Annotated in this window: 56 protein-coding genes, 1 other RNA gene and 1 pseudogene (1 of these 58 running past the window's edge); 31 read left to right on the top strand and 27 right to left on the bottom strand. The window is 38.6% G+C overall.

Annotated elements, in window-relative coordinates:
- Positions 1-182 carry the final stretch of a hypothetical protein gene (locus GSF09_RS02865; RefSeq protein WP_159799425.1) on the top strand. Its footprint begins 493 nt before the window's first position, so 182 of the gene's 675 nt are visible here — the last part of the coding sequence; its start codon lies off the left edge, out of view; its stop codon occupies positions 180-182.
- Between the two features lie 8 nt (positions 183-190).
- Here GSF09_RS02865 and GSF09_RS02860 read toward each other — a convergent pair whose 3' ends face one another.
- The 3 genes from GSF09_RS02860 to GSF09_RS02850 all read right to left on the bottom strand — a co-directional run bounded on the left by GSF09_RS02860 (position 191) and on the right by GSF09_RS02850 (position 3,073).
- The gene (locus tag GSF09_RS02860; protein ID WP_159799485.1) at positions 191-574 is read right to left on the bottom strand and encodes a DUF3037 domain-containing protein; all 384 of its coding nucleotides are present in this window, start codon (positions 572-574) and stop codon (positions 191-193) included.
- Positions 552-1,346: a HipA family kinase gene (locus GSF09_RS02855; protein ID WP_159799424.1), complete on the bottom strand. Its 795-nt coding sequence runs from the start codon at positions 1,344-1,346 to the stop codon at positions 552-554. Before GSF09_RS02855 ends, GSF09_RS02860 begins: the two co-directional genes overlap by 23 nt.
- A gap of 155 nt (positions 1,347-1,501) precedes the next feature.
- A complete protein-coding gene (locus GSF09_RS02850) occupies positions 1,502-3,073 on the bottom strand; it encodes a murein L,D-transpeptidase (protein WP_159799423.1) in 1,572 nt (523 codons plus the stop codon).
- Between the two features lie 216 nt (positions 3,074-3,289).
- Between GSF09_RS02850 and GSF09_RS02845 the strand changes: the two genes are divergently transcribed.
- Together GSF09_RS02845 and trxA are read left to right on the top strand one after the other, a co-directional pair.
- Positions 3,290-4,702 carry a rhodanese-like domain-containing protein gene (locus GSF09_RS02845; protein ID WP_159799422.1) on the top strand — a complete coding sequence of 471 codons (1,413 nt, stop codon included), beginning with the start codon at positions 3,290-3,292 and terminating at the stop codon, positions 4,700-4,702.
- 89 nt (positions 4,703-4,791) lie between these two features.
- Positions 4,792-5,097 carry a thioredoxin gene (gene trxA, locus GSF09_RS02840; RefSeq protein WP_159799421.1) on the top strand — a complete coding sequence of 102 codons (306 nt, stop codon included), beginning with the start codon at positions 4,792-4,794 and terminating at the stop codon, positions 5,095-5,097.
- On the opposite strand, the gene GSF09_RS02835 is transcribed toward trxA, so the two are convergent.
- Positions 5,094-5,729, bottom strand: a complete 636-nt coding sequence (locus GSF09_RS02835; RefSeq protein ID WP_159799420.1) for a hemolysin III family protein — start codon at positions 5,727-5,729, stop codon at positions 5,094-5,096. The two genes, trxA and GSF09_RS02835, sit on opposite strands and share 4 nt — an antisense overlap.
- Before the next feature lie 124 nt (positions 5,730-5,853).
- Here GSF09_RS02835 and GSF09_RS02830 point away from each other — a divergent pair, with 124 nt between their 5' ends.
- The 6 genes from GSF09_RS02830 to GSF09_RS02805 all read left to right on the top strand — a co-directional run bounded on the left by GSF09_RS02830 (position 5,854) and on the right by GSF09_RS02805 (position 13,156).
- Positions 5,854-6,306: a GNAT family N-acetyltransferase gene (locus tag GSF09_RS02830; protein WP_159799419.1), complete on the top strand. Its 453-nt coding sequence runs from the start codon at positions 5,854-5,856 to the stop codon at positions 6,304-6,306.
- A gap of 2 nt (positions 6,307-6,308) precedes the next feature.
- A complete protein-coding gene (locus GSF09_RS02825; protein WP_159799418.1) occupies positions 6,309-6,686 on the top strand; it encodes a nuclear transport factor 2 family protein in 378 nt (125 codons plus the stop codon).
- 132 nt (positions 6,687-6,818) lie between these two features.
- Positions 6,819-7,250 (top strand): hypothetical protein, encoded by a 432-nt coding sequence (locus tag GSF09_RS02820; RefSeq protein ID WP_159799417.1) that lies wholly within the window; start codon positions 6,819-6,821, stop codon positions 7,248-7,250.
- 164 nt (positions 7,251-7,414) lie between these two features.
- The gene (locus tag GSF09_RS02815; protein ID WP_159799416.1) at positions 7,415-8,500 is read left to right on the top strand and encodes an efflux RND transporter periplasmic adaptor subunit; all 1,086 of its coding nucleotides are present in this window, start codon (positions 7,415-7,417) and stop codon (positions 8,498-8,500) included.
- Between the two features lie 23 nt (positions 8,501-8,523).
- Positions 8,524-11,733 (top strand): efflux RND transporter permease subunit, encoded by a 3,210-nt coding sequence (locus tag GSF09_RS02810; protein WP_159799415.1) that lies wholly within the window; start codon positions 8,524-8,526, stop codon positions 11,731-11,733.
- Positions 11,717-13,156, top strand: coding sequence for a TolC family protein (locus tag GSF09_RS02805; RefSeq protein ID WP_159799414.1), 1,440 nt, complete (start codon positions 11,717-11,719; stop codon positions 13,154-13,156). Before GSF09_RS02810 ends, GSF09_RS02805 begins: the two co-directional genes overlap by 17 nt.
- Before the next feature lie 75 nt (positions 13,157-13,231).
- On the opposite strand, the pseudogene GSF09_RS13825 reads toward GSF09_RS02805, so the two are convergent.
- Positions 13,232-13,420, bottom strand: a pseudogene (locus GSF09_RS13825) (hypothetical protein); the annotation flags it as partial.
- A 56-nt stretch (positions 13,421-13,476) separates the two neighbouring features.
- Between GSF09_RS13825 and GSF09_RS02800 the strand changes: the two are divergent.
- The gene (locus GSF09_RS02800; RefSeq protein ID WP_159799413.1) at positions 13,477-13,977 is read left to right on the top strand and encodes a GNAT family N-acetyltransferase; all 501 of its coding nucleotides are present in this window, start codon (positions 13,477-13,479) and stop codon (positions 13,975-13,977) included.
- 59 nt (positions 13,978-14,036) lie between these two features.
- Here GSF09_RS02800 and GSF09_RS02795 read toward each other — a convergent pair whose 3' ends face one another.
- The 5 genes from GSF09_RS02795 to GSF09_RS02775 form a co-directional block, all read right to left on the bottom strand.
- Complete coding sequence (locus tag GSF09_RS02795) at positions 14,037-16,442, bottom strand: thiamine pyrophosphate-dependent enzyme (protein ID WP_159799412.1); 2,406 nt, start codon at positions 16,440-16,442, stop codon at positions 14,037-14,039.
- A gap of 180 nt (positions 16,443-16,622) precedes the next feature.
- Positions 16,623-19,451 (bottom strand): aminopeptidase, encoded by a 2,829-nt coding sequence (locus GSF09_RS02790; RefSeq protein WP_370515970.1) that lies wholly within the window; start codon positions 19,449-19,451, stop codon positions 16,623-16,625.
- 135 nt (positions 19,452-19,586) lie between these two features.
- The gene (locus GSF09_RS02785; RefSeq protein ID WP_159799411.1) at positions 19,587-20,312 is read right to left on the bottom strand and encodes a TIGR00730 family Rossman fold protein; all 726 of its coding nucleotides are present in this window, start codon (positions 20,310-20,312) and stop codon (positions 19,587-19,589) included.
- 33 nt (positions 20,313-20,345) lie between these two features.
- The gene (gene uvrA / locus GSF09_RS02780; protein ID WP_159799410.1) at positions 20,346-23,177 is read right to left on the bottom strand and encodes an excinuclease ABC subunit UvrA; all 2,832 of its coding nucleotides are present in this window, start codon (positions 23,175-23,177) and stop codon (positions 20,346-20,348) included.
- Between the two features lie 117 nt (positions 23,178-23,294).
- Entirely contained in the window at positions 23,295-23,852 is a 558-nt protein-coding gene (locus GSF09_RS02775) for a GPR1/FUN34/YaaH family transporter (protein ID WP_159799409.1), read from the bottom strand.
- An 82-nt stretch (positions 23,853-23,934) separates the two neighbouring features.
- Between GSF09_RS02775 and GSF09_RS02770 the strand changes: the two genes are divergently transcribed.
- The gene (locus GSF09_RS02770) at positions 23,935-24,420 is read left to right on the top strand and encodes a GyrI-like domain-containing protein (protein WP_159799408.1); all 486 of its coding nucleotides are present in this window, start codon (positions 23,935-23,937) and stop codon (positions 24,418-24,420) included.
- Here the strand turns inward: GSF09_RS02770 and GSF09_RS02765 are convergent.
- Positions 24,413-25,804, bottom strand: coding sequence for a thioredoxin-like domain-containing protein (locus GSF09_RS02765; RefSeq protein WP_159799407.1), 1,392 nt, complete (start codon positions 25,802-25,804; stop codon positions 24,413-24,415). The two genes, GSF09_RS02770 and GSF09_RS02765, sit on opposite strands and share 8 nt — an antisense overlap.
- Before the next feature lie 151 nt (positions 25,805-25,955).
- Here GSF09_RS02765 and GSF09_RS02760 point away from each other — a divergent pair, with 151 nt between their 5' ends.
- Positions 25,956-27,578, top strand: coding sequence for an ABC-F family ATP-binding cassette domain-containing protein (locus GSF09_RS02760; RefSeq protein WP_159799406.1), 1,623 nt, complete (start codon positions 25,956-25,958; stop codon positions 27,576-27,578).
- Positions 27,579-27,609: 31 nt separating this feature from the next.
- Here the strand turns inward: GSF09_RS02760 and GSF09_RS13735 are convergent, their stop codons facing one another.
- Positions 27,610-27,777, bottom strand: a complete 168-nt coding sequence (locus GSF09_RS13735; protein WP_201309322.1) for a hypothetical protein — start codon at positions 27,775-27,777, stop codon at positions 27,610-27,612.
- A gap of 166 nt (positions 27,778-27,943) precedes the next feature.
- Between GSF09_RS13735 and pyrR the strand changes: the two genes are divergently transcribed.
- From pyrR to GSF09_RS02715, 9 genes are all read left to right on the top strand, one after another.
- The gene (gene pyrR, locus GSF09_RS02755; protein ID WP_159799405.1) at positions 27,944-28,477 is read left to right on the top strand and encodes a bifunctional pyr operon transcriptional regulator/uracil phosphoribosyltransferase PyrR; all 534 of its coding nucleotides are present in this window, start codon (positions 27,944-27,946) and stop codon (positions 28,475-28,477) included.
- 21 nt (positions 28,478-28,498) lie between these two features.
- Positions 28,499-29,425: an aspartate carbamoyltransferase catalytic subunit gene (locus GSF09_RS02750; RefSeq protein ID WP_159799404.1), complete on the top strand. Its 927-nt coding sequence runs from the start codon at positions 28,499-28,501 to the stop codon at positions 29,423-29,425.
- A 72-nt stretch (positions 29,426-29,497) separates the two neighbouring features.
- Positions 29,498-29,830: a ribonuclease Z gene (locus GSF09_RS02745; RefSeq protein ID WP_159799403.1), complete on the top strand. Its 333-nt coding sequence runs from the start codon at positions 29,498-29,500 to the stop codon at positions 29,828-29,830.
- A 43-nt stretch (positions 29,831-29,873) separates the two neighbouring features.
- Positions 29,874-30,779 carry a ribonuclease Z gene (locus GSF09_RS02740; RefSeq protein WP_159799402.1) on the top strand — a complete coding sequence of 302 codons (906 nt, stop codon included), beginning with the start codon at positions 29,874-29,876 and terminating at the stop codon, positions 30,777-30,779.
- Positions 30,780-30,803: 24 nt separating this feature from the next.
- Complete coding sequence (gene pdxH / locus GSF09_RS02735; protein ID WP_201309321.1) at positions 30,804-31,454, top strand: pyridoxamine 5'-phosphate oxidase; 651 nt, start codon at positions 30,804-30,806, stop codon at positions 31,452-31,454.
- Between the two features lie 100 nt (positions 31,455-31,554).
- On the top strand, positions 31,555-32,076 hold the full coding sequence (locus GSF09_RS02730; RefSeq protein WP_159799401.1) for a histidine phosphatase family protein: 522 nt from the start codon (positions 31,555-31,557) through the stop codon (positions 32,074-32,076).
- Positions 32,042-34,147 carry a polyphosphate kinase 1 gene (gene ppk1 / locus GSF09_RS02725; protein WP_159799400.1) on the top strand — a complete coding sequence of 702 codons (2,106 nt, stop codon included), beginning with the start codon at positions 32,042-32,044 and terminating at the stop codon, positions 34,145-34,147. The genes GSF09_RS02730 and ppk1 overlap by 35 nt, the downstream gene beginning before the upstream one ends.
- 36 nt (positions 34,148-34,183) lie before the next feature.
- On the top strand, positions 34,184-35,074 hold the full coding sequence (locus GSF09_RS02720) for a Ppx/GppA phosphatase family protein (RefSeq protein ID WP_159799399.1): 891 nt from the start codon (positions 34,184-34,186) through the stop codon (positions 35,072-35,074).
- Between the two features lie 25 nt (positions 35,075-35,099).
- Positions 35,100-36,338, top strand: a complete 1,239-nt coding sequence (locus tag GSF09_RS02715) for a DUF2254 domain-containing protein (RefSeq protein ID WP_201309320.1) — start codon at positions 35,100-35,102, stop codon at positions 36,336-36,338.
- A gap of 1 nt (position 36,339) precedes the next feature.
- Here GSF09_RS02715 and GSF09_RS02710 read toward each other — a convergent pair whose 3' ends face one another.
- The 4 genes from GSF09_RS02710 to GSF09_RS02695 form a co-directional block, all read right to left on the bottom strand.
- The gene (locus GSF09_RS02710; RefSeq protein ID WP_159799398.1) at positions 36,340-36,768 is read right to left on the bottom strand and encodes a hypothetical protein; all 429 of its coding nucleotides are present in this window, start codon (positions 36,766-36,768) and stop codon (positions 36,340-36,342) included.
- Positions 36,769-36,980: 212 nt separating this feature from the next.
- Positions 36,981-38,066 (bottom strand): DNA polymerase III subunit gamma/tau, encoded by a 1,086-nt coding sequence (dnaX, locus tag GSF09_RS02705; RefSeq protein ID WP_159799397.1) that lies wholly within the window; start codon positions 38,064-38,066, stop codon positions 36,981-36,983.
- A gap of 76 nt (positions 38,067-38,142) precedes the next feature.
- The gene (locus GSF09_RS02700) at positions 38,143-39,216 is read right to left on the bottom strand and encodes a DNA topoisomerase IB (RefSeq protein ID WP_159799396.1); all 1,074 of its coding nucleotides are present in this window, start codon (positions 39,214-39,216) and stop codon (positions 38,143-38,145) included.
- Positions 39,217-39,230: 14 nt separating this feature from the next.
- A complete protein-coding gene (locus tag GSF09_RS02695) occupies positions 39,231-39,533 on the bottom strand; it encodes a hypothetical protein (RefSeq protein ID WP_159799395.1) in 303 nt (100 codons plus the stop codon).
- 157 nt (positions 39,534-39,690) lie between these two features.
- Between GSF09_RS02695 and rnpB the strand changes: the two genes are divergently transcribed.
- An RNA gene (gene rnpB, locus GSF09_RS02690) (RNase P RNA component class A) lies at positions 39,691-39,997 on the top strand.
- A gap of 182 nt (positions 39,998-40,179) precedes the next feature.
- On the opposite strand, the gene GSF09_RS02685 is transcribed toward rnpB, so the two are convergent.
- From GSF09_RS02685 to GSF09_RS02675, 3 genes are read right to left on the bottom strand one after another with little or no spacing between them, the layout of a single operon-like run.
- Complete coding sequence (locus tag GSF09_RS02685) at positions 40,180-40,488, bottom strand: hypothetical protein (RefSeq protein ID WP_159799394.1); 309 nt, start codon at positions 40,486-40,488, stop codon at positions 40,180-40,182.
- A 47-nt stretch (positions 40,489-40,535) separates the two neighbouring features.
- Entirely contained in the window at positions 40,536-41,096 is a 561-nt protein-coding gene (gene rsmD / locus GSF09_RS02680) for a 16S rRNA (guanine(966)-N(2))-methyltransferase RsmD (protein ID WP_159799393.1), read from the bottom strand.
- Positions 41,093-41,896: a DUF3822 family protein gene (locus GSF09_RS02675; RefSeq protein ID WP_159799392.1), complete on the bottom strand. Its 804-nt coding sequence runs from the start codon at positions 41,894-41,896 to the stop codon at positions 41,093-41,095. The genes rsmD and GSF09_RS02675 overlap by 4 nt, the downstream gene beginning before the upstream one ends.
- 108 nt (positions 41,897-42,004) lie before the next feature.
- Between GSF09_RS02675 and GSF09_RS02670 the strand changes: the two genes are divergently transcribed.
- Both GSF09_RS02670 and kdsB read left to right on the top strand, forming a co-directional pair.
- Positions 42,005-43,429 (top strand): ATP-dependent RecD-like DNA helicase, encoded by a 1,425-nt coding sequence (locus GSF09_RS02670; RefSeq protein ID WP_159799481.1) that lies wholly within the window; start codon positions 42,005-42,007, stop codon positions 43,427-43,429.
- A 3-nt stretch (positions 43,430-43,432) separates the two neighbouring features.
- Positions 43,433-44,161, top strand: a complete 729-nt coding sequence (kdsB, locus tag GSF09_RS02665; protein WP_159799391.1) for a 3-deoxy-manno-octulosonate cytidylyltransferase — start codon at positions 43,433-43,435, stop codon at positions 44,159-44,161.
- A 1-nt stretch (position 44,162) separates the two neighbouring features.
- On the opposite strand, the gene GSF09_RS02660 is transcribed toward kdsB, so the two are convergent.
- Positions 44,163-44,825: a spermidine synthase gene (locus GSF09_RS02660; protein WP_159799390.1), complete on the bottom strand. Its 663-nt coding sequence runs from the start codon at positions 44,823-44,825 to the stop codon at positions 44,163-44,165.
- Between the two features lie 61 nt (positions 44,826-44,886).
- Here GSF09_RS02660 and GSF09_RS02655 point away from each other — a divergent pair, with 61 nt between their 5' ends.
- Complete coding sequence (locus tag GSF09_RS02655) at positions 44,887-45,435, top strand: 1-acyl-sn-glycerol-3-phosphate acyltransferase (protein WP_159799389.1); 549 nt, start codon at positions 44,887-44,889, stop codon at positions 45,433-45,435.
- Positions 45,436-45,631: 196 nt separating this feature from the next.
- On the opposite strand, the gene GSF09_RS02650 is transcribed toward GSF09_RS02655, so the two are convergent.
- Complete coding sequence (locus tag GSF09_RS02650) at positions 45,632-46,048, bottom strand: helix-turn-helix transcriptional regulator (protein ID WP_159799388.1); 417 nt, start codon at positions 46,046-46,048, stop codon at positions 45,632-45,634.
- 279 nt (positions 46,049-46,327) lie between these two features.
- Here GSF09_RS02650 and GSF09_RS02645 point away from each other — a divergent pair, with 279 nt between their 5' ends.
- The 4 genes from GSF09_RS02645 to GSF09_RS02630 all read left to right on the top strand — a co-directional run bounded on the left by GSF09_RS02645 (position 46,328) and on the right by GSF09_RS02630 (position 51,214).
- A complete protein-coding gene (locus GSF09_RS02645; RefSeq protein ID WP_159799387.1) occupies positions 46,328-47,491 on the top strand; it encodes a M14 metallopeptidase family protein in 1,164 nt (387 codons plus the stop codon).
- A 64-nt stretch (positions 47,492-47,555) separates the two neighbouring features.
- Positions 47,556-48,035, top strand: coding sequence for an Lrp/AsnC family transcriptional regulator (locus GSF09_RS02640; protein ID WP_159799386.1), 480 nt, complete (start codon positions 47,556-47,558; stop codon positions 48,033-48,035).
- A gap of 77 nt (positions 48,036-48,112) precedes the next feature.
- A complete protein-coding gene (locus GSF09_RS02635) occupies positions 48,113-50,689 on the top strand; it encodes a phosphoenolpyruvate carboxylase (RefSeq protein ID WP_159799385.1) in 2,577 nt (858 codons plus the stop codon).
- A gap of 6 nt (positions 50,690-50,695) precedes the next feature.
- Positions 50,696-51,214: a DinB family protein gene (locus GSF09_RS02630; RefSeq protein ID WP_159799384.1), complete on the top strand. Its 519-nt coding sequence runs from the start codon at positions 50,696-50,698 to the stop codon at positions 51,212-51,214.
- A gap of 53 nt (positions 51,215-51,267) precedes the next feature.
- On the opposite strand, the gene GSF09_RS02625 is transcribed toward GSF09_RS02630, so the two are convergent.
- The 6 genes from GSF09_RS02625 to aroB form a co-directional block, all read right to left on the bottom strand.
- Positions 51,268-51,756 carry a hypothetical protein gene (locus tag GSF09_RS02625; protein WP_159799383.1) on the bottom strand — a complete coding sequence of 163 codons (489 nt, stop codon included), beginning with the start codon at positions 51,754-51,756 and terminating at the stop codon, positions 51,268-51,270.
- A gap of 89 nt (positions 51,757-51,845) precedes the next feature.
- On the bottom strand, positions 51,846-52,157 hold the full coding sequence (locus GSF09_RS02620; protein WP_159799382.1) for a hypothetical protein: 312 nt from the start codon (positions 52,155-52,157) through the stop codon (positions 51,846-51,848).
- Positions 52,158-52,163: 6 nt separating this feature from the next.
- Positions 52,164-53,135, bottom strand: coding sequence for a deoxyhypusine synthase family protein (locus GSF09_RS02615; RefSeq protein WP_159799381.1), 972 nt, complete (start codon positions 53,133-53,135; stop codon positions 52,164-52,166).
- 28 nt (positions 53,136-53,163) lie between these two features.
- Entirely contained in the window at positions 53,164-54,564 is a 1,401-nt protein-coding gene (locus GSF09_RS02610; protein WP_159799380.1) for an arginine decarboxylase, read from the bottom strand.
- Between the two features lie 55 nt (positions 54,565-54,619).
- Positions 54,620-54,796: a hypothetical protein gene (locus GSF09_RS02605; RefSeq protein WP_159799379.1), complete on the bottom strand. Its 177-nt coding sequence runs from the start codon at positions 54,794-54,796 to the stop codon at positions 54,620-54,622.
- Between the two features lie 57 nt (positions 54,797-54,853).
- Complete coding sequence (gene aroB, locus GSF09_RS02600; protein ID WP_159799378.1) at positions 54,854-55,921, bottom strand: 3-dehydroquinate synthase; 1,068 nt, start codon at positions 55,919-55,921, stop codon at positions 54,854-54,856.
- Positions 55,922-56,013: 92 nt separating this feature from the next.
- Here aroB and GSF09_RS02595 point away from each other — a divergent pair, with 92 nt between their 5' ends.
- Both GSF09_RS02595 and GSF09_RS02590 read left to right on the top strand, forming a co-directional pair.
- A complete protein-coding gene (locus GSF09_RS02595; protein WP_159799377.1) occupies positions 56,014-57,183 on the top strand; it encodes a proline dehydrogenase family protein in 1,170 nt (389 codons plus the stop codon).
- A 10-nt stretch (positions 57,184-57,193) separates the two neighbouring features.
- Positions 57,194-57,568: a DUF4258 domain-containing protein gene (locus GSF09_RS02590; protein ID WP_159799376.1), complete on the top strand. Its 375-nt coding sequence runs from the start codon at positions 57,194-57,196 to the stop codon at positions 57,566-57,568.
- Positions 57,569-57,671: the final 103 nt, after the last annotated feature.

Raw genomic sequence — 57,671 nt, 5'->3', positions numbered from 1 at the left:
GCAAGTGGGTGGGTTTTGCACTATTGGCTTTTATACTGGCTCTTACTTTTCGTGTTAGTGATAGCTGGCAATGGCTGGAGTGGGGCACCCACTTTTTGTGGCATACATTTGGTGCAGTAGCAGCCTTTTGTATGTTTCAATACATCTATCTTATAAATGTTAAACAATTGTTAAAGAAATAAATGTATTATTATAACACAAATTCCTCTAAAAGGCTCTTAACTGTTTCTTCCGGATTATAACTGAAACCAGGGTGCGGGCGGGAGGTTTGTATTACTGAACTCCTTACGGCAGTTAGCCAGCGGAAGCGTTCAGGTACTTCCAGCCGCGCAATAGGCCCACCATTTTTATCTCCTGCAGCAATTTTTTTGAAAGATTCAAGGTTTAGGCGTACCTGCTCAATATCAAGGCTGGGCGATAGTGTGTTAAGTTTACCTTCATCAACTATATACAGCATTTTTATAAACTTCAGCCGTTTGCAAAATATAATAATACCTGTATTTATAAATTCCTCGCGTTCAACGCGTGGCACTATGCGAATTACAGCATATTCATATAAGTGCTTTTCTTGCATCATTTGCCTGTTTTATAAATATTTCAGAATTATTGAGCCGTGTCGTAAGGAATGATATATATACCTTTTTTATTTCAGTGGGAAACAGTTGTGTTTCTTCCCAGTTTAGCCATTCATCAGGTATAAGGTTTACAATATTACTGATCTTTGCCTCGTCCAGTATGGCTTTAAACTCACTGTCAGCCTGTTCCAGTTGCGAGGCCTGCGGAAGCAGTACATGGTCTTTAATCAGGGCAAACGGGCTTTTGGCATGTTCTTCCGGATTTGTAAAAGAATGGTGGAAGTAAAAGCTTGCCCCATGGTCAATAAGCCATAATTCTTTATGCCATATAAGCATATTGGTATTCCTGTAAGTACGGTCAACATTGGTAATAAAAGCATCAAGCCACACAATTTTAGAAGCCGTTAAGGCATCAACAGTAGTTACAACGGGGTCAAAATTTATAGCCCCTGACAGGTAATGCAGCGCAAGGTTGAGCCCCTGGCTTGCCTGCAGCAGGTCCTGTATTTCCTCGTCGCCTTCAGTTCGCCCAAATGCCTCATCCAAATTGGCAAAAACAAGTTCGGGAACCGGCAGGCCAAGCAGGCGTGCAATTTCGCCACCTAAAAGTTCGGCAATAAGGGCTTTGGTGCCATGTCCTGCTCCCTTAAATTTTAGCACATAATTAAAATCATCATCCGCTGCTGCTATGGCAGGTAATGATCCGCCTTCGCGCAGCGGTGTAATATATTGCATTACATTAACGGTGCGTAATTTCGGCTTTACTAGCATAAATAATTTGCTTTAAAAAGTAAAAGTAATAAATAACCTAAACAAGATGCTGTTTAATTATAAAAGTGAAGAATCTCTACAGTTTAAACCGGTTAGATTCTTCACTTCGTTCATAATGACAATAAATATATGTTCAACTGTTTTTAAACAGCCTTTTATTTTAAGATTTTGTACAACATCGTTGCCAGCCTGTCGTCCCTTTTATAAATATCATCAAAAAAAGCAACGTTGCCATTTTCATCGGCCCAGGCAGTAAAATAAACAATGTAAACAGGTATTTTATTTTTTAGCCTGTACACTTTTTCTCTGCCTGCATTCATGGCGGCATCTACTTTACTTTCAGTCCAGTTACCGTCTTTCTTGGCGATGGCAACAGCAAGGTCGCGGGCTTTTTCCACACGGACGCAGCCATGGCTAAATGCCCTGTCATCCTTATTAAACAGGCTTTTGGCCGGAGTGTCGTGTAGGTAAATATTATTGGAGTTAGGAAACATGAACTTAACCAGGCCTAATGAATTTTTTCCACCCGGTTTTTGCCTTACCATGTTACCGTTCCATTCCATATTATGCTGGGCAAGATAGTCAGGATTCTTTTTAATGGCAGGCTTAATTTCATTTTCCAGTATGCTTTTGGGGACATTCCAGTAGGGGCTGAATACAAGGTAGCTCATATCCCCGCTGAACACAACTGTTTTATTAAGCACTTTGCCCACAACAACTTTTGAGTTGAGTACAATTTCCCCATCTCTTACATATCTTAGTTTATAGGAGGGAATATTTACCGCAATATATTCCTTGGCATCATTTATTTCCGGGGATACCCACCTGCAACGCTCCATGTTAACAGATATGGTTTTAATGCGCTCTTCAACAGGCACGTTAAGCTCGTCAATGAGTTGCTGGCTAATTGTGCTGTTGGATTCACGGTTATGTGTTTTTTCATAATTGTTTACTGCCTCGGCAAGTTCATCATCAAAAATGTTTTTATCGGAATCATCTTTTAAATAACCTTCCGTATAAAGCCTTTTTCTAACCTGTGATACCACGGCAGACGAATCACCTTTTTTAAGTTGTTTTATACCTTCGTCAAATTTGATTGTGCCCCAGCCGCCTTTCTTTTGTATGCGGCGGTATTTTTCAAGCCCTTTTTTAAGATTATAGTACTGGCTGAAAAGTTCCTTTTTATCCTGTTTGATTAGTGTTGGGTCTTTCATTAAAGTATCAAGATAGGCTACATAGTCCACCTTTTCACGTGGCAGGTACCAGCCTGTAGCCCTGCTTTTTTCTGTATCAAGCCCCTCATATACCTTCTTGGTATAGAAAAAATACATACTGCTAATCAGTAATTCCGATTCAAGGTCAGGCTTATCGCTTTCATCGCCATAAAATATATAGCTTAGTTTTTCTTTATAAGGCAGGTCGCCCTCAAGACCTTCATCTTCAATTTGGTATGCATGGTTGTAAATAGCTTCGGCAAACTCTATAAGCCCTTTTTTATCATGCCATATATAATGGTTGTGCTTGCGGTAAAGTTTTCGTATTTCGGGTTCATATTCTTTAAATTTAGGATGCTTTGCAAAAAAGCCGTCAAATTTTACAGTATCTATACTCACAAGGTTTTTATCATGCTCGTGTACTTCAACATTGGCAAGGTTTTTATCTTTTTTACAGGAAGCGGTTCCCAGTACAACTGCCATTGCAAGCAGTAATAAGCGCAGTTTTTTCATAACAATTCATCTTTTGCTTAAAAATAAGCAATTTTTAAAATCCTGTAAACAGGCAGTGCGTATTTTGTCATTTTTTTATGACATTTTGTAGCATGACATTTATCATGGTAGCTATCATTTTCAGTTCATAATTTCACCTGCTGTAAGTGTAACTTTTGTTACTGTACAGTTAAACAGCCCGTTATATTTTTACACTGTAATTTAAAACTGATTATTATGAAAATTGAACAAATTTATACAGGATGCCTTGCACACGCTGCCTATTATCTTGAAAGTAATGGCGAAGCAGCAATATTTGACCCATTGCGTGAAGTACAGCCTTACATTGATCGCGCCGCAAAAGACGGTGCAAAAATTAAATATGTTTTTGAAACCCATTTTCATGCCGATTTTGTAAGCGGCCATCTTGATCTTAGGGCAAAAACAGGGGCACAGATTGTGTTTGGCCCAACAGCTAAGCCTGGTTATGATGCTGTTGTAGCTACAGACGGGCAAATATTTACGGTAGGCAATTACAAAGTGAAAGTATTGCACACCCCGGGGCACACCATGGAAAGTACCACCTACCTGCTGATTGATGAAAACGGAAAAGAACATGGTATTATAACAGGAGATACATTATTTATAGGAGACGTAGGCAGACCTGACCTTGCACAACATGTAATAAGCGACCTGACGGTAGAGAAGCTGGCAAGGCTTTTATATAAATCCTTAAGGGAAAAGATAATGCCTCTTAATGATGATTTAATAGTATATCCCAACCACGGTGCCGGAAGTGCCTGCGGTAAAATGATGAGCAGGGAAACAACCGACACGCTGGGGCACCAGAAAAAAGTGAACTATGCACTGCGTGCTGATATGACAGAAGAGGAATTTGTGAAGGAACTGCTTACAGGGCTTACAACGCCGCCGGGCTACTTTCCTAAAAATGTTTTAATGAATATTAAAGGATATAAAAGCCTTGATGAAGTTATGGATAAAGCGAAAAAAGCGCTTAACGCAGAAGAATTTGAACTGACAGCCAATGCTACACGTGCTCTTATATTGGATACACGCAGTGCCGCAGATTTTGCAAAAGGCTTTATACCTAATAGTGTTAATATAGGCATAGATGGTAGTTTTGCCATGTGGGTAGGAGAAATGATTAAGGATATTAATCAGGAAATATTATTGGTTACAGATGAAGGCAGGGAAGAAGAAACCATGATACGCCTTTCGAGGGTTGGGTATGATAATACCATTGGCTATCTTAAAGGTGGTTTTGACACATGGAAAAAATCGGGTAAGGAAACGGACAGTGTAAACAGGATTACAGCTACAGAATTTAAAAACATATATGATAAAGGTACAACTGTTATTGATGTAAGGAAGAAAAGCGAATATGATTCTGAACACGTAATTGGCGCGGTAAATATACCCCTTAACGAAATATACAGCCACCTTGCCGAAATACCGAGAGATAAAAATTTTATACTGCATTGTGCAGGCGGGTACCGCAGTATGATTGCAGCCTCACTGCTTAAGCAAAGGGGTTTTGATAATTTTGCCGATGTAACAGGGGGATTTAAAGAAATAGCCCTCACTGGTGTGCCCAAAACAGATTATGTGTGCCCAACCACACTTTTATAAGTTAGCGTTTTTGGTTTTATTAACAGCCTTGCCGGCAGCAAGCCGGCAGGGCTTTATTATCTTTGTATAACAATACATTAAATACAGCTATGGAAAGTTTTAAAACCCTTATGAATGGAAGTAAACCTGTACTTGTAGATTTTTTTGCCACCTGGTGTGGCCCCTGCCAAATGCTTGCACCTATATTAAAAGAAGTAAAGGAAAGCCTGGGCGACCGCATTACAATAATTAAAATAGATGTGGATAAAAACCAGGCATTAATGGCAAGCCCGCAATTTCAGGTTAGGGGAGTGCCTACACTAATGTTGTTTCAAAATGGGAAGGTGTTATGGAAACAATCGGGGGTGTTGCCAAAAGATGAAATTATAAGCAACATCACAAAAAATATAAGTTAAGGTATAAGATAAAAAAATATGCCTATAAAGTGCAGCGTGCTGCCGCCCAGTACAAATACATGCCATATGGCATGGTTGTAAGGAATCTTTTCTTTCGCATAAAAATAAATGCCGAAGGTGTAGCATAACCCGCCGCCAAGCAGGTAAAGCAAAGCTCCCGGAGCGATATTTTCAATTAATGGCTTTATGGCAATTATTATGAGCCACCCCATAAGAGCATATAGTGAAAGCGAAAGTTTTTCGGAACGGCGCAGTGGCGAGAATTTAAATATGAACCCTATAATGGCAAACGCCCATACCAGCCCGAAAATAACCCAGCCCCATGCGCCTTTTAACCCAAGCAGGGCTACAGGTGTATAGGTGCCCGCTATAAGTATGTAAATACACAGGTGGTCTATTTTTTGAAAAAGCCGTTTCCACTTAAGTTTGGTTACAGCATGGTATATTGTTGATGCCGAATAAAGGATTACAAGGCTTGCACCGAAAACCAATGCCGCGGCAAGGTGCATACCATTGCCGTTAACCACTGCAAAAACTGTCATAACTACAAGCGCGGCTACCGAAAACAATGCCCCTGCACCATGTGTTATCACATTCCATAATTCCTCTTTTCTCCTGTTTTTCTTTGGCATTTCAATAGTGTTTATTGCTATCGCAAATTTACGGAATATACACAAAAGGTCTTAATTATCAGGTTAAAAAACGTATAAAAAGGATAGGGATTTTTTGGGTAAATTTGAATATACAATTTAAGTCATGAAAATTAATATTGGCGACAGCAGCCCACACTACAGTATTAAGGAAGGTTTTAACGCCATGGATGTGCAGGCAGTACATAAGTTCCTTTCGGAAGAGAGCTATTGGGCAGCACAAATACCTTTTGAAATAGTGAAAAACTCCCTCAAAAATTCATTTTGTGTTGGTATTTTCTATAATGACAGGCAGATAGGCTTTGCAAGGCTGGTTACGGATTATACCACTTTTGCCTACCTGGCTGATGTTTACATTGAGCAGGAACACAGAGGCAGGGGGCTTTCTAAAATGCTGATGGATTACATTATGGAAAAAGAATGGGTTAAAAACTTAAGGCGCTTTGCACTTGCTACTGCTGATGCGCACAGCCTTTACAGCCGTTACGGGTTTGTGCCGCTGGCAAAGCCGGAACGTTTTATGGAAATAAACCGCCCAGATATTTATAAAGTGAAATAGCTATGGAGAAGTTGATTGATAAATGGCTAAATGCGTGGACATCGCACGGAAATGGGGAACAGGCAAAAACACTGGCTTTATTTTATGCGGAAGACTGCTTTTACAAGGATCCTGCTAATGGTAAAGGGTTAAGGGGCAGGAAAAATATTCAGGAATATTTTACAAAGCTGCTTGCTGCAAATCCCGAATGGGTGTGGAGCAGGGAAGAATTATTGCCTGCAGGGCAAACTTATGTATTGAAATGGAAAGCCCGTATTCCTGTAAATGATGAGGTGCTTACTATTGAGGGCCTGGATATACTGGAATTTGATGAAGGGTTAATAACCCGTAATGAAGTATATTTTGACAGGTATGAGTGGATGCTTAAGCTAAAAAAATAATTTTAGCAGGTAAAATTGGCATTATGTTTGGTAAGTCCATTTTAACAAATAAACCATTACGGTTATTATATTGTAAATTATAAAGGTAATAGGTTGCCTGTATAATTCCCTTTATGTAATTTTGCCACCGAAATGAAAAAGTTGCTAAAGTTTTTTCTGCCGTTATATATACTCCTGCTAAGTGGGCTAAGCACTTTACATGCCCATGCAATACAGGATTGTATAACGTTTTGCATTACACAAAATGCAGGTAGTGTAAAAAGCAACATTCCTTCACATCTCCAAAACACAGCTGATGCAGGTTTAAAATCTTCGGGGATTATTTCTGCAACGCTGGAGCAAAATTCCAGGCTTGTACTCAAGCACCATGAAATAGAGGAGTTTGAGCTGACTTCTTCGGTAAAAAAATTAGACTTAAACAGTTATTATACTTCACCTTTTAATAATTGGTTACTACCCGTTCATTTATGCCGCTATGATAAGGACTGTTTTAATTTTGCTAAACAACTTATCACTTTCCCTACATGCAGGCGGTATGTATTGTTCAGGGTATTCAGGATTTGATTTATTCTCTTTAGTGAGCAATTGCATATTGCTCTATTACAATTTCATGAGGTTTAAATGATAGTTTAAGCATGCTTATGCAGTGTAGTATGTCATTTACCCACTCATGGCCCTCTTTAATTAAATAAATCAAAAATAAATCCTAATTGCTTAGGCAAAATATTATGAAGAGAATACTCATCCTCATGGGCTTTTGTGCCCTGCTGTGCAATACAAGTTGCCATAAAGAAAAAGAAGAGAAGGAACATGAAACAGAGTTCCTTGTAACCACATCCCTTAAAAAAGATACAATAGTTACACAGGATTATGTGTGCCAGATACGCTCTATACAGCACATTGAGCTTCGTGCACAGGAAAGGGGATACCTTGAAAAAATATATGTAGATGAAGGGCAGTCTGTAAAAAAAGGGCAGTTGCTGTTCAGGATAATGCCTAACCTTTATGAGGCTGAAACGCAACGGGCGAAAGCTGAAGCAGACTATGCCCAGATAGAATATAAAAACACCCAGCAGCTTGCCGAAAAAAATGTAGTTGCTCCAAACGAGCTGGCTATGGCAAAAGCCAAGTATGATAAGGCAAAGGCAGAACTGCAACTGGCAAAAGTACATTTACAGTTTACCGAAATACGCGCCCCTTTTGATGGTATTATAGACCGTTTTATGGTAAGGCAGGGTAGCCTTGTAGATGAAGGCGACCTGCTTACCAATCTTTCCGATAACTCAAAAATGTGGGTTTACTTTAACGTACCGGAAGCAGAGTACCTTAATTATAAAGCCAAAACAGGCATTAATGGCAATACTGATAATGTTTCGCTTTTAATGGCTAACAATACCTATTTTGAACACCCGGGAAAAATAGAAACTATTGAAGCTGATTTTAATAATGAAACCGGTAATATTTCCTTCAGGGCTACTTTTCCAAATCCTAAAGGCTTATTGAGGCATGGCGAAACAGGTAATATACATATTACCATGCCGCTAAAAAATGCACTTTTAATTCCCCAGAAAGCAACTTTTGAGGTGCTTGACAAAAAGTATGTATATGTTGTTACCAAAGACAATAAAATACAGTCAAGGGAAATTACGGTGTCATCTGAAATTCCGCACATTTATGTAGTGAGCAGCGGATTATCCGAAGGGGATAAAATACTGCTTGAAGGACTGCGACTTGTAAAGGAAAACCAAAAAATAAGCTACAAAATACTTAAGCCGGAGTCTGTATTATCTGACCTGGAGTTATATGCAGAATAACAGGCTTTTAAAACAAAGGAAATATGTTTAGTAAATTTATACACAGGCCTGTGTTTGCAATTGTAATTTCTATTATAATTGTTTTTGTAGGCTCGCTGGCAATAAAGCAACTGCCCATATCGCAGTTTCCGCAAATTGCCCCAACCACAGTAAACATCTTTATTGCCTATCCCGGTGCAAGTGCAGATGTATTAGTTAAATCAACCCTTATTACACTGGAAAACTCGATAAACGGTGTAGAGGGTATGCGTTATATGGCAACCGATGCCACCAGTGCTGGTGAAGCTACGCTAAGGATAATTTTTGAACCAGGCACCGACCCCAACCAGGCAGTTATACGGGTAAAAACCCGGGTTGACCAGGTTATGCCGCTGCTCCCCGAACTGGTGCAGCGTGAAGGGGTGGTAATTACCCCCATACAGCCAAGTATGCTTATGTATGTAAACCTTTACAGCAAAAGCAAAAGCATGGATGAAAAATTCCTGTACAACTATGCCAACGTAAAAATGATTCCTGAAATCAACAGGATAAAAGGTGTGGCAAGGTCGCAGATTTTAGGTAGCCGTACCTATGCCATGCGTGTATGGTTAAACCCTGACCGTATGAGGGCGTATAACATTTCTATTGAAGAAGTAATGGATGCCCTTGCTGAACAGAGCATTATTGGCCGTCCCGGCCGTATAGGGCAAAGTTCGGGTATTGAGGCGCAATCGCTGGAATATGTGCTAACCTATAAAGGAAGGTATAATAAACCTGAAGAATATGACAATATTATTATAAGGGCAAATTCCAACGGTGAGGCTATACACTTAAAGGATATTGCCAAAGTAGAGCTTGGAAGTGAGTTTTTTGATATTTATTCCAATCTTGACGGACATCCTTCTGCCGCTATAGTGCTAAAGCAGAATTACGGCAGTAACGCCAGCGATGTGATTGAGGAGGTAAAGGCAAAACTTGAGGAAATGAAGGTATCTTTCCCTCCCGGGATGGACTATAAAATAAGTTATGACGTATCACAATTCCTTGATGCTTCCATAGAGCAGGTTATAGATACCCTACGGGATGCTTTTATACTGGTTGCCCTTGTTGTGTTTATTTTCCTTGGCGACTGGCGTTCAACCCTTATTCCCATACTGGCCGTACCCGTATCTTTGGTAGGGGCATTTTTTGTGATACAGTTTTTTGGGCTGTCCATCAACCTTGTAACACTTTTTGCCCTTGTGCTTGCCATTGGTATTGTGGTAGATGACGCAATAGTCGTCGTCGAGGCGGTGCATGCCAAGTTTGAGGAGCATCCGCACATATCGCCTTATCAGGCGGTTAAAAAAGTATTAGGTGAAATCAGCGGGGCTATTATAGCTATTACAGCCGTAATGGTATCGGTATTCCTGCCCATATCCTTCATGTCGGGCCCTGTGGGTACATTCTACAGGCAGTTTTCTATAACTATGGCAAGTTCTATTGTAATTTCAGCTATTATAGCACTTACATTAACTCCTGTATTATGTGCAATGCTGCTTAAAAATAACCACGGCAAGCATAAAAAAGGTAATATACTTACCAAAGCCATGGATAAATTTAACAGCGGTTTTGACAGGCTTACAGGAAAATATGTAAATGTGTTGAAAAGGATTGTAAGCAGGAGGTGGCTCACATTTGGTATCTTACTTGCTTTTTGCGCAGGTATATATCTTGAAAACAAAGTATTGCCTGCGGGCTTTATACCTAGTGAAGACCAGGGTACTATTTATGCCATTATACAAACACCGCCGGGTTCAACACTGGAAAGGACAAATAAGGTTTCCCAGCAGTTACAGAAAATTTGTGAAGGTGTTGAAGGTGTGGAGTCGGTATCATCACTTGCCGGTTATGAAATTATGACAGAGGGTAGGGGTTCAAATGCAGGAACCTGCCTTATTAACCTTAAGCCGTGGTCTCAGCGGGAACATAATGTAAATGAGATTATGGAAGAGCTCGAGGAAAAAACACATGGGCTTGGTGGTGCGGTTATAGAGTTTTTTGAGCCGCCTGCCATACCAGGATTCGGTTCTTCAGGAGGTTTTTCAATGCGCTTGCTTGATAAAACAGGCACAAGCGATTATCAGGAGTTTGATAAAATACAGAAAAAATTTCTTGACGACCTTGGTAAGCGCAAAGAGGTTACCGGGCTATTCAGCTTCTTTGCGGCCAATTACCCTCAATATGAGCTTGTTATGGATAATGACCTTGCCATGCAGAAAGGCGTTTCCATAGGCAAGGCTATGGAAAACCTTAATATACTTATAGGCAGTACCTATGAGCAGGGCTTCATTAAGTTCGACCGTTTCTTTAAAGTTTATGTACAGTCTGATCCTAAATACAGGAGGCTGCCTTCAGATATACTGAACCTTTTTGTTAAGAATGATGAGGGCGAAATGGTGCCATACTCCGCATTTATGACACTTAAAAAGACGCAGGGGCCTAATGAGATTACCCGCTATAATATGTATAATTCCGCAGCTATACAGGGGCTTCCGGCAAAAGGCTATACCACTGCCGATGCCATTAAAACCATACAGGAAGTTGCCAGCCAAACGTTGCCCAAAGGCTATGATATTGCCTGGGAAGGCTTATCTTATGACGAAGCAGGCAGGGGTAATGAATCGTTGTACATTTTCCTTATTGTGCTTGCGTTTGTGTATTTTGTGCTTGCAGCACAGTATGAAAGCTTTATAATACCGCTTGCTGTTGTATTCTCTTTGCCTGTTGGTATTTTCGGCTCATTTGTCCTGCTTAAAATGATGGGGCTTCAAAATGACATTTATGCACAGATAGGGCTTATAATGCTCGTCGGTCTGCTGGGTAAAAATGCGGTGCTGATAGTAGAATTTGCAGTACTGAAGCATAAGGAAGGGGCAACCATACTGGCAGCAGCTATAGAAGGAGCTAAAGTGCGTTTCCGTCCTATCCTGATGACCTCATTTGCATTTATTGCAGGGTTAATACCATTAATACTTGCATCAGGTGCAGGAGCTATAGGCAACAGGACTATTGGTGCTTCGGCGCTGGGCGGTATGCTTTTCGGTACTATTTTCGGGGTAATAATAGTACCCGGGCTGTATTATATATTCGGTACTATAGCAAGTGGCAGGAAACTAATTAAGTACGAGGATGATGGTCCACTATCCGAAGGTTTTGTTCAAATGATTGATAACTTCCAAGAAAATCAGGAAAATAATGAAGACATTAAATAAGCATAAATTTTTATTGATTGCCGCAACAGGCTTAATGCTGACTTTTACGGCATGCAAGCTTCCTGATGTGGTACAAAAAACAGAAAACAGGGAAGTACCTGCTGCATATAATGATATGCAGCAGGATACTGCAAGTATAGCCAGGCTTAAATGGAAGGAATATTTTAAAGACCCTTACCTTGATACGCTTATAGGCACTGCACTTAAAAACAACCAGGAGTTGAATATCACCCTTCAGGAAATTGAAATGACTAAAAATGAAATAAGGGCAAGAAAAGGGGAATATTTACCTTTTATAGGCTTAAGGGCAGGGGCAGGAGCCGATAAGGTAGGACGTTACACCAATATTGGCGCTATGGAAGCTACCACCGATATTAAACCCGGTAAGGAAATGCCTGAACCGGTACAGGATTATATGGTGGGAGCTTACGCCACATGGGAAATAGATATATGGAACAAACTGCATAATGCAAAAAAGGCAGCCGTAAGCCGTTACCTGTCCAGTGTTGAAGGTAGAAACTTTATGGTAACCAACCTTATTGCAGAAATTGCCAATTCCTATTATGAGTTACTTGCCCTTGACAATCAGTTGGCTATTGTGAATAAGAATATTGACATTCAAAATAATGCCTTTGAAATAATTAAACTGCAAAAGCAGGGCGCAAGGGTTACCGAACTGGCTGTGAAAAGATTTCAGGCACAATTGCTTAATACGCAAAGCCTGCAATTTGCAATACAGCAGAAGATTACTGAAACAGAGAGTAAAATCAACTTTCTTATAGGGAGGTTTCCACAGCCCGTTAAAAGGAGTACTGATAGCTTTGAAAGCCTGACGCCAAATGCCGTTTATGCAGGGCTGCCATCACAATTACTGGAAAACAGGCCCGATGTTAAGCAGGCTGAACTTGACCTTATGGCAGCGAAACTTGATGTTAAGGTTGCTAAGGCAAAATTTTATCCATCCTTAGGTATATCTGCTGGTATAGGTTACAGGGCTTTTAAGCCTGATTACCTTATAAGGCCGGAATCGCTGCTTTATTCACTGGCGGGCGACCTTGCTGCACCGCTGATAAACAGGAATGCTATTAAAGCTGAATATAAAAATGCTAATGCACGCCAGGTACAGGCCATTTATAACTATGAGCGTACTATTTTAAACGCTTATATTGAAGTGGCAAATCAGTTGGCTAAAATTGACAACATGAAAAAAGCGTTTGATTTAAAAGCACAGCAGGTTGATGCGCTTAACCAGTCGGTAGATATATCCAACGACCTTTTTCGTTATGCAAGGGCAGATTATATGGAAGTATTAATGACACAGCGTGATGCCCTTGAATCTAAATTTGACCTTATTGAAGCTAAAATGCAGCAAATGAATGCTATGGTAAATATTTACCGTGCGCTGGGTGGCGGCTGGAATTAATGGTAATAATTAGTAGTAATGTAAAAACCCCTTCACTTCTGAAGGGGTTTTTTTATAGTTGTACAGTAAATCTGTTTAGTATAACTCAGGATAATCATTTGGTTTGGCTTCATGCATAATGGAATATACTTTTTCAAAAATATCTTCGGCTGAGGTTTTGAAAAATAATCACCATCTACCACCTGTTGCAATAATATATGCTGAGGCTCCGCTAGGTACATCTTCATCTATTACCAACAGCCTGTTTGTTTTGGTAAGGCTTTTTTTGTAATTTGTCTGTTGATATAGATTAATCTTGTCAAGTTGCCAAGCCTTTATAAATGAAACAAATTTTAGAAACAAATCGTCTGATATTAAGAGAGTTAAATCCAAATGATGCAAAAAGTTTTTATGATTTAAACTCAAATCCCAATGTAATAAAATATACGGGAAATTCAGCTTTTAAAAATGTAGGAGAAGCAAGGGAATTTCTTGAAAGCTATCAGGTCTATAGACTGAATGGTTATGGCAGATGGGCGGTGATAGAGAAGACAACTAATAAATTTATTGGTTGGTGCGGACTGAAATTTGACGAAATGGAAAATGAAACTGATATTGGATTTCGTTTCTTTGAAGAAGAATGGAACAAGGGTTATGCAACAGAAAGTGCAGTTGCCTGTGTGCGGTATGGCTTTGAAAATCTAAAATTGAAATGTATAATTGGGCGAGCAATGAAAGAAAATATTGGCTCTATAAAAGTCCTTGAAAAAATTGGTCTTAAATACGAAAAAGATATAGAATTTGACGGGAAGGAAGCTGTAATCTACAAAATCGAAAAATAAAATGATATTTATTCCATAAACATCACAGCCCATTGTTTAAATCAATGGGCTGTTTTTTATTAGTATAATTCAGGATAATCATTTGGTTTGGCTTCATGCATAATAGCATATACTTTCTCAAAAATATCTTCGGCTGAAGGTTTTGAAAAATAATCACCATCTGTTCCATAAGCCGGCCTGTGGTCTTTTGCGGTAAGTGTTTCGGGCTTGCTGTCAAGGTATTTATAACCACCCTGCACATCTACCACCTGTTGCAATATATATGCCGAGGCTCCGCCAGGTACATCTTCATCTATTACCAATAGCCTGTTTGTTTTGGCAAGGCTTTTTACAATATCATGGTTTATATCAAAAGGCAGTAAAGACTGAATATCAATAATTTCAGCGTTTATACCAATTTCCATAAGTTCTTTTGCAGCCTGCTCCACAAGCCTGAGTGTTGAACCATAAGAAACAAGTGTAATATCTGTTCCCTCTTTAATAGTTTCCACAACACCTAACGGGGTTTTAAAATCCCCAAGGTTGGCGGGCATTTTTTCCTTAAGGCGGTAGCCGTTAAGGCACTCTACTACTAATGCAGGCTCATCGGTTTCCATAAGGGTATTGTAAAAGCCTGCGGCTTTGGTCATATTTCTTGGTACAAGAACATGTATTCCCCTTATGGCATTTATAATCATTCCCATAGGGGAACCGGAATGCCATATACCTTCCAACCTGTGGCCGCGTGTGCGGATAATTAATGGTGCTTTTTGCCTTCCTGATGTCCTGTATTGTAAAGTAGCAAGGTCATCGCTCATAATCTGTAATGCATACAGTAGATAGTCAAGGTACTGTATTTCAGCAATAGGGCGCAGGCCGCGCATGGCCATACCTATTCCCTGCCCAAGTATTGTAGCCTCGCGGATACCGGCATCACATACCCTGAAATCGCCATATTTTTCCTGCATGCCTTCCAGCCCCTGGTTAACGTCGCCTATGTTACCGCAGTCTTCGCCAAACACCAAAGCTTCGGGATATTTATTAAACAAGGCATCAAAATTATCCCTTATAATAACCCTTCCGTCCACTTCTTCGGCATTGACTGCATATTCTGGAGCAACCGGGTTAACACCAAAAACATTTTTCTCTGATTGTGAAAACAGGTGCGAACTGTATTTCGGCTGAATTTTAGCTGTGTAGCTTTTAATCCATTCCGATAGTTGCTGCTTTACCTGCTCTTTTGCAACAAGCCTTAAAACCTTTCTTGCCGTAACTAAAAGTTCCTTTCTTATTGGTTCCTTTATTGCAGAAAGCTCGTTGATATATTTTTCAATAAAAACTTTATTTTCACTTTTCTCTGCAACATTTTTTAGAAGTGCCTCAAGCTCTTTCTGCTCTTCTTTTATAGGACTGGTATATGCTGACCATGCAGCTTTTTTACCTTCATTTACTTCTTTTTTAGCATTAGCCTCAATAGTTTCAAGCTTCTGTTCTTCTGCCAGGTTGTTTTCCAGCATCCATTTCCTCATCTGTGCAATACAGTCATATTCGCCTTCCCAGGTAAGCCTTTCAGCATCTTTATAGCGTTCGTGCGAACCGGACGTAGAATGCCCCTGTGGTTGTGTAAGCTGGTAAACATGTATTAGTACAGGTACATGTTCTGTACGTGCAATCTCTGATGCTTTTTCATAAGCCGAAACAAGTTCAGGGTAATCCCATCCTTTTACGGTTATTATTTCATATCCTTTGGTTTCTTCATCCCTTTGGAAACCTTTCAGTATTTCGGATATATTTTCTTTAGTGGTTTGGTGGCGTGCATGTACTGATATACCGTATTCATCATCCCATACACTGATAACCATAGGCACCTGCAATACACCTGCTGCATTTATGGTTTCAAAAAACAACCCTTCGGATGTACTGGCATTACCAATAGTACCCCAGGCAATTTCATTTCCGTTAACGGAGAAATTGGTTTTATTGTTTATACCTGTAACATTCCTGTATATTTTAGAAGCCTGCGCAAGGCCTAAAAGCCTTGGCATTTGCCCGGCTGTTGGCGAAATATCGGCACTTGAGTTTTTTTGCTGTGTTAGGTTTTTCCAGTTACCGTTTTCATCAAGGCTGTGCGTTGAAAAGTGCCCGCCCATCTGCCTGCCTGCCGACATTGGGTCGTGCTCAAGGTCGCTGTGCCCGTAAAGCCCTGCAAAGAACTGCTGGACTGTTAGCTGGCCTATAGCCATCATAAAAGTCTGGTCACGGTAATACCCTGAACGGAAATCACCATTTTTAAAGGCTTTTGCCATAGCAAGCTGCGGCACTTCCTTACCATCGCCAAATATACCAAATTTGGCTTTGCCCGTAAGCACTTCGCGGCGGCCTAATAGACTGCATTCGCGGCTGGTTACAGCTATTTTATAATCATTAAGCACTTCGGCTTTAAAATCTTCAAATGAAAGCGATTTTTTTGTTTCTGTTTCAGTCATAAACGGAACGGTCTTAGGTTCACAAATTTAATTAAAAGAATTAAATAATGTATATATGGTAGAAAAAAATGATTTAACAATTAGCAATAAAAGCCTGCTTATTGAAAAAATGATTAGAAAATAATTAATAAAAGCCTCTAAAAAATATGGTTAATATATTTTTATTTGCTTATTGTTGTTTTAAAACCACTTACGGGTAAACAAGTTAATAAGCGTTCCCGGGCTTATAGTTACTACGAAACGTATTTTTTGGCTGTAATTGCCATTATTCATTTCAAAACCATTACTGGAATATACAGGAAAATATAATTCAAAATAATCAGGGAGGAGGTTTAAGCGGATTCCACTGTCGTATAAAAATTCCGGCGACCGGTATTTGTTTTTAAGCACACCTGCATCGCCATATACCTCAACCCAGTTCCATATATTAAAGCTTGCATTGGTGGTAACCATCCACTGGTTGGCAAACCTTGTTTCCAGCATAGATTTAAAACCACCCTCAGCCATTACATACTGCTGGCTGAAAAGCCCTGTTGTTTCGGAACGGCCATAAAAATTATAATCAAACATATAATCTGTCGGCCTGTCCAGCCCAAAACTGAAAAATTCTGAGCTTGTACTGCGGTACATAAATGTACCTGCAAAAAGGCGCAGGTTTATCTGCCTGTTATCATTAAAAAGCCTGCGGTATTGTATTTCACCGGATAGCTTGCCGAAGGAATTGGCTATTTGTGCATCGGTATAAAAGTTATAGTGCCTTGTTATTTCCGATTCATACTTGCCGTAACGGAGATTAAATACCGAGTAATTTTCATTTTGCTCATCCGTAATAACATAATCTGATTGCTGCCTGTTAACTAAAACCTGCCTTATAAGTATATATTGCTGTTTGTTTTTCCTGAAATCATCTTCACGGATACGGAACTGTACCGAAGGGTTGAATTTAATATAACGTGCATCAGGGGCATAATGATAGGTTGAGCCGCCAAGATAATAACGAACATTATACAATCCTTTTTCGCGGAGGTAATGATTGTACAAAAATGATACTGAACCTATAAGTTTTCCTGTCTTGGTAGAGTAGGTAGGTTCTACATCAAATATAAATGGTTTTTCAAGCATTGATTTATTATGAACCCTGAAACCGGGTGAAAAACCATCGTATAGGTTAAATATAAAACTGGGTACATAAAATACCTGATTATAAGTCGGGTCTTCCAAATCCTGGAAAAAGGTAAACTTATAAGGCTTGTTGCCCAGTGAAAACTTTTTTAAAGATTTCCAGTTATTCCTGGTATTGTATTCCGGTATTTCATTTTCATAATTTAAAACCAGCCTGTCAGCATCCTGCCGGGCTATTGTAAAAGTGGTGTCAGTAGTAACATTTTCAAGCCAGGTTTTAAATAACATCTTTTTATCTTTAACCCCGTAAAATGATACAGGTACATCTGTACCTGTGCGGTTTTTAACGGTTACCCGTACTGAGTCTTTTTCCCTGTCCACATCACCAAACTTAAAATCAATAAGTTTGCGGGTATTTACTACGGTATTAAAAAACCAGTTGATATCCTTATCGGTTTTTGATTTTAGTATTTGTTCAAAATCTTCCCTGCTGGTGTAACCGGATTTATTCAGATTGTAAAATTCAGAAATAGCATTGGGTACAATATTATTACCGAGGTAATTATTTATATAGGCAAAGCTTAACCCTGAACGGTATTTGCCGGCAATCTGCTCATTAAACTTTATAAATGTCCTTTTTGGGTCGCCAATGGGCTGGTCAAGGTTTTTTCTTGCCATCAGCAGGTAAAGGTAATTGTACTGCCCGTTAAAGTCGACCCTGAAAAGATTGTGCCCCTGTAAAATACCCCAGTTGGAAAGTTGTCCCATCATTTTTTTATCAGGATGGTTTTCCTCTACATATTTCATTAACAGATACATTTGTATGCCATCATAAATCCAGTTGTCTTTCCGGGGGTCCAGCTTAAGCGTATTTTTAAGGTAGGTATTAGTATAGGTTTTAAGGAATTTTATTTCATAAATAAATGAGTCGGGAAAAGGGCTTAAAAAGGAGGGAAGCTGGTTTAGCCCGTACATAGGGCTGCGGTCATAATCAGCCTGGGTTATCATTATTTTACCATAGGGGTAACTGCCAAGGTTATCGGCGGTAAAATGGGTAATTTTATTTACAATATCAGCTTTTTGTATCTCTGTAACCCTGTTATCCCTTAAATTGCTGGTAACCTCTACAACTTCATTCCTGAATATTTCAAATGAATTCTTTTTTTCCAGTACAAGGTTAAATATTGTCCTGTTTTTCCCAATCAGGTAATATTCATCCTTATCCCCTTTACTTGTTTTATTTCCTATATATAAATCGCTTGTTAATGCAGTGCCTTTGGGTAATGTAATGGTTAATTCATAATCGCATATTGAGTTGGCAATATCATCAATGTTTTCATTACTGTACCTTACAAATTCATTATTTACTACCCTGGCAGGTACCAAGTACCAGTCTTTAAGGTTAAAAACCCCGTCGTTATATCCATAGCCGGTAAACCTGTCGCTGGGAATTTTAACTTCATAAGTAATAGAAAGTTTAAACTTCATTCCCGGATAAATAGGGTTTTTAAGTTGAACATCTACTATATCCGGATGCTTTTTAGGGCGTTCCCAATTCAACAACCTTCCATTTTGGTCAACAATAGAGTATATTTTTGTATTGCCCCGTTCTTCATCCTTTGCAAGATGGTAAGCCCTTACAAACTCATCTGAAAATCTTTTGGCTAAAGGCGTATTTTTAGCAGAAAATGCATTGTTCCAGTCGTTAAGCACAAAATCCTGGAGGGTATCGGTAGTTTGATTATGATATGTAATTTCCTGCTTTATCCTAAATAGTTGTGCATCATAATCTACATCCACAAACATACGGCTGCTGTGCTGTGCTAAGAGCCCGGCAGGTGAAACAGCCAGAAAAATAAAAAGGAGAAACCTGCTATATAAACCCAATTGTGTAGCCTGAAAATTATTTAGTTATGAATACAGAAGCAGCAATATTTGTACCAGTGCTAATATATAGATAAAAAAATGAATTAAAGGTTGCCTGCTGTAAATAAAAAAAGCCGCTTTAAGCGGCTTTTTTTATTAAAAATTAGGACTAAGGTTGTATTTTTTATAGAAGCTGTCTATAACTTCAAGTACTTCATCTTCAGTATCCACTATACGGATAAGGTTCATGTCTTCCGGGTTGGCATTAAAATATTTGGTAATCATTACTTTTTCAATCCATTCCAAAAGGCCGCTCCAAAATTCACGCCCTACAAGCACTATAGGGAATTTTGCAATTTTCTTGGTTTGTATAAGTGTAATGGCTTCAAACATTTCATCAAGAGTGCCAAAGCCGCCGGGCATTACCACAAACCCCTGCGAATATTTTACAAACATTACCTTACGTACAAAAAAGTAATCAAAATTAAGGTTCTTGTCTTTATCAATGTATGGGTTAAAGTGCTGCTCGAAAGGCAGTTCTATATTTAAACCTACCGATGGGCTGTTTCCCTGGCTGGCACCTTTGTTACCGGCTTCCATAATACCGGGGCCGCCGCCTGTAATAACCCCATAGCCGGCATTAGATATTTTTTTTGCAATTTTTTCGGCAAGCAGGTAATATTTATCATCGGGCTTTGTACGCGCAGAACCGAATATTGAAACACACGGGCCGATGCGTGCCATAGTTTCAAAACCGTTCACGAACTCCGACATTATTTTGAATATAGCCCACGAGTCGTTACTCCTTATTTCATTCCATGTTTTTTGTTTAAGCCCGTCATGAATCCTTTCATCATCATTTTCATATTTGTTATCTATCATTCTTTTTCAATTTTTAAAAATTAAACAAACGCGCTAAGATAATTCTTTTTGTAAGAATTGTGCCGTATAGCTTTTTTTGTTTTTAACAACTTCTTCGGGAGTACCCTTGGCAATAAGCTGGCCACCGCCTTTACCGCCTTCATATCCTATATCTATAATATAGTCGGCAAGCTTTATAACGTCAAGGTTATGCTCTATGATAAGCACAGTATTACCTTTGTTAACCAGTTTGTTAATCACTTCCATCAACACCCTTATATCTTCAAAATGAAGCCCTGTGGTTGGTTCATCAAGTATATAAAAAGTATTTCCGGTATCTTTTTTGGAAAGTTCTGAAGCGAGCTTAATACGTTGTGCCTCACCACCCGAAAGAGTAGTGCTTTGCTGCCCCAGGGTAATATAACCTAAGCCCACATCCTGAATTGTTTTTATTTTACGGTAAATTTTAGGTATGTTTTCAAAAAATACAACCGCTTCATCTACCGTCATATCCAGCACATCTGATATGGATTTCCCTTTGTAGCGTATTTCCAGTGTTTCCCTGTTAAAACGTTTTCCCTGGCAGGTTTCGCATTCCACATAAACATCGGGTAAAAAGTTCATTTCAATAACACGAAGCCCCGAACCCTCACAGGTTTCGCAACGTCCACCGCTTACGTTAAAACTGAACCTGCCCGGCTTGTAGCCACGTATCATGGCTTCAGGCGTTTGTGTAAACAGCTTGCGTATCTCACTGAAAACATCGGTATAAGTCGCCGGGTTAGAGCGGGGCGTGCGTCCAATGGGCGACTGGTCAATATCAATTACCTTATCTATATGCTCAAGCCCTTGAATCTTTTTATAAGGAGCAGGCTTTTTAACAGCATTAAAAAAATGTGCATTTAAAATAGGGTAAAGCGTTTCGTTAATAAGTGTGGACTTACCACTTCCTGATACACCGGTTACACAAATAAGCTTCCCTAAAGGAAATTCTACACTAACATTTTTAAGGTTGTTGCCCGTTGCTCCGGTCAGTTTAATGGTTTTACCATTTCCTTCCCGTCTTTTTTCAGGTACGGCAATTTCTTTTTCTCCATTAAGGTAAGCTGCGGTTAGCGTGTGCTCTTTAAGAAGTTGTGCAGGGGTACCTTTACTTACTATCTGGCCACCAAACCTACCTGCTGCAGGGCCAATGTCAATTACATAATCGGCACGCTCTATCATGTCCTTATCATGTTCTACCACTATAACCGAGTTGCCTATATCCCTAAGCTGTTCCAGTGAGTGTATAAGCTTTTCATTATCCCGCTGGTGCAGCCCTATGCTGGGCTCATCAAGAATATAAAGCACGCCTACAAGCTGCGAGCCTATTTGTGTGGCAAGCCTTATCCTTTGAGCCTCACCGCCCGAAAGGGATTTAGAACTCCTGTCAAGCGCAAGGTAATTTAATCCTACATCCACAAGGAATCCAAGCCTCGATTTTATTTCTTTTACTATCTCGGTAGCTATGGCTTTCTGCTTTTCGGAAAGGTTATTTTCAAGCGTATTAAACCAATCTGCAAGGTCGGAAATATCCATATGTGATAGTTCCGCAATGTTAAGGCCGTTTATTTTAAAATAAAGCGATTCTTTTTTTAAGCGAGTACCATGGCACACAGGGCATTCCACCTCATCCATAAAATCTTTTGCCCAGCGTTTAATAGAAGAAGAACCGCTATCATCATACTGGTTTTTTATAAAGCTCGAAATGCCTTCAAAATCAATTTTATATTCACGGTTAACCCCAAGTGTTTTGGATGATACCGTAAATTTTTCCTTACCGCCGTTTAATATCATATCCATCGCATCGGCAGGTATCTTTTCAATAGGGTCGGTCAGCTTAAATCCAAATTTTTCACCAATAGCCTCAAGCTGCTTAAACATCCATGAGCTTTTATATTCACCCAGGGGTGCAAAGCCGCCCTGCTTAATGCTTAGCTTGTTATTAGGGATGATTTTAGCAAGGTTTATTTCATTCACAATACCCAGGCCGTTACAATTATCGCACGCGCCTTTAGGTGAGTTAAAAGAAAAATTATTAGGCTCTGGGTTAGGGTAGGATATGCCCGATGTGGGGCACATAAGGTTACGGCTGTAATAACGCGCTTCGCCACTTTCCTGCTCTATAACCATCAGCACATCATCACCGTGGTACATGGCTGTTTTTATACTTTCGGAAAGCCTTTTATCAATCTCAGGCGAAGCATCTACTGCCATGCGGTCAATAACCGTTTCAATATCATGGGTTTTATAGCGGTCAAGCTTCATTCCGCTTTCTATATCCCTGATTTCTCCGTCAACACGCACTTTAAGGAAACCCTGTTTTGATATCTGTTCAAAAAGCTCACGGTAATGTCCTTTCCTTGCCCTTACTACAGGCGCAAGGATGCTTATGCGCCTGCCGTTAAATTTTTCAATTATAAGTTCCTTTATCTGGTCATCGCTGTAGCTCACCATTTTCTCGCCGGTAACATAACTGTAGGCATCGGCAGCACGTGCGTATAAAAGACGCAGGAAATCATATATTTCAGTAATAGTGCCTACTGTTGAACGAGGGCTTTTGCTTGTAGTTTTCTGCTCTATGGCAATAACGGGGCTAAGGCCGTCTATTTTATCAACATCCGGCCTTTCCAGCCCTCCCAGGAACTGGCGGGCATAAGCGGAAAATGTTTCTATATAGCGGCGCTGGCCTTCGGCATATATGGTATCAAAAGCAAGTGATGATTTACCTGAACCTGAAAGCCCGGTTATAACCACCAGTTTTTCGCGCGGTATGGTAACATCTATATTTTTTAGGTTGTGGGCACGCGCGCCCAGCACTTCAATCGTTTCTTCGTTGTTCAGCATAGCAAATTTGTGCAAAACGCAAAGGTACTGATTTTCGTGCAGATTTTATTAACCGGTAGTGGGCAACAAATTGTTAAATAGGAGTTAACCGCAGCTATTTATAACGCTATAATTATATTAGTAGGGCAGTACCCTTTTACCTTTCACTTCTTCAAGTATTTCAGCCATAGCAAGGTAAAATGCGCTGCTGCCGCATATAACGCCCACTACGCCTGCAAAATGATGCAGCATGGCACTTTCTGCCCACAAGGCTGCCGCAAGCATAAAGAACAATATAGTTAGGGAAAGGAAAACAAATTGCTGAACCTTGCTGTTGCCCCAGGTTCCAACCCACATAAAGCCTGTAAAAATACCCCATAATGCCAAATACCAGGCTAAAAATGCTGGTGGTGTTTTTGCTGCTGCCTCAATACCTGTGGCGGGAAGCATCCATACAGCTACAAGTGAGAGCCAAAAGAACCCATAGGAAGTAAATGCTGTGGCAGCAAATGTATTCCCTTTTTTAAAGCTCATAATTCCTGCCACAATTTGTGCAAGGCCGCCATAACAAATACCCATGGCAAGTATTACTGAACTAAGCGGAAAAAAACCTATGTTGTGAATATTTAATAATATTGTAGTCATTGCAAAGCCCATAAGCCCAAGTGGCGCAGGATTAGCTATTTTTGTTTTCATTATTTTTTTGTTTTGTATTAAAATTTATCAAAAATAGCATTAAATATGAATTTTGTGTGCTAATGTCTAAATTTTTTAAAATATGCTTTCAAAACCTGTTATTAAAATAGTAGAAGATAAACTCTTGGCGGGGCACAAGCTTACCATGTCATTTGCTGATAACCAGACATTCCGTTTATGGAATACTTTTATGCAAATAAGAAAGGAAATTAAAAACACAGTGGGTAATGATTTATATAACATTCAGCTATACCCGGAAAATTACTTTACATTTTTTAATCCGTCTGCACTATTTGAAAAATGGGCAGCTATAGAAGTTACCGCATTTGATGAATTACCGGCAGGCATAAAGCCGTTTGAATTAAAAGGTGGGATGTATGCTGTTTTTAAATACAAAGGAACCGGAGAAGATGCCCCGCAGGTTTATACTTTTATTTTAATGGAGTGGTTGCCGCAATCAGGGTATGTATTAGATAGCCGCCCTCATTTTGAGATTATGGGAGATAAATATAAAAGAGGCCACCCGGATTCGGAAGAAGAAATTTGGATACCTGTAAAACCTATTTAAGTTCTGCGGCAAAGTCAGGATTCATAAGGTTGGTAAATGCATTTTTTATGGAGCCGTCAGGGTTAAGGATAATGGTACGGTTTATTTTTGTAATAACCCATTTGTCTTTTAGCTCTTCAAAATTAGCTGCCCTTAACTGTATTGCTCCTTTAAACTTGTACTGAGACATTACTTTTTTCCATTCTTTGCTTTCATCTACATTTATGGCTATAAAGTCAACATCAGGAAATTGTTTCTTAAGTTCATTTATTTTCATGTAAACCATTTCCAGGTGCGAATGGGCACAGCTTGTCCAGAAAAAAACAACGCTTTGTTTTTTAATATCATCATCAATATCAAAAGGCTTATTGTCGGGATGAACAAGGGGTATTTCCGGTAGTTCGTTTCCTTTTTTAAGGCTTTTTATCGCATTTGCTATTTTATGGATGCTATTATCGTTACTATTATCGGTTGAAAGCTCCATGTACCTTTCAAGGAACTGCTGGTTGTTAATTATATTCTGGTCTTCCAGCAGGTAGCTGAATGCAATATTGTTTAAAACCTGGTTTTTAATTTTTTCATTTGTAAAAAGGGAGTCTGCAATTTTAAGTTTGGTAATATTATCCCTTAATGTGTTTTCCTGTACATTATCTGCTTTTTTTTGCGCCCTTGTAATAGCCATATTATTCATCATGGCAGTTATGTAACGTGCAAAGGGAGAAAAATCTGTTAGCTTAGGGTCATTAAAATCTATTGTACTTCGGTGGCTGTAATACCCTGCAGGAAGTTTAGAGGCTATTTCTTTTCCGTTGCGGCGTGCATACAGGTAAGGGTAATATTCCTTTTTGGTATAGTGGTTAAAGTTAAGCCTTGATTTTGCATAAAAATCAAAACCCTCACTCCAGTTTATTATGTCTTTTTTCTGTTTGTAAAAAGCGTTTCGCAATGCGTAGGCAGAATCTATTTTCCTTTGGAAATCGCGGTATTCCAGCCCGTAAAAATCATAGGTGGCTTCCCTGTCCTTTTCATTGGTAAGGTACAGTTCCATCATGAAATTATTTTTTCTCTCACCCCTGCCGCTAAACACTACCGACTGGTCAAAATCCTTACTGTCGGCAAAAACCATTATACTGTCATTCTTGTCAAAATAAACATATTGGTATTCCGGGTCATGCCTAAATGTGTAAAGCCCCGGCGTTAATGAGTCGAATTTTATAAAGAAACGGTTGTTTTCCTTTAGCGGGATGGTATCAATAATTTTATTGCCTTTGCTGAATATAACATATTCACTGCGCGGATTGCTTATTTCCCCACCAAAATATGCTGTATAATTGTCTTTATTCTTACACGAAGTTACTGCAAGCAACAATAGGAGTAAAACACCGGTTTTTTGAATATTTGACATTTAGGTTTTTATTCTGGTAGCAAAAACAAAAATATTTTTTATATGTTGCCACTGTTGTTAAAATAGCGTTAAAATAAATCAACTCTTTATTATACTGTTTAACGGCAGCTATACTAGCTTATTTTTTGTAGTTTTGCAAAAATTTTTTTAAATGTTATCAGTTTCAAATCTATCAGTACAGTTTGGCAAAAGGATTTTATTTGATGAAGTAAATACATCATTTACCCAAGGCAACTGTTACGGTATAATAGGTGCCAATGGTGCCGGTAAATCAACTTTTCTTAAAATACTTTCAGGGGAGATGGATCCTACTTCAGGACATATTCACCTGGAGCCTGGAAAACGTATGAGTGTGCTGAACCAAAACCACAATATGTTTGATGAATATACGGTTTTGGAAACGGTAATGATGGGAAACAAAACCCTATATGCCGTTAAAAAGGAAATGGATGAAATTTACCTTAAGCCTGATTTTTCTGATAAAGATGGCGAAAGGGTAGGCGAGCTGCAGGTTATATTTGAAGAGATGAACGGCTGGAATGCCGACAGCGATGCAGCAGCGCTGCTTTCCAATCTTGGTATTGGTGAGGAGTTTCATTACACCATGATGAGCGATATGGACAGCAAGCTTAAGGTTCGTGTGCTTTTGGCGCAGGCTTTATTTGGTAACCCTGACGTACTTATTATGGACGAGCCTACCAACGACCTTGACTTTGAAACCATTTCATGGCTGGAAAACTTTTTGGCGAATTATGATAATACGGTTATAGTAGTAAGCCACGACCGCCACTTTCTTGATGCGGTATGCACACATATATCGGATATTGACTTTGGTAAAATAAACCAGTACAGCGGTAACTATACTTTTTGGTATGAGTCCAGCCAGCTTGCAGCCAAACAAAGGGCGCAGCAAAATAAAAAGGCAGAGGAGAAGAAAAAGGAACTACAGGAATTTATCATGCGCTTTAGTGCCAATGTGGCAAAGTCAAAACAGGCTACAAGCCGTAAAAAAATGCTTGAAAAGCTTAAAGTTGATGATATTAAACCGTCTAACAGGCGTTATCCTGCCATTATATTTGAGCAAGAGCGTGAGGCCGGCGACCAGATATTAAATGTTACCGACCTTAGCGCATCTATTGATGGGGAAACATTATTTAAAAATGTTGACCTTAATATGGCAAAAGGAGATAAAATCGTGGTAGTATCCCGCGATAGCCGTGCAACCTCGGCATTTTATGAGATACTAAACGGCAATATGAAGCCGGATACAGGAAAAGTGGAGTGGGGTATAACCACAACACAATCCTACCTGCCGGCTGATAACCATGAATTTTTTGAAAATGACCTAACATTGGTAGACTGGCTGCGCCAATGGGCAAAAACAGAGGAAGAGCGTGATGAGGTTTATATACGCGGATTTTTAGGTAAAATGCTTTTTAGTGGGGAAGAAGCCCTTAAAACCGGCAGGGTGTTATCAGGAGGTGAAAAAGTGCGTTGCATGCTTTCCAGGATGATGATGATGCGCGCCAATGTGCTTATGCTTGATGAGCCTACCAACCACCTAGACCTTGAAAGTATTACTGCCTTTAATAATTCACTTAAGAATTTTAAGGGATCGGTGCTGTTTACCACGCATGACCATGAATTTGCTCAAACAGTGGCAAACCGTGTACTGGAAATTACGCCAAACGGTGCAATAGACCGTTACATGACGTTTGATGATTATCTTGATGATGACAAAATTAAAGAGTTAAGAAAACAGATGTACAATTAAATAAAAAAAGCCCCGGTAAAAGGGGCTTTTTTTATTTCCTGAAGCGGCTGATGAGCCATATAATAAGTACAATAACTGCAATTACTATAAATACGCCTACACCAACACCTGCCTGAAAAATATCGCCCACAAGTTCGCAGCCTGTAAGCATGGTGGCAAGCATGGCCATTAAGCCGATATTTAAAATCCTGTTTTTCATAATTTATTGTTTTTAGGTTATTTCTATATAAAGATAGCGGTAACCTTATGGTATTTAGTTAAAAATAAATTAAATGTAAAAGCAGCTTTGCATAATTATATTGATAACCTTGTTTTATACAATTTTAATTTTACCTATTTTTACAAACCAAACACTACAACACATTATGAGCCATAAAATATTGCTTACTTCAAAGGAAGTCAATATCATACTACACCGTTTGGCCTGCCAGTTAATTGAGAACCATCTTGATTTTTCCGACACTGTTTTAATAGGTTTGCAGCCCAGGGGTAAATTCCTTGCCGAACGCATTAAGCAGATTTTGGAGCAGGAATATAAAGTGCAGAACGTAACGCTTGGCTTCCTGGACATTACTTTTTTCCGTGATGATTTCCGCAGGGGAGATAAACCACTGGAAGCAAATAAAACACAGATTGATTTTCTTGTAGAAAATAAAAAGGTGGTTTTTGTGGATGATGTGCTTTACACCGGGCGCAGCATACGTGCGGCATTAACGGCAATACAATCTTTTGGCCGCCCTTCTGTTATCGAGCTTCTTGTGCTTATAGACAGGCGTTTTAGCCGCCATCTGCCTATTCAGCCCGATTACAGGGGCAGGCAGGTAGATGCCATCAATAACGAAAAAGTAAAGGTAACCTGGAAAGAACATGATGGAGAGGACAGTGTTTATTTAATTTAAAGCTACTGCAACAACAACACAATGAAACAATTAAGCGTTAATCATTTATTAGGGATAAAGTATATCAACAAAAATGATATTGACCTTATATTTGAAACTGCCGACCAGTTTAAGGAGGTAATTAACCGCCCCATTAAAAAAGTGCCCTCATTAAGGGATATAACCATTGCCAATATATTTTTTGAAAACAGTACCCGCACAAAGCTTTCCTTTGAGCTGGCACAAAAAAGGCTATCGGCAGATGTTATAAGTTTTTCTGCTGCACAGTCATCGGTTAAAAAAGGGGAAACCCTTATTGATACTGTTAACAATATCCTTAGCATGAAGGTAGATATGGTGGTAATGCGCCATGAAAGGCCGGGTGCTGCCTATTTCCTTTCGCAAAATGTAAAAGCCAGCATAATAAATGCGGGCGATGGTGCACATGAACATCCCACACAGGGCCTGCTGGACAGTTATACCATAAGGGAAAGGCTTGGTGGTGTTGAAGGCAAAAAAGTGGTAATAGTGGGCGACATATTACACTCACGCGTGGCACTCTCTAATATTTTTGCGTTACAGATGCAGGGTGCCGAAGTAAAAGTGTGCGGGCCTAAAACCTTAATACCAAGGTATATTGAATCCTTAGGTGTAACGGTAGAGCCTAACCTGCGCAAAGCACTGGAGTGGTGCGATGTTGCCAATATGCTCAGGGTGCAGAATGAGAGGCTTGATGTTAATTATTTTCCTTCCACAAGGGAATATGCACAGCAATACGGAGTTGACAGGCAATTGTTAGACTCACTTAATAAGGAAATTGTAGTTATGCACCCGGGGCCTATAAACCGTGGTGTAGAAATTACAAGTGATGTGGCTGATTCGCAGCAATCGGTAATACTCGACCAAGTGGAAAATGGTGTGGCAGTGAGAATGGCAGTTATATACCTTCTGGCCAGCAAGATTAAATAAGTTTTTTGGAAAATTATAAGCCATAAATAGCTAAATTGCATTTATTAATACTGGCAATAAACTGAATAAAAAATGAAAGTTGAGGAAAAGGGGCATACCTTTGTTATAAAGGACAATAAAGGAAACTATAATGATTTTCTGCAAAAGCTGTCGGATAATTACAACAGCTATAAAAAGCATAATATTATTGTTGACCTTACCAATGATGGTAAACTGGCATTAAAAGATGTATTGTCATTCCTTCAGCTATCCAATAAACACCGCAAATCAAAAAAATCATTTGTTATAGTGGTAAATGATTTTGACTTTAATGATGCTCCCGAAGAAATGATTATTGTGCCTACCCTTCAGGAAGCACATGATATTATTGAGATGGAGGAAATAGAGCGCGATTTGGGTTTTTAATTTAAATCCTCCCGCAGCCCTGCGGAGGGAGAAAGGACGTTAAATGAATTTAACCATATTGGGCTGTTATGCAGCCACGCCCCGGTCTATGACCAACCCTACCGCACAGGTACTGGAAATTAAGAACAGGATGTTCCTTATAGATTGCGGTGAGGGTACACAGGTACAGTTAAGAAAAAACAAGCTTAGGTTTTCTAAAATTAACCATGTGTTTATATCGCACCTGCATGGCGACCATTTTTATGGGTTAATAGGACTTATATCTACTTTTTCGTTGCTTAACCGCAAAACAGACCTGCATGTGCATGGGCCTAAAGGCGTTAAGGAAGTAATACTGCTCCAACTGAAGTTATCCAATTCCTGGACAGGCTATAACCTTTATTTTCATGAACTTGATGCTAAAGAGCCGCAGATTGTTTATGAGGATGATAAAGTAATTGTTTCTACCATACCCTTAAAGCACCGCATTTATACTAATGGTTACCTGTTTATGGAAAAACCGGATGAGCGCAAACTCAATATAAACAAGGTAAGGGAGTATGGCATTGATGTGTGCTACTACCAAAAAATAAAGAATGGAAGCGATATAACCCTTGATGACGGAAGGACAATTGCCAACAGTGAAATTACTTTTGATCCGCCCGCGCCAAAAAGCTATGCTTTTTGCTCGGATACGGTATATAATGAGGATATACTGCCATTAATTAAGGATGTTGATGTGTTATACCATGAGAGCACTTTTTTGGATACAGAAATGCACCTGTGTGAAACAACTATGCATTCCACAGCAAGGCAGGCCGCAGAAATAGCAAGGCAGGCAAATGTAAAAAGACTTATTTTGGGACATTTTTCAACACGGTATGACAACATTGAAAAATTCAGAGACGAAGCGGCAACTGTTTTTGAAAATGTTGACCTTGCCGATGACGGAAAAGTATTTGAACTGTAACTAAAACAAAATAATTTAGCAGGTATGGATATAAATGATTTAAGCAATTACAGGCGCTCTTATGAAAAAAGCCAGCTTATAGAAAACAATCTGCCGGAAGACCCTATAACGCTTTTCCGCAACTGGTTTATAGAGGTTGAAGAATTTGGTTCGGCAGCCGAAGTCAATGCCATGACAGTTTCAACTATCGGGCTTGACGGTTTTCCTAAAAGCAGGGTAGTATTGCTTAAGCAGTTTACTTATGAAGGCTTTATATTTTATACCAATTACAATTCGGAAAAAGGCAGGGCAATAGCTGCCAACCCAAATGTGTGCCTTTCTTTTTTCTGGCATGAAATGGAACGACAGGTAATTATAAAGGGCAGGGCAGAGAAAATAGCCGTAAACCTTTCTGATGGTTATTTTGAGAGCAGGCCGCTTGGCAGCAGGCTTGGGGCAATAGTATCGCCGCAAAGCGAGGTTATACCATCCCGCAGCTATCTTGAAGAAAAGCTTGACCAACTTGAAAAAAGCGCTGAAGGTACAGAACCACAACGCCCCGAACACTGGGGAGGATATATCGTGAAGCCCGTTTCGGTTGAATTCTGGCAGGGCAGGGCAAACCGTTTGCACGACAGGATAAGGTACAGCCTGGAAACTGATTTTTCATGGGAAGTTGAACGCCTTGCACCATAATTTAAACTTTAATATCAAATTAACATACGTTAATTAACGTGGCTTCTGTTTTTTTTAGATATTTAAGTTTCTGATTATGAATGTTTAAATATTTATGCGTATGAAGACTCTCATTTTAATCCGCCATGCAAAGTCAAGTTGGGATACACCCCTTACCGATAAGGAAAGGCCTTTGTCAAACAGGGGGATCAACGATGCACACTTAATGGCTTGTAATATAGAAGAGTATCTTCCAAAATCTTATATAGTATGGAGCAGCACCGCAAAAAGGGCAAAAAACACAGCTTTTATATTTGCTGAAAACCTTTCTATACCTATAGATACAATTATATTAAAAGATGAGTTATATACCTTTGATGAGAGGAAACTTGAAAAGGTTGTAAAAAATTGTGATAACCAATTTGATAACTTAATTCTTTTTGGACATAATGACGCTATTACTAATTTTGTTAATACCTTTGGAAACCGTGCTATAGGAAATGTGCCTACGGCAGGTTTTGTATCCTTGTTATTTAATGAAGATAACTGGAGTAACATCCAAAAGGGACAAACAGAAAAAGTATTATTTCCAAGCGATTTAAAAAAATATGATCCACCACTCACCGGTAAACAGGTATATTGACAGGGAAAAAAGCTGGCTTGCCTTTAACGCAAGAGTACTACAGGAAGCTGCCGATGAAAATGTTCCGCTTTTAGACCGATTAAGGTTTTTAGGTATATTCTCCAATAATTTTGATGAATTTTTCAGGGTGCGTTATGCTGCCATACGCCGCCTTAGCCTTGAGGGGCACACAGGTGAAAAGGAACTTGGTGGTATATCAGCCCAAAAACTGCTTAAGGAAATTACCGATATAGTGATAGAACAGCAGTCGGAAAGCTTGCGTATTTTAAGTATTATTGAGAAGGAACTTGAAAAAGAGAATATTTTTATAGTTAATGAAAAGCAGCTTAATAAAGAGCAGGAAATTTTTATAAAAGATTTCTTTATCCAGAAAGTAAGCCCGGAACTGGTTACTATTATATTGAATGACCTTGATGAGTTTCCGCTGTTAAGGGATACATCAGGCTACCTTGCCATTAAGCTTGTTACCAAACCAGGCAAAGCACACCAGCCGGATATGCCTAAGGAAGTGCGTTATGCGTTAATTGAAATGCCCCGAACCGTAAACAGGTTTGTAATACTCCCATCCATAAACGGGAAGAAGTATATTATTATGCTTGATGATGTTATACGGTTTAACCTGCACAATATATTTAATATATTCAGGTACGAGAGCATATCGGCACACATGATAAAAATTACCCGCGATGCCGAACTGGAAATAGACAGCGACCAGAGCAAAAGCCTTATGGAGAAAATTTCTACAGGGGTTAAGGAAAGGCGTGTGGGCGAGCCTGTACGTTTTGTTTATGACCAGTCTATTGAAAAGGATACGCTGGACTTTTTCCTTACACGTATGGGTATCGATGCTACCGATAGTATAATACCGGGCGGGCGCTACCATAACCGGCGCGATTATATGGATTTTCCTAACCTTGGAAGACAGGATTTGCTTTATGCGCAAAACACTCCGCTTCCGGTAAACGGGTTGAGCCTGGAAGGCAGTATACTGCAAAAAATAAAGAAAAAGGATTATCTGTTATACGCACCTTACCAGTCTTTTTCCTATATCATTAAATTTTTAAGGGAAGCAGCACTTGATCCTAAAGTAATATCTATTAAGATAACGCTATACAGGCTGGCTAAAAATTCCCAGATTGTAAGCTCGTTAATTAACGCTGCCAAAAACGGCAAAAAAGTAACGGTTCAGATTGAGCTGCAGGCGCGTTTTGATGAAGCCAGCAATATATCGTATGCCGAATTGATGCAGCAGGAAGGTATCAACCTTATTTTTGGGGTTAAAGGGCTTAAGGTGCACAGCAAAATATGTGTTGTGGAAAGGGCGGAGGAGCAAAGGGTAAAGCGTTACGGCTTTATTTCTACAGGTAATTTTAATGAATCTACAGCCAAAGTATATACCGATGTAACTTTATTTACCAGCCATCAGCAAATTATGAAGGAGGTAAATAAGGTATTTGACTTTTTTGATGTAAATTACCGTGTGCACAGGTATAAACACCTCTTTGTTTCGCCACACTATACCCGAATAAAGTTCAGTAAGCTGATTGATAGGGAAATACTTAATGCTATTGCAGGCAAGGAGGCTTACATTAAGTTAAAAATGAACAGCCTTACCGATTATAAAATGATTGATAAGCTGTATGAAGCAAGCCGTGAAGGTGTAAAAATACAACTGATTATAAGGGGCATGTGCTGCCTTATTCCCGGTGTGCAGGGCATGAGTGAAAACATTGAGGCAATTAGCATTGTGGACAATTACCTGGAACATTCCCGCATTTATATATTTGGAAATGCAGGCAAACCGGATATTTATATATCATCGGCCGATTTTATGACAAGAAATCTTGATGCACGGGTAGAGGTAACCTGCCCGGTTTATGATGAAGATATTAAACAGGAATTAATAGACACTTTTGAAATAGGCTGGAAAGGAAATGTAAAGGCAAGGCTGCATTCGGAAAGCCTTGAAAATAAATACAGAAAAAAGCCGAACGAAAAAGTTTTCCGTGCACAGCTTGAAACCTATAACTATTACAGGAATAAGCTGGAAGTTATATACGAACAATTATAACAAAGCCCTTGGTTGTAACAGCAAGGCATTTGTGGAATGATTAATATAAAAAAGTATGCTGCAATAGATATTGGCTCTAATGCCATGAGGCTGCTTGTGGCTAACATAGTGGAACAGCCGGGAAAAGAGCCGCAATTCAGTAAAAGTTCGTTAGTGCGTGTGCCCATACGCTTAGGGCAGGATGCCTTTACAGTAGGCGAAATTACCGAAGAAAATATAAGCCGCATGATTGATGCCATGAAAGCCTACAGGCTTTTAATGAAAGTGCACCGTGTGGAAAAATATATGGCATGCGCTACATCTGCCATGCGGGAGGCATATAACGGTAAAGAAGTTGCCGAACTGATTGCCAGGGAGGCTGATGTACATATTGATATTATAGACGGCAAAAAGGAAGCAGCCATCATTGCTGAAACCGACCTTCACGAATTTATTAAGCCTGACCAAACCTACCTGTTTGTTGATGTTGGAGGCGGAAGCACTGAATTTTCCTTATTTACAGGAGGAAAAATTGTTGCTTCAAAATCATTTAAAAATGGTACTGTAAGGCTGCTTAATAATATGGTTAATGATATAGTTTGGCAGGAAATAGAAAAATGGATTAAAAGCGTTACCGAACCCTATGATAATGTAACCCTTATAGGTTCGGGAGGAAATATTAATAAACTGTTTAAGCTATCGGGTAAAAAGCAGGATAAGCCGCTTTCGTACTTTTACATAAACTCGCAATACCAGTTTTTAAACGGCCTCACTTATGAGCAGCGTATTGCCGAACTTGGCCTTAACCCTGACCGCGCCGATGTTATAATTTATGCAACGCGCATTTATCTTAATGCAATGAAATGGAGTGGTGCAAGGAATATATATGTGCCAAAAATAGGTTTGTCTGACGGTATTATTAAAGCCATGTATTATGAAAAAATTTAGCTTGGCCTAAATTCCCTGAGTATTAATGAATATGCTTTTAAATAAAATAAAGTTTATACTAAAAACAAGGTATTACAGCATAATAAACAGTATTGCTTTTTATCCTGCGCTTTTGGTATTGCTATTTCTAGTACTTTCGGTAGTAAGCGTTATTTTTGATTTTTCTGAAACAGGGAAAAATATCAAATCACAGTTAACGTGGCTAAGCCTTAAAGACCCTGAAACGGCCAGGAATATAATTGTGGTAATTACAGGAGGTATTATATCGCTTACTGTTTTTAGCTTCTCTATGGTGATGATAGTGCTAAACCAGGCTGCATCAAACATGAGTAACAGGGTGTTGAACAAGCTTATCGGCAATAGGTTTCAGCAGGTAATATTGGGTATTTATATCGGCACAATTGTATATGCACTGTTTTTATTAAGTACTATTAGAGATATTGATTCCGGGATACATATACCTGCTATAAGTACTTACGTGCTTATTGTACTTGCTATTTTTGACTTGTTCCTTTTCATTTATTTTCTTCATTATATAACACAGTCAGTTAAATATGAGGTTATTATAAAAAGGATTTTTAAAAACACAATGCAGGTTATGCAGGTTAGCTGTAAACTTGAAAAAGAACCTTTGGCTGCCGGTTTCAAAAAGATGGATTATAATGTCCCTGCACCTGTATCAGGTGTTTACGAGGGGATGAATGTACGGGGGCTGCTTAATGTTTGTAATGAGTATGACTGTGTAATAAGCTTGTTATACCAACCGGGAACCTTTATACTTGAAGGAAACCCGTTTATTAAAACCAGCAGGCCATTGCCTGAAGAAGCTGTTAAAAAACTCCAGGATAATATATATCTCAATAATGACGAATCTATAGACGGTAATTTTCTTTATGGATTTAAACAACTTACAGAAATAGCACTTAAGGCATTAAGCCCCGGTGTAAACGATCCGGGTACAGCCTGCCTTTCACTTCGGTCTTTGTTTCGCCTGCTGTCGTACAGGGCCTGTTTTTTTCCACAAAGCAGTATATCAGACGAAGAGCATAAGAAAAGGATAGCGGTAAAAAATCCTGATTTTGAAGAAATATTCAAAGCATCAATATTTCCCATTTGGGATTATGGAAAAAATGACAGGATAATACAAAGCGAACTTCATAATTTATTAATGCAGCTACAAATTAATGTAGTTAATAAAAAAGTTATATCCGGCTTGTTGGCACAGGTAAAGTTAAAACGCCAGGAAATGGAGCAGGAGACTTAGGCTATATATCAAGGTCAAAAGCTTTGCGCAGCAATTCAATAGCAGGGTTTATAGCTTTTAGCTTTTCATACTTTTCCTGTGGGGTAAAGGCATGTCTTGCAGCAACAGCTTCATTAACATGGGTTTCAATTACAATATCGTGATTGTGGAGCTTGCCACGCAAATAGCCCAGTAATTCAATTTTATTGTTGTCAAAATCTACTTTAGAGCCCTCATTTGGTAATTCCAGTTTTATAGTAACACCATCAGCATCCAAAACGGGGTCGTTAATCTGCATATAGGTTGCCATGATTTTTTGCCCGGTGTCGCTAAGCCGTTGTGCAAACTTGTTCCATAGTAACAGCATATCGGTTTCTGTAAACGCCTCACGAGGTAGTTCATCATGGCTTTTTTGTGCCTCTTTGTGGCTTTGCGCCATTTCCCGTTTCATCTTTATACTCGATAAAGAAAAGGCTGAAACCTTTGGCTGCCCGTCGTCTTCCTGTTTTACAACAGGAGGTTTTATAATCTCAGGGGCATCAACTTCAAGCTGGGCAGTAGGCAGTGGCTTAATACCTGTATTTACTGTTATGGTATTTTGTGCAGCATTCTGCTCTGTAACATGTGGCTGTACAGTATTATTTTTAAAATAATACGGCGGAATTATAAATTGTTCAGCTTTTTTTTTTCTCCATTAAAAGTAATGGAGGCAAGCTGCATAAGGCAAAGTTCAACTAAAAGCCTTTGGTTTTGGCTTGTTTTATACTTAAGGTCGCAATCATTGGTAATGTCAATAGCCTGCAATAAAAATTCAGGGTTTGCTTTTTGTGATTGTTCCCTGTACAAAGCCTGTGCGGATTCACCTGCTTCAAGCAATATAAGCGTGGCCGGGTTTTGGCACACAAGCAAATCACGGAAATGTGAGGCAAGGCCTGCTACAAAATGATGCGCATCAAAACCTTTGGCAAGTATTTCATTAAAAGTAAGGAGCAACTGCGGTATATTATTGGCCAGTATCAGGTCGGTTACCTTTATGTAATATTCATAGTCAAGTACATTAAGGTTTTCGGTAACAGCCTGCCGTGTAAGGTTATTGCCACTATAGCTAACCACCCTGTCAAATATGGAAAGCGCATCGCGCATGGCACCATCTGCTTTTTGGGCTATAATATGCAGTGCATCATCCTCAAAGGTTATTCCCTGGCTTTTTGCAACTTCTGCAAGGTGTTCCTTTGCATCTTTTACAGTAATACGTTTAAAGTCGAATATCTGGCAGCGGGATAATATCGTAGGTATTATTTTGTGCTTTTCTGTAGTGGCAAGTATAAAAATAGCATGCCTTGGCGGTTCTTCAAGTGTTTTCAGGAAGGCGTTAAAAGCTGCCTGAGAAAGCATATGAACCTCATCTATAATATAAACCTTGTATTTTCCCGTTTGCGGGGGTATCCTTACCTGGTCTATAAGGTTTCGTATATCATCAACCGAGTTATTGCTGGCAGCGTCAAGCTCAAAAACGTTAAAGGCAAAATCTTCATTCGGGTCATCATAACCTTCCTGGTTTATTTTGCGTGCCAAAATACGTGCGCAGGTGGTTTTACCCACACCACGTGGGCCTGTAAACAACAAAGCCTGTGCTAAATGGTTATTTTCAATAGCATTAAGCAGTGTATTGGTAATAGCCTGCTGACCGACAACATCCTTAAAGGTTTGCGGGCGGTATTTTCGTGCAGATACTATAAATTGTTCCATAGGCTCGGAACAAAGATAGTAAATGATTTCAGATTTTTAAGGTATGATTGTACAGAGCAATAGTTAAAATATAATCTTAAGCTATCACTTCTGCTATATCTTCGCTGCATAGCAGTTCAAAAAGCGCTTTCTCCCTGTTATTAAAGGAATCAGGCGCATCATCCGTATATTTGTAATTCCATATGGAACCCTTTTCATAGGAAGCTATTACTGTTGGGTGCACATAATACTTTTTGCAGACTGCGCGCGTATTGCCCAGTTTCTCGGCTACGGAGTCCAGCACATTCACAATTTTCTTTTTGCAGTCGCTCATGCTGCTGTGCTCGCCAATTTCATGAAATGCGCATAATGCATTAAGGCTTCCTGCCCATGCACGGAAATCCTTGGCTGTAAAATCTTCGCCTGTAATTTCTTTTATATACTGGTTTACGTCGCCCGAACCTATAGAGTGGTGCCTGCCGTCATTATCATAATATTGAAAAAGTTCATAACCGGGAATATCCTTGCACTTTTTTACAAGGTTTGCCATCCTGCGGCTTTCCAGCTTTATTTTATGTTTAACCCCTTTTTTTCCTGTAAATTCGAACCATACGGCATTGCCTTTAAATTTTACATGCTTATCGCGAAGTGTGGTAAGCCCAAAAGAGCCGTATAATTTTTTATAGGCATCATTTCCTATACGTATGTTGGTAAGCTCTATCAGTTTTACCACCAGGGCAACTACTTTTTCATAAGGCAGTCCTTTTTTTGCAAGGTCTTTATCTAATTGCTCCCGTATATCGGGCAAGGCCAGTGCAAAACGGCGAAGCCTGTAAAATTTAGACTGGTTCCTTATCCTGTTCCATTCCGGGTGGTATCGGTATTGCTTGCGCCCTTTGGCATCAATCCCTGTAACCTGCAGGTGCCCGTGCGGGTAGGGTGAAATCCATACATTTTGCCATGCGGGTGGTATTACCAGTTTTTTTATCCTTTCCAGTACTTCCTTATCTGTAACTGTAGTGCCCTCATGGTCTTTATAAGTAAAGCCGTTGGCTTTGCGCTGCCTGTAATAGCCTTTTTCGGACTGTAAGGCATAGCGTAAACCAACGGCTTTGGCTGTGATTTTTGGATCACTGCCTATTTTTTCAAGTTTTTTTTGCAGCCTGCGCATATAGTTTTAAGGGCTTAATTTTCCCTTCCTTTAATACTCATATCATGCAGCATTTTTGCTGCGCTTTTTTCGGTGTAAGCACCGTGGCTTGCCACAAACACACCTTTTTCGCCATCTTTGGCCACAATACCATAAACAGTTGCTTCATCACCCGGGTCGCTTTCCCCCTCATAACGGTAAATATGCTCAATGGTAAAGTCTTCGCAATGGTTTACAATGCGGTCTTCCTCCAGGTTAAAATCTGTTGTAAAGCCTTTATTGGCTAATTCGTCTAATGCCTTTGATACGGTGGCATAATGATACATCTGTCTGTCCATAGTTAGTATATTTATAAGTTAGTTTGTCTTATACCTAAAAGTACAGATTATCCTTATTCAGGGCTGCCAATAAAAAGTTAAATAAGAAATGGGGTTAGTAAGTAGCCAAAAGGAAATAAGGCAATAGTAAAAAAATCGGGGAATAAGTTATCTTTGCATCGCAGGCCGCCTTATCGCTCTGCTTAGGCAGGGAGGAAAGTCCGGACACCATAGGGCAGCATAGCGGGTAACGCCCGTCGCCCTGAAAAGGGTAGGACAAGTGCAGCAGAAAGGATGTACAGGTAATGCTGTAGTGAAATCAGGTAAACTCTATGCGGTGAAATGCCATGTATACCGGCAATTAAGGGCTGCCCGCCCAATGCCGGGGGGTAGGCAGATAGAGCGTAACAGCAATGTTGCGCCCAGATAAATGATAAGGCCCTTGTTTTAAGGGACAGAATCCGGCTTACAGGCCTGCTTTATTTTTCAGACACGGTGCGCAGTTCGTATATTAAGTTATTAACTTCAATAAAAAGAGGATACCATTTTGAAGTTTCATCTTCAATTTTATGCATGAACTCCTGTGCTGAGTACAAACCTTTAGTTGTAAGTAAATGAAAACGTATTTTATTTTCCTGTAGTAACAACGCTAATGGCGTTTATATTTTTATGCATGCCGCCTCCGATAATTCCACCTCCTGAACTTAAATATAAACTTGCAATCACCTGTTTTAAATGCTGTAACGGTGGTTATATATCCCTGCATTTCCCAATCCATAATTAGCCCATATACTAAAATGTCCTGACTTGTTTCAATTCCCAAATCCTGCGGTGTTACAGATAATGCCTGACTTCTGAGATCTTGATAGTTAGCTTTACCTGTCATCTCACTTGAGGTTTGTAATATAGCTTTTTTTGTATTCTTAAGGTGCTTTCTTACATGAAACAATCCGGCTCCTACAGCAATTAATAACATCAGAATAATAGTAAATATTTCCATGGGTAAAATTAGATTATAAGTAATTACTCCTTTGGATTATCATTCTGGATTATCTCAAAAAACGAAAAAATACTCCCACCATATTTTTTATCAAATGAAAAATGGGGCATGTGGTTTAAAGGTGTGTGCTTTGAGTGCTCAATTATCATCATACCGTTTTCCTGCAGCAGGTTATTTTCAAATACCAGCGACACCACTTCTTCAAATTCTTTTTGGGTAGAATTATAAGGTGGGTCGGCTACAATAATATCATACGAAGCTTTGTGTGCTTTAAGAAATTTATATACATCGCTTTTTATGGCCGATATATTAAAATCAAACTCCGTGGCGGTTTGCTTTATGAATTTAATGCACCCAAAGTCGCCATCTACAGCCGTAATACTGTCAGCACCACGCGAACCGAATTCATAACTAAGGTTGCCTGTACCTGCAAAAAGGTCGAGCACTTTAAGCCCTTCAAAGTCAAAATGGTTATTAAGGATATTAAAAAGCGACTCCTTACTCATATCGGTAGTAGGGCGCACAGGCAGGTTTTTTGGCGGATTAAGCCTGCGCCCTTTATATTTTCCTGAAATTATCCTCATGCGTTCAATAGTATAAAATGTTCCGAAGCCTGCTGTACTGGTATATGGTACTTATCCGTTAAGGTTACGGGTTGGTACAACTCAATATTCCTTATATAATTATAAGCAAGTGTAAAGCAGTTATTGTCCTCATCAGCTTTTCCCAAAAGCAATACTCTGGTTATTTCGGGGTTCAGCGAAAGCTGCTCCATTGTAAACAACAGGTAGTAAAGGAAATCTTCGGGAGTAGTGTATTCAAAAGAATTGTACAGCAGGAGTTTCTGGTTGCGTACCACCACAATTTCAAAATGCTTATCCTGCAGGTGTACAAACACCTGTTTTTCATCAATGTTTTTAGATATATCCAGCAGCCTGGCCGTTAATATACTGGCTGTATGCCTGTATTCAAATGCCCCAAAACGGTCTATTAAATAATTATTGATGTTCATAAACGGTACGTATACATTGTTTATGGCATAACTGTCAAGGCTGTCAAAAGCAAAAACATCCGTATCAAAAACCTTAGTGTTGTATTGCAGGTAACTTCCCATATATTCCTCTTCAAATAACGCCTGTGGAACAAAGGTGTTAAAGCTATTATCATGCAGTACCGTTATTTCATCATACTGCATTTTAAGCTCCGGGTGTGCCGTAAAAACTTTCCACAGTTCATCTTCTATAGCAGTGCCTTTTGTAAAAGGCACTTGCATTATATCTGACATGTTATTGTTAAGTGTATCAATCACACAAAAAGAGGCACCACTGATGCCTGCTTTAAATACAAGTTTTTTATAATTTTTAGATGTAATGTTTCCGTTCATTAATATGAGGTTACAATTACAAATTTACACTCTTTTTTGGTTTGGGGCGGGTTACTGCCTAAAATCATGCTATCTTTGAATTTTAATACAAAATACCAAAACATTTTAATGACTCCTGCCTCTTTTTACAAATTACTCCGCAACAAATTTCCTTTTGAACCTACTGCCAAGCAGGACATATTCCTGCAAAAAATTGCCGGGTTTGTTACAAGTGGGACTAAAGACGAGGTTTTTGTACTGAAAGGCTATGCAGGTACGGGTAAAACAACAGTAATATCTACTATTGTAAACCATTTGCGCGAAGCAGATAAAAAATATGTACTGCTGGCACCTACAGGCAGGGCAGCCAAAGTTATTTCGGGCTATTCGCAAAAGCCTGCCTATACAATACACAAGCGTATTTATTTTCCTAAAAAAGCAAGCAGTGGTGCTATGAGCTTTACTTTGCAGCCCAATAAATTTACCAATACGGTTTTTATTGTGGACGAAGCCTCCATGATTTCTGATACGGCTGCAGAATCGAAATTATATGAAAACGGCTCGCTGCTGGACGACCTTATGCAGTATGTATATTCCGGCAACAACTGCAAAATGATACTTATAGGCGATACGGCGCAGTTGCCACCTGTAAACTCTGACCTGAGTCCTGCGCTAAATGTTGACATGCTGTCACTAAACTACATGAAACAGGTAGAGCAGATAGAACTTGACGAGGTGATGCGCCAGGAAACGGATTCAGGTATTTTATATAATGCTACGCAACTAAGGGAAATATTAAAATCGGCTTTTATAGATACCTTCCAGTTTAAAATAAAGGGATTTAAAGATGTTGTAAGGCTTGTGGACGGTTATGACATTCAGGATGCCATAAATCAGGCCTACAGCAATTACAGTATAGAAGATACCGCTTTTATTGTACGCTCCAATAAGCGGGCCAACCAGTACAACAGGCAGATACGCACCAAGATACTTTCAAGGGAGAGCGAACTTGCTGCAGGTGATTACTTAATGGTAGTGAAAAACAATTATTTTTGGCTTAATGAAAAATCGGAAGCGGGATTTATTGCCAATGGTGATATTATTGAAATACTGGAAATTTTTAGGGTAGAGGAGCTGTACGGTTTTAAATTTGCCAAAGTTAAAGTGCGTATGGTTGATTATAGCAGCCAGCCGCCTTTTGAAACTGTGTTGCTGCTGGACACTATAGACAGCGAGTCGCCATCCTTAAGCTATGAGGATTCCAACAGGCTCTATCAGGAGGTGCAGAAGGATTTTGAAGGGGAAACCAGCAATTACAGAAAGTTTCTGAAAATAAAGAATAACCCGCATTTTAATGCGTTGCAGGTTAAATTTTCCTATGCCATTACCTGCCATAAATCGCAGGGAGGGCAGTGGAACACGGTTTTTATTGAACAGCCGTGGCTGCCTGAAGGTATTGACAGGGACTATATCCGCTGGCTGTACACAGCAGTTACACGTGCTAAGGACAAGTTATACCTTATAGGTTTTAAGGATGAATTTTTTGAATTGTAATATATGAAGATAATAGCAGTAATACCGGCACGCTATGCCAGCACACGCTTTCCTGCCAAGCTTATGCAGGATTTAGGCGGTAAAACAGTTATTGCCCGCACCTACGCAGCGGCATTAAAAACGGGGCTTTTTGATGATGTTTTTGTAGTAACCGATTCAGATATTATATATAACGAAATTACCGCTAATGGAGGTAAAGCCATAATGAGCATAAAACAGCACGAAAGCGGCAGCGACCGTATTGCGGAAGCTGTGGAAAACCTTGATGTTGATATTGTGGTAAACGTTCAGGGTGATGAGCCTTTTATAAATAAAGAACCTATTGCTGACCTGCTTGAAGTTTTTAAAGGTGATTCGGCAAGGGAAATAGACCTTGCATCTTTAATGTTTCCTATAACTGACCAGGAGGATATCAATAACCCTAATAATGTAAAAGTGGTGGTTGACCAAAAGAATTTTGCGTTATATTTTTCACGCTCGGTTATACCTTATCCGCGAGAGGCGGGGGCAGGGTTTAAATACTTTAAGCATATAGGTATTTATGCTTTCCGTAAACATGCGCTAATGGATTTCTACAAACTGCCCATGCAGGGACTTGAAGCTACCGAAAAATTAGAACAGCTGCGTTACCTGGAGTACGGGAAAAAAATAAAAATGGTGCAAACCAGCCATGCAGGCATCGGTATTGATACACCCGAAGATTTAGACAAGGCAAGGAAAATGCTAAAATAAATCAGGCCAGTTTTTTAATAGTGAAAAGCTCATTGTGGTCTTCTACTTTAGGGTACATCCTTACTGAATAATTTTCATTAAAGCGGGAGCGATACTCTAAGTTTCGCTCTTTGTCTCTTTTTGATAATGTCATGGTATTAAATAAAATAAACCCATTTACATTAAGTAAAAAGTTAATCCTGTTAATAAAGAAATTTTCAAATAAAAAATTAGGCATTGCCGTATCCTGAAATATATCAATTATAATCAGGTCATACTTTTCCTTTGTTTTTAAAACAAATTCAAAAGCATCGTCAATTATTATTTCAAGGTTACTGATTTTGTCAAGTTCAAAGTATTTGTTGGCAATATCTATAGCTAGCGGATCTATTTCCACTCCGGTAATTTTACCTGTAAAGCCAACTTCTTCGGTAAGGGTTTTAATTACGCTTCCGCCGGCCACGCCAAGCACAAGTATTTTTTTAAAACCTTTTATCCTTGAAAAACCAATATAGCGCAATCCTTTCCTTAATATGCGCTGCAGGCTGCCGTATGAGTAATTGGTGTTTTTAGAATCGAGTACAAGCTGCCCATTATTCCAGGTAACTTCAAGGCTTGAATTTATAGATGATTTTTTCCTGTAGATGGTTACCGGTATAAAAAAGCTTAAAAATTTCTGAAGCATTACTGCCATGGTTTAATATTGTAAATATATAGTATTTTTATGCCTTGCTTTACTACGCAACATGAAAAAAATATACAGTTTTATCTTTTTTAAATTAATGGGGTGGCGCTTAAACGGTTCACTAAATCCACAAATAAAAAAATGTGTAATAATAGTTGTTCCCCATACCAGTTGGGTTGATTTCCTTATTGGTGTAATGGCAAGGGGAGTTATTGGGCTGGAAATGCATTTTGTGGCTAAAAAGGAACTTTTTGTATTCCCGTTTGGCTTTTATTTTAAGTGGATGGGTGGAACCCCGCTTAACAGGTCTAAAAATGAAAATAAGGTTGATGCCATAGCTGCTATATTTGATACTAAGGAAACTTTCAGGCTGGCAATAGCACCGGAAGGAACCCGCAAAAAAGTTGATAAATGGAAAACAGGCTTTTATTACATTGCACTAAAAGCCGGGGTGCCTGTTGTTGCTGTAGCTTTTGATTATAAAAAGAAGGAGGTTAAAATAGCAGAGCCATATTATCTTACACAGGATAAAGAATTCGATTTTGAAAAATTGGAAAGTAACTACAAAAATGTGAAAGGTTATATTGAAGAATATAGTTTTAAACCTTGATGTAAATTTTGAGAAGATTTTAACTATATATTTTCATTGTTTAACAATTATCGGTAGTAACTTTACATTAGAAATAAAGATAAGCAGATATTTAAATGTTTTGCTTATTATATATAGCATTTAAAAATTTGTGTTTGTTTTATTGGTTAATGAGCCCCGGTGTTTAGCTTTATATAAAGTCAAAGCCGGGGTTTTTTTATGGAATATAATTTTTAAATGTACCATCTGAAAAAAATATTACTATCCGGTCTATATCCTTTCCTTGTGTTGCGTCATTATTTATTTTTTGTTCCTGTTGCTTAAGCAGGCTTTCAGTAACCTTTTCTGTTTTATCGCTGTTTTCTTTTAAAGCAGGAGTAGGGGTGATAGGACTGGGTATTTCTTCATGAGCCGGAAATGCGCCCTCTCCATATAAAAGCCAGTATAAATTTACGTCTTTAAAATTCTCGGTTATTTTCATTACTAAATCCAGGCTGGGCTTATTGCGGCCTGACAGGATGTGTGATAAACCTGAGCGCTGAATACCAATTTTATCTGCAAATCCTGAAGCTGAAATTGCATAGTATTCTAAAATTTTCTCCAGCCTTTTTATAAATCCCTCTGTGTTTATCATTGTAAATTGCATTCATTAATTAATGATGTTACAAATGTAAATAATAAATAATAAACCAGCAAAATTGCATTTCATAAACAATTTGGTTTATATTGATTGTTTAAATAAAATAATATAAAAATCTGATTTTAAAAAATTTAAATATAAATTAAACACCTTAATGCTTTTATCAATGCATCTGGATTTAAAAATGTTTACAGTTGTAACATTTTTGATAATTTTCAATGTTTACTTTTGTAAAAAACAAGATGTTTACTTTTGTAATGTAAATGACATCTCATGGAAATAGAAGAATTATTTGCTATAAACAAAGAACAAAAACTGTATGGCAGGTATATAACAAATAACCACATTGAGCCCTGCCTCGAAGAACTGAAAAATTATTTCGACATAAAAGTTTTAGGAGAATCTGTTTCAGGTAAACCTATATATAGAGTTAAGGCAGGAATTGGAAAAGTAAAAATCTTTATGTGGTCGCAAATGCATGGAAATGAATCAACCACTACCAAAGCCATATTTGATTTTTTTAATGTATTAAAAAGTAATGATGCCAGGGCTGCTATTTACTTAAAGTATTTCAGTTTTTATATTATACCTATATTAAATCCTGACGGTGCTGAATTATATACACGTGAAAATGCAAATAAAATTGATTTAAACAGGGATTCTGTTAACCTTACCCAGCCGGAAAGTATTTTGCTAAGGAAAGCCTTTGATGAGTTTAAGCCGGATTTTTGCTATAATATGCATGACCAGCGTACTATATTTGGTCTTGAGGGAGATGACGGCGTTAAGCCTGCTACTGTTTCTTTTTTAGCACCGGCTTATAATGCAGAAAGAGATATAAACGCCAACAGGCAAATAGCTATTAACCTTATAGCTGCCATGGCTTCCTGTCTGGAAAAATATATACCCGGGCAGGTGGGCAGGTTTGATGATTCATTTAATATCAATTGCATTGGGGATATGTTTCAATACCTTAGCGTACCAACAGTATTAATAGAAGCGGGACATTTTGCGAATGATTACGAAAGAGAGCAGACGCGTAAATTTGTATTTTTTGCAATATTATCAGGATTCGATGCTATTTACGAAAACGTTTTAGTTGTTAATAAAAACACTAATTATTTTAATATTCCTGAAAATAAGATTATTTTTTATGACATGATGTATAAAAATGTCAAAATAAATTATGAAAATAAAGAAATAATAACGAATTTTGCATCACAATATAAAGAAGTGTTATTTGATAATTCTGTAATTTTTCAAGCATTTATTAGTGAAATAGGCAATTTGGAAGATAAAGCCGGGCATATTGAATTTGAATGTAATGCGCAGAATTTTTCAGGAATTGATAATAAAAGCTATCCTGAATTAGATACAAAAGCCGATTTTTTTATAGGCCCTGACAGGAAATTTAGTAACGGCACAGAAGTTAGATAACGTTTTTTATAATGAGGATATAGTTAACAAGTAAGACTTTTATAACCGTTTTAAAAACACATTTATGAGCAAATTTCGTTTAGATGAAGTTGATCATCAGATATTAGATATGCTGATTGACAATACAAGGGTTCCTTTTACTGATATAGCAAAAAAGTTATTGATATCAGCAGGAACGGTACACGTAAGGGTTAAAAAAATGGAAGATGCCGGCATCATCCAGGGAAGTTCCTTAACACTGGACTATGAAAAGCTTGGCTATTCTTTCATAGCTTATGTAGGTGTATTTCTTCACAATACTTCGCAAACCAAATTTGTTTTGGAAAGGATTAATGAGATACCTTTTGTTACTGTAGCACACGTAACAACGGGTAAGTTTAACATCTTTTGTAAAATAAGGGCAAAAGATACCAAACATGCTAAAGAGGTTATTTTTATGATAGATGATATAGAAGGTGTTTACAGGACAGAAACCATGATTTCCCTTGAGGAAAGCATTAACGATAAAAAACGTTTAATGCACACTATATTTAAAGACCTGTAAGAAATTTTATAAAAAGTTTAATACCCTCATGTTAATAACATGGGGGTTTTTTATTAAATTCAGCAAAAAATATTTTTATGTATCCTGCTACAAGAATAGAACGGTTTAATGAAAATGTAGACTTAAAATACCAGTTGTTCAACAGTATTTTTATGACACTGCCTTTCAGGGCAATAGACAATACAGGGGTATTGCTTCCGCTGTTTTCAGAAATATGTGACGAAGGGTATGAAAATGGTAAAAGCCCGGATGAAATATTTAATGCTTTTACCGAAAAATATTTACAGGACACAACAGAAAAAGAACGTATTGACCTTATGTTTAGGTTTATACAATATGTAGAGCGGCAGGTAGTATTATTTGATGCGATAGAGGACGCTGCTTTTGATACCCTGAATAACCTTGAGGGAAGCGGCTCACTGCGTGACAGCCGCGAAAAAGCAGAAAGCCAGGGGCTGGTGGACGAACTTAAAAAATTCCTCGAGGAATTTCAGGTACGCACTGTACTCACGGCGCATCCCACACAGTTTTACCCGGGTTCTGTTTTAGGTATTATTACCGACCTTACCATTGCCATAAAGCAGAATAATCTTGCGCAAATAAAAACACTGCTGGCACAGCTTGGTAAAACACCATTTATTAAAAAAGAAAAACCAACACCTTTTGATGAGGCTGTAAGCCTGGTATGGTATCTTGAAAATGTATTTTACCATACTGCGGGCGAAATGCTTTCCTACATTCAGGATAGTGTATATAAGGGGCAAGAATTAAAGCATCCTGCAATATCATTTGGTTTTTGGCCTGGAGGCGACAGGGATGGCAATCCTTTTGTTACTACCGAAATTACTCTTAAAGTAGCTGACAGGCTGCGGACATCAATTTTAAAATGTTATTATAGCGATATACGAAGGCTTAAAAGAAAACTCACATTTAACGGAGTAGAAAGCCTGGTAACTGATATTGAACATAAGTTGTATCGTTCTGTATTTTATTCTGATGGCGAACTTTATATAACAAAAGATGAATTTGAGGCTGCCCTGCAGCAGATGCGTACTATTATTATAGAGCAGCACCAATCATTATACCTCGAAGATATTGACAGCCTTATCAACAAGTTAAAAGTTTTCGGGTTTCATTTCGCATCGCTTGATATACGCCAAAACAGCAGGATACACGACGAAGTTTTTGGCGAAGTGATAAAAGCGTTATCATCCGGCAATAAAAGTCTTAATGGTTATGCCGAAATGAGTGAGGACGAAAAGCTTAAAATGCTGGACAGCCTTAAAGGTAATATTAAGCCGGAAGATTTTGACAATGAAAATACCCGGAAAACGCTTGAAGCAGTTTTAGCCATAAAAACCATCCAGGACAGGAACGGGGAGCAGGGTTCCAACCGGTATATAATAAGCAATAATGAAAGCGCACATAACGTGCTCGAACTTTTTTCACTTTTCGGGTTGCTTGGCTGGGATAACCCACCGGTTGATATAGTGCCGCTATTTGAAACCGTAGATGACCTTAAGGATGCCCATGAGGTGATGAAGGCATTATACGAAAATAAAAAATATGCTGCACACCTAAAGGCTAGGGGCAATAGGCAGACTATTATGCTTGGATTTTCTGACGGTACGAAAGACGGAGGTTATTTAATGGCCAACTGGAGTATATTTAAGGCGAAAGAGAACCTTACCCAGATGGCGAGGGAATATGGCATTAAAGTGATATTTTTTGATGGGCGTGGCGGCCCGCCGGCACGTGGCGGTGGAAAAACCCATAAATTTTATGCAAGCCAGGGGCGCACAATTGACAACAACGAAATACAAATAACAATACAGGGGCAAACTATAAGCTCAAATTTCGGTACGCTCGATTCCTGCCGCTTTAACCTTGAAAATCTTCTAAGCGCAGGTATTACCAATGGAGTATTCAATAAAGATAAAAAGGAGCTTTCAGAAGGGCAGAGGCAGCTATTTGATGAAATGGCAAGGCTCAGCTATAAAAAATATACTGACTTTAAAAATCATCCTAAGTTTATTCCGTACCTCGAGAAAATGAGTACACTTAATTATTATGCCAAAACCAATATTGGCAGCCGTCCTTCAAAAAGGAGTAAATCGGCACAACTTGACTTTAATGATTTAAGGGCTATACCGTTTGTGGGTTCATGGAGCCAGTTAAAACAAAATGTACCCGGTTTCTATGGCTTGGGGTATGCTTTAGGCGAAATTGAAAAAAGGGGTGAGTGGGATAAGCTTACTGACCTGTATGAAAATTCATTATTTTTCAGGACGCTTATGGAAAACAGCATGATGTCGCTAACCAAGTCGTTTTTCCCATTAACTGCCTATATGAAAGATGATGAGGAGTTTGGCGGCTTTTGGCAGATTATTTATGATGAGTACCTTGAAACTAAACGTTTGCTTTTAAAAATTTCAGGCTATACGGAACTGATGGAAAATTATCCTGACGGTAAAGCTTCTATAAAATTGAGGGAGCATATAGTAAGGCCGCTGCTTACCATACAGCAATATGCACTTAATAAAATCAGGCAGATGAAAAACGGAAAGGAAAGCGATGAACTGCTTGAGGTATATGAAAAAATTGTAACACGTTCCCTGTTTGGGAATATTAATGCCAGCAGGAATTCTGCATAATAAATTATGAGAGTCAGTGAATTAAAGGAAGGTGAATATGCACCCTATTATAACTTATACCTTTCTAACGTAGATGATACCTATACACTTACCGAGGAACTGGAAATTAGTGTGCACAGTTTTATAAAATTTGTACAGGATATACCTATGGGCAAGCACGATTACAGGTATGCCGAGGGAAAATGGACGATAAAAGATATTATACAGCACCTTATTGATGCTGAAAGGGTATTTGCCTACAGGGCCATGCGCTTTTCCAGAGGCGATACAACTGAACTTCCCGGTTATGATGAGAATTTGTTTGCAGATAATGCCAATGGCAGCAACAGGAGCCTGCAAAGCCTGCTTACAGAAATGGCTGCACTTAGGCACACTACCATTATGCTGTTTAAATCGTTTACAGATGCACAGCTTATGCAAAATGGTATAGCATCGGGCCATGTGGTAACGGTAAGGGCGTTAGGCTTTTTGATTATTGCCCACCAAAACCACCATATGAAGATATACAGGGAAAGGTATTTATAGTAAAATAGAGAAGGAACTGTTTTTGAATTGCTTTCTTTGCAAAAGTTCCTTCTTTATTTACAATCTACTTTTTGCAGTACCTGCACCGAAGCATTATTTTTATCTTTTAGCCTCCATATACCATTATCATCTTCTACCATTTCACCAAATTTTACAGATAGGCTGTCGCCGTTAACAGTAAATAAAACTTCTTCACGATACACCATTCCTTCAGCGCGTGTGGTAGCTATGGCAATACCTTCATTACCTTTAAGAACGCCTTTATAATCGCTTAATTTGGTATCCTTTTCATAAGGTTTCCAGTTAAAAATGCCTTTAATGCTATCGCCATCTGCAATGGGCTCTATTTCGAATACAATACTGTCGCGTATTGTTTTGCCAGTATCAGCATTACCTTCTGTAACCTGTAAAAAACACATTTTTTCGTTTAAAGCGGCAACAGTATTTTCCTGCTCTGTTACTTTTTCTTCCGTCTCTTTTTTTTCACCACAGGAGGTAAATAAAAATACCATGCCCGAGAGGGTTATCATCAATCTATTCATAATTCAGGTTTAATTACAATTAAATATACAGTTAATTGCATAAAAAAAGAACCCTTAAAGGGTTCTTTAATAAATTTCATATAAACTGATTAATCCTCTTCTTCTTCCTGATCCTCATTTTCATCAGCAATTTCAAGGTCTTTCAGTGCATCAAGGTCATCGCCCGGTTCATCAACCATGTCGTCATCCTCAAAATTCTCAATCCTGTCAGCAAGTTTAGTGCTCACTTTTACAAGGTATATGGTATCTTCCGTACGTACTTCAACAGCCTCAATCGTTTCATTTTTGGCATTTTTAAATCGTACAATGTTGGAATCGTCATATCCTTCCGGAAATTTTTCAACCAGCAGGGTTAAAATTTCATTAGTTAGTTTTGCGTAGTCAACTATAACTCTTTTCATAATTTATTATAAATCCAATAAGTAAGCAAATATAAGAGGCGCAACGATAGTTGCATCAGATTCAATGATAAATTTTGGGGTATTAATATCAAGTTTACCCCATGTTATTTTTTCGTTTGGCACTGCACCCGAGTAGGAACCGTAACTTGTTGTAGAATCGGATATCTGGCAGAAATAACTCCAGAAAGGTACATCATGCATTTCCATATCCTGGTAAAGCATTGGTACTACGCATATAGGAAAATCTCCTGCTATACCACCGCCAATCTGGAAAAAGCCTACGCCATTACCTGAGTTTTTAGTGTACCAGTCGGCCAGGAAAGCCATATATTCAATTCCCGACTTCATGGTAGAGGCTTTTAATTCGCCCTTAATAACATAAGAAGCAAAAATGTTACCCATAGTGCTGTCTTCCCATCCCGGTACTACAATTGGCAGATTTTTTTCTGCAGCGGCATACATCCAGCTGTCTTTCAGGTCAATTTCATAATACTCTTCAAGCACACCAGATAGCAACATTTTATACATAAATTCATGCGGAAAATAACGCTCGCCCTTATCATCGGCATCTTTCCATATTTTATAAATATGTTTTTGCAGGCGGCGGAAAGCCTCATGTTCCGGTATACAGGTATCGGTTACACGATTAAGACCCCTTTCCAGCAAATCCCACTCCTCTTGCGGTGTTAAATCCCTGTAGTTAGGCACCCTTTCATAATGCGAATGTGCTACCAGGTTCATAATATCCTCTTCAAGGTTGGCACCAGTACAAGATATTATCTGTACTTTATCCTGGCGTATCATTTCCGCAAAAATTTTACCAAGTTCGGCAGTACTCATAGCTCCTGCGAGCGTCACCATCATTTTAGCACCGTTTTCCAACTGTTGTTCATAGGCTTTTGCAGCGTCTACCAAAGCAGCAGCATTAAAGTGCAGGTAGTGCTTTTCAATAAACTGGCTAATTGGTCCTTTACTCATTTGTTTGTTTTTAAAATTCAAATATAAATTATTCTTTATTGTAACCTAATATTTTTAATACATCATCTGAACTTTGCTGTTCAGAATATACTTCGGTTGCCAGTATGCCGTTTTCATCCCTGTCTATAAGTATGTGTTTAGGCTGGGGGATAAGGCAGTGGTGAATACCGCCGTAGCCGCCAATGGTTTCCTGGTAGGCCCCTGTATTAAAAAAGCCAATATATAAAGGTTTTTCCTTATTGTACTTTGGCAGGTATATGGCGTTCATATTCTGTTCAGAATTGTAGTAATCATCGCTGTCGCAGGTTAGCCCGCCTAAAAGTACCCTTTCATAGGAATCGTTCCAGCGATTAATAGCCAGCATTATGAAACGTTTATTTATAGCCCAGGTATCGGGCAGGGTGGTAATGAAAGACGAATCAATCATATTCCATTTTTCCCTGTCGTTTTGCTGTTTTTGGTAAAGTACCTGATAAACGGCTCCACCGCTTTCGCCTACTGTAAATGAGCCGAATTCGGTAAAAATATTAGGTACATCTACCTCGGCTTCCTCACAGGCTATTTTTATCTGGTTTACTATTTCATCAATCATGTACTGGTAATCATACTCAAATGCCAGTGAGTTTTTGATAGGGAAGCCACCGCCTATGTTGAGGCTGTCCAGCGAAGGACATTCTTTTTTAAGGCTTACATATACCTTTAAGCATTTTAAAAGCTCATTCCAGTAGTAGGAGGTATCCCTTATTCCTGTATTAATAAAAAAGTGGAGCATTTTAAGCTCAACATTTTTATTTTCATGAATCTGCTTCCTGTAAAAAGGCACTATATTTTTATAGCCTATGCCAAGCCTGGAGGTATAAAACTCAAACTTAGGTTCTTCTTCAGCCGCTATGCGGATACCTATTTTAAATTTGCCTTTTATTTCTTCCTGCAAAAGGTCAAGTTCCTCATAATTATCTATAATTGGGATAGTTTTATTATGCCCATTATTGATAAGCCTTGCTATATTTTGTATGTACTGGTCCCTTTTAAAGCCATTACATATTACATAGGTGTTTTTATTTATTTTGCCGGCTGCTAAAAGATTTTCTACAATATTCACATCAAAAGCTGCAGAGGTTTCTATATGTATGTTGTTTTTAAAAGCCTCGTTCATTACATATTCAAAATGAGAGCTTTTAGTGCAGTAGCAATAATAGTACTTTCCTTCATACTTGTTTTTTTCCATAGCAACCCTAAACCATTCTTTGGCTTTGCGGATGTTATTGGAAATTTGGGGCAGGTAGGTAAATTTTAAAGGTGTGCCATATTGTTCTACCAGTTTCATAAGGTCTATATTATGAAACAGCAGGTTGTCTTTGTTTAAGGTAAATTCTTCCTGCGGAAAGTAAAACGTTTGGTTTATAAGGTCAAAATATTTAGTGTTCATTGCAAAAGGATTTAGTGTGATTTTAAAATAAGTTACGCTTTATTTCAATTCACATTCAAACCCTTATATTGGCATAAATAATCGGCAGCTTTTCATGCTGTACAGCAGCTGCATTAAATATATCATCGGGCACACTGCTTTTTAACTGGCGTATAACTTGCCGTACATGGGTAAAAGCCTTGTATTTGCTGATTATATTGCTTGGAAAAAAATTGCGTTTATTTTTTTTCATTGCGACAAATGTAAAAAATATTAATCCGTATTTAAAAACAATTCTCTTAAAAAAATGTTAGTTTAAATAGTCCTGAAACGCATTGTAAATCAGCGGGTTTTCAACGGGCTGGTTTATTATAGCCTTTCCTATGCCGTTAAGCAGTACAAACATAATATTACCAAATTCATTTTTTTTATCATGTATCAGCAGTTCTATTATGTTTTCTATATCCGTTTCCGTAAAATCTATAACATCAAAAACGTTTTGTAAAACACTTTTAATCTTCAAATATTCTTCTTCATCCAGCAGGCGTTTCTCCATCGCTATATATGCTTCCATCACCATGCCGGCCGCAACAGCTTCGCCATGAAGAACGGGATGCTTATTTTCGTTATCCATAAAATAAGATTCGATAGCATGCCCAAGCGTATGCCCGAAATTAAGAAGCCTTCGCACATTTTTTTCGGTAGGATCCTGCTGCACAATATCATTTTTAATAGTTATTGATGTATGTATTGACTGTAATAAATCGCCCGTAACCAAATTGGAAAGAGAAACCACTTCATCCCAATAACTACTACTGTATATTAAACCATGCTTAAACATTTCGGCAAAACCCGACCGCAGTTGATTAGCAGGCAGGGTTTCTAAAAATAATATATCGGTTAAAACCGCTATAGGATTATTAATTACCCCCACCTGGTTTTTTAAAGTACCTAAGTCAATACCTGTTTTACCTCCTACCGAGGCGTCAACCATGGCGAGCAAAGAAGTCGGTACATTAATAAAGTCAATACCCCGTTTAAAAGTTGAAGCTATAAAACCGCCCATATCTGTAACCAGGCCACCTCCCAGGTTAATTATAAGGCTTCGCCTGTCAGCACCAAGTTCTGTTAGTGCATACCAAACCTGAATACAGGTTTCAATATTTTTATTATGTTCTCCCGGTTCAACTTCAATAATTTCAATAGTAACCTCTGTAGCAAACTGTTCTAAAAAAACAGGCAGGCACATTTGTGCAGTGTTAGAGTCAGCTATTATAAAAACTACAGAGTAATTTTCAGGTGTTACAGTATCCTGCAGGAAATTGTAACATTCCTCATTAAAATATATTGGGTAATTGGGAGTTATTATCGCCTTCATTATAAGGGTTTTTAAATAATAAGCAAAATAAGGTATTTTATACTATTAATTCCTGAAGCAGTATTTATATTTGCACAAATTTTTTATTAACTATGGAAAAGATTTTCAACAATACAGAAATAGCATTTTCCCTTAAAAGCGATACTGAACTGGACAGGGCTTATTTTTTATTTAAGCTCATAGCTTCTCAGCCTTTAGTACGCATAGGTACAGCGGTTACTAATTTTGCCCTGAAAGCACACCTGCCCGTTGAAGGACTGATAAGAGCAACAGTTTTTGACCATTTTTGTGGAGGGACTACCGAGGAAGACTGCTTGCCGGTGGTAGATAAAATGTTTACCAAAGGGGTTTCATCTGTACTGGATTATTCTGTCGAGGCTAAAGAGGAGGAGGCTGAATTTGATAAGGCGTTGGAAAAAACTTTAAAAACCATAGTTTTTGCAAAAGAAAAACAGGCCATACCTTTTGCAGTATTTAAGCCTACAGGCTTTGGCAGGTTTGAACTCTATGAAAAACTGGGAAATGGCACGGCATTAAACGCCCAGGAAACACAAGAATGGGAGAGGATAGTACAGCGTTTTGAAACTGTGTGCAGGAGCGCACATGACAATGATGTCGCCCTGCTTATAGATGCAGAGGAAAGCTGGATGCAGGACGCAGCCGATGCGCTTGTGGCTAATATGATGCGCAAGTATAATAAAAATAAAGCTATAGTTTACAACACCCTGCAAATGTACCGATGGGACAGGATGGATTACCTGAAAAAGCTGCATGAGCAGGCAAAACAGGAAGGCTTTTATATAGGAATGAAGGTGGTGCGTGGTGCCTATATGGAAAAAGAAAACAAAAGAGCAGAAGAGAAAGGATACAAATCTCCCATTTGCATATCAAAGGCAGCTACGGATACCAACTATAATGAAGCCATTAAGTATATGGCAGATAATATAGATACAATGGCTGTTTTTGCCGGTACACATAATGAAGAAAGTTCTTACTTGCTGATGGAAATTATGAAAGGCAGAGGTATTAATGCAAATGACCAAAGGTTTTGGTTTGGGCAGTTATATGGCATGAGTGATAACATTAGTTACAACCTTGCAGCAGGCGGCTATAATGTGGCTAAATACCTTCCTTTTGGGCCTGTGCGCGATGTTATGCCTTATCTTATAAGAAGGGCAGAGGAGAACACCTCTGTTGCAGGGCAAACCAACAGGGAACTGAATTTAATCAGTACCGAAAGGAAAAGAAGAAAATTACTTTAATTACTTTATAATGAAATTTAAACACAGGTTTGCTTATTATATTTTCGGACTTGCCATGGGCAGCTTTCTTGTAATATTTGTTTTTAACAAAAGAGGCCAGGATTTTTGCTACCTGCCCAATTGCAGGGTATTAAAGAATATAAGGAGCAAGGGATTAGTAATTTCTAACGAAGCCCAAAAGAAGCTTGATGAAAAATGGGTTACTATAGACGATATTAAAAAATGTACTGAATATGGTGATGTTGATTTTTCACGAAGCAATAAAAAATATAAAGGAGGTAAAATTTATATTATAGAAGGCAAAAATACTAATAATGAACCCATTGAAGTAGAAATGGTGAATTATGACAACAGAGTATTGCTTAAGGATATAAAAAAACAGTAAAAATTATCCGGTAAATCCTTGCGAATACAAAACCTAAGCGTATATTTGCACTCGCATTTAGGGCGATTAGCTCAGTTGGTTCAGAGCATCTGGTTTACACCCA

The organism is Flavobacterium sp. MK4S-17, assembly GCF_009848495.1.
Classification (GTDB): Bacteria; Bacteroidota; Bacteroidia; order Flavobacteriales; family Flavobacteriaceae; genus Flavobacterium.
The sequence above is the reverse complement of the archived record's forward strand: the minus strand, read 5'-3'. Positions and strand labels throughout refer to the sequence as shown.

Coding starts and splice junctions, on each gene's coding strand:
- GSF09_RS02720 (WP_159799399.1), top strand. CDS start 34,184: ATGATTAATATAAAAAAGTATGCTGCAATAGATATTGGCTCTAATGCC.
- GSF09_RS02855 (WP_159799424.1), bottom strand. CDS start 1,346: ATGCTAGTAAAGCCGAAATTACGCACCGTTAATGTAATGCAATATATT.
- GSF09_RS02595 (WP_159799377.1), top strand. CDS start 56,014: ATGGAAAAGATTTTCAACAATACAGAAATAGCATTTTCCCTTAAAAGC.
- aroB (WP_159799378.1), bottom strand. CDS start 55,921: ATGAAGGCGATAATAACTCCCAATTACCCAATATATTTTAATGAGGAA.
- trxA (WP_159799421.1), top strand. CDS start 4,792: ATGGAAAGTTTTAAAACCCTTATGAATGGAAGTAAACCTGTACTTGTA.
- GSF09_RS02635 (WP_159799385.1), top strand. CDS start 48,113: ATGTATCCTGCTACAAGAATAGAACGGTTTAATGAAAATGTAGACTTA.
- GSF09_RS02830 (WP_159799419.1), top strand. CDS start 5,854: ATGAAAATTAATATTGGCGACAGCAGCCCACACTACAGTATTAAGGAA.
- GSF09_RS02650 (WP_159799388.1), bottom strand. CDS start 46,048: ATGATAAACACAGAGGGATTTATAAAAAGGCTGGAGAAAATTTTAGAA.
- GSF09_RS02820 (WP_159799417.1), top strand. CDS start 6,819: ATGAAAAAGTTGCTAAAGTTTTTTCTGCCGTTATATATACTCCTGCTA.
- GSF09_RS02785 (WP_159799411.1), bottom strand. CDS start 20,312: ATGATAGATAACAAATATGAAAATGATGATGAAAGGATTCATGACGGG.
- GSF09_RS02845 (WP_159799422.1), top strand. CDS start 3,290: ATGAAAATTGAACAAATTTATACAGGATGCCTTGCACACGCTGCCTAT.
- GSF09_RS02730 (WP_159799401.1), top strand. CDS start 31,555: ATGAAGACTCTCATTTTAATCCGCCATGCAAAGTCAAGTTGGGATACA.
- GSF09_RS02645 (WP_159799387.1), top strand. CDS start 46,328: ATGGAAATAGAAGAATTATTTGCTATAAACAAAGAACAAAAACTGTAT.
- GSF09_RS02620 (WP_159799382.1), bottom strand. CDS start 52,157: ATGAAAAGAGTTATAGTTGACTACGCAAAACTAACTAATGAAATTTTA.
- GSF09_RS02775 (WP_159799409.1), bottom strand. CDS start 23,852: ATGAAAACAAAAATAGCTAATCCTGCGCCACTTGGGCTTATGGGCTTT.
- GSF09_RS02860 (WP_159799485.1), bottom strand. CDS start 574: ATGCAAGAAAAGCACTTATATGAATATGCTGTAATTCGCATAGTGCCA.
- GSF09_RS02805 (WP_159799414.1), top strand. CDS start 11,717: ATGAAGACATTAAATAAGCATAAATTTTTATTGATTGCCGCAACAGGC.
- GSF09_RS02825 (WP_159799418.1), top strand. CDS start 6,309: ATGGAGAAGTTGATTGATAAATGGCTAAATGCGTGGACATCGCACGGA.
- GSF09_RS02810 (WP_159799415.1), top strand. CDS start 8,524: ATGTTTAGTAAATTTATACACAGGCCTGTGTTTGCAATTGTAATTTCT.
- GSF09_RS02715 (WP_201309320.1), top strand. CDS start 35,100: ATGAATATGCTTTTAAATAAAATAAAGTTTATACTAAAAACAAGGTAT.
- GSF09_RS02700 (WP_159799396.1), bottom strand. CDS start 39,216: ATGCGCAGGCTGCAAAAAAAACTTGAAAAAATAGGCAGTGATCCAAAA.
- ppk1 (WP_159799400.1), top strand. CDS start 32,042: ATGATCCACCACTCACCGGTAAACAGGTATATTGACAGGGAAAAAAGC.
- GSF09_RS02630 (WP_159799384.1), top strand. CDS start 50,696: ATGAGAGTCAGTGAATTAAAGGAAGGTGAATATGCACCCTATTATAAC.
- GSF09_RS02655 (WP_159799389.1), top strand. CDS start 44,887: ATGAAAAAAATATACAGTTTTATCTTTTTTAAATTAATGGGGTGGCGC.
- GSF09_RS02750 (WP_159799404.1), top strand. CDS start 28,499: ATGAAACAATTAAGCGTTAATCATTTATTAGGGATAAAGTATATCAAC.
- GSF09_RS02670 (WP_159799481.1), top strand. CDS start 42,005: ATGACTCCTGCCTCTTTTTACAAATTACTCCGCAACAAATTTCCTTTT.
- GSF09_RS02815 (WP_159799416.1), top strand. CDS start 7,415: ATGAAGAGAATACTCATCCTCATGGGCTTTTGTGCCCTGCTGTGCAAT.
- GSF09_RS02795 (WP_159799412.1), bottom strand. CDS start 16,442: ATGACTGAAACAGAAACAAAAAAATCGCTTTCATTTGAAGATTTTAAA.
- GSF09_RS02685 (WP_159799394.1), bottom strand. CDS start 40,488: ATGTTATTAATTGCTGTAGGAGCCGGATTGTTTCATGTAAGAAAGCAC.
- rsmD (WP_159799393.1), bottom strand. CDS start 41,096: ATGAGGATAATTTCAGGAAAATATAAAGGGCGCAGGCTTAATCCGCCA.
- pyrR (WP_159799405.1), top strand. CDS start 27,944: ATGAGCCATAAAATATTGCTTACTTCAAAGGAAGTCAATATCATACTA.
- GSF09_RS02800 (WP_159799413.1), top strand. CDS start 13,477: ATGAAACAAATTTTAGAAACAAATCGTCTGATATTAAGAGAGTTAAAT.
- GSF09_RS02605 (WP_159799379.1), bottom strand. CDS start 54,796: ATGAAAAAAAATAAACGCAATTTTTTTCCAAGCAATATAATCAGCAAA.
- GSF09_RS02610 (WP_159799380.1), bottom strand. CDS start 54,564: ATGAACACTAAATATTTTGACCTTATAAACCAAACGTTTTACTTTCCG.
- GSF09_RS02660 (WP_159799390.1), bottom strand. CDS start 44,825: ATGCTTCAGAAATTTTTAAGCTTTTTTATACCGGTAACCATCTACAGG.
- GSF09_RS02770 (WP_159799408.1), top strand. CDS start 23,935: ATGCTTTCAAAACCTGTTATTAAAATAGTAGAAGATAAACTCTTGGCG.
- dnaX (WP_159799397.1), bottom strand. CDS start 38,066: ATGGAACAATTTATAGTATCTGCACGAAAATACCGCCCGCAAACCTTT.
- GSF09_RS02835 (WP_159799420.1), bottom strand. CDS start 5,729: ATGCCAAAGAAAAACAGGAGAAAAGAGGAATTATGGAATGTGATAACA.
- GSF09_RS02615 (WP_159799381.1), bottom strand. CDS start 53,135: ATGAGTAAAGGACCAATTAGCCAGTTTATTGAAAAGCACTACCTGCAC.
- uvrA (WP_159799410.1), bottom strand. CDS start 23,177: ATGCTGAACAACGAAGAAACGATTGAAGTGCTGGGCGCGCGTGCCCAC.
- kdsB (WP_159799391.1), top strand. CDS start 43,433: ATGAAGATAATAGCAGTAATACCGGCACGCTATGCCAGCACACGCTTT.
- GSF09_RS02765 (WP_159799407.1), bottom strand. CDS start 25,804: ATGTCAAATATTCAAAAAACCGGTGTTTTACTCCTATTGTTGCTTGCA.
- GSF09_RS02710 (WP_159799398.1), bottom strand. CDS start 36,768: ATGAAACGGGAAATGGCGCAAAGCCACAAAGAGGCACAAAAAAGCCAT.
- GSF09_RS02625 (WP_159799383.1), bottom strand. CDS start 51,756: ATGAATAGATTGATGATAACCCTCTCGGGCATGGTATTTTTATTTACC.
- pdxH (WP_201309321.1), top strand. CDS start 30,804: ATGGATATAAATGATTTAAGCAATTACAGGCGCTCTTATGAAAAAAGC.
- GSF09_RS02760 (WP_159799406.1), top strand. CDS start 25,956: ATGTTATCAGTTTCAAATCTATCAGTACAGTTTGGCAAAAGGATTTTA.
- GSF09_RS02695 (WP_159799395.1), bottom strand. CDS start 39,533: ATGGACAGACAGATGTATCATTATGCCACCGTATCAAAGGCATTAGAC.
- GSF09_RS02850 (WP_159799423.1), bottom strand. CDS start 3,073: ATGAAAAAACTGCGCTTATTACTGCTTGCAATGGCAGTTGTACTGGGA.
- GSF09_RS02675 (WP_159799392.1), bottom strand. CDS start 41,896: ATGAACGGAAACATTACATCTAAAAATTATAAAAAACTTGTATTTAAA.
- GSF09_RS02745 (WP_159799403.1), top strand. CDS start 29,498: ATGAAAGTTGAGGAAAAGGGGCATACCTTTGTTATAAAGGACAATAAA.
- GSF09_RS02740 (WP_159799402.1), top strand. CDS start 29,874: ATGAATTTAACCATATTGGGCTGTTATGCAGCCACGCCCCGGTCTATG.
- GSF09_RS02640 (WP_159799386.1), top strand. CDS start 47,556: ATGAGCAAATTTCGTTTAGATGAAGTTGATCATCAGATATTAGATATG.
- GSF09_RS02590 (WP_159799376.1), top strand. CDS start 57,194: ATGAAATTTAAACACAGGTTTGCTTATTATATTTTCGGACTTGCCATG.
- GSF09_RS13735 (WP_201309322.1), bottom strand. CDS start 27,777: ATGAAAAACAGGATTTTAAATATCGGCTTAATGGCCATGCTTGCCACC.